At 64.6% G+C, this 55347-nt stretch carries 56 protein-coding genes and 1 tRNA gene (2 of these 57 only partly in view); 31 read left to right on the plus strand and 26 right to left on the minus strand.

Translation table 11 applies throughout. The annotated features are described in order from the left end of the window. Positions 1-920, minus strand: partial view of an ATP-binding protein gene (locus tag FJ957_RS05100; RefSeq protein WP_140829167.1) — the 5' portion only. It extends 916 nt beyond the left edge of the window; only the first 920 of its 1836 coding nucleotides appear in the window; it begins with the start codon at positions 918-920; the stop codon falls past the left edge of the window. 152 nt (positions 921-1072) lie between these two features. Here FJ957_RS05100 and FJ957_RS05105 point away from each other — a divergent pair, with 152 nt between their 5' ends. From FJ957_RS05105 to FJ957_RS05115, 3 genes are read left to right on the plus strand one after another with little or no spacing between them, the layout of a single operon-like run. Then, complete coding sequence (locus FJ957_RS05105; RefSeq protein ID WP_140829169.1) at positions 1073-1639, plus strand: XRE family transcriptional regulator; 567 nt, start codon at positions 1073-1075, stop codon at positions 1637-1639. Between the two features lie 5 nt (positions 1640-1644). After that, positions 1645-1953, plus strand: coding sequence for a hypothetical protein (locus FJ957_RS05110; protein ID WP_140829170.1), 309 nt, complete (start codon positions 1645-1647; stop codon positions 1951-1953). Between the two features lie 32 nt (positions 1954-1985). Beyond that, positions 1986-2594 carry a GNAT family N-acetyltransferase gene (locus FJ957_RS05115; RefSeq protein ID WP_140829172.1) on the plus strand — a complete coding sequence of 203 codons (609 nt, stop codon included), beginning with the start codon at positions 1986-1988 and terminating at the stop codon, positions 2592-2594. On the opposite strand, the gene FJ957_RS05120 is transcribed toward FJ957_RS05115, so the two are convergent. Continuing rightward, positions 2517-3401 (minus strand): LysR family transcriptional regulator, encoded by an 885-nt coding sequence (locus FJ957_RS05120; RefSeq protein WP_181180498.1) that lies wholly within the window; start codon positions 3399-3401, stop codon positions 2517-2519. The two genes, FJ957_RS05115 and FJ957_RS05120, sit on opposite strands and share 78 nt — an antisense overlap. A 111-nt stretch (positions 3402-3512) precedes the next feature. On the opposite strand from FJ957_RS05120, the gene FJ957_RS05125 reads away from it, so the two are divergent. The 3 genes from FJ957_RS05125 to FJ957_RS05135 all read left to right on the plus strand — a co-directional run bounded on the left by FJ957_RS05125 (position 3513) and on the right by FJ957_RS05135 (position 7073). Then, entirely contained in the window at positions 3513-4664 is a 1152-nt protein-coding gene (locus tag FJ957_RS05125; RefSeq protein ID WP_140829174.1) for a gamma-butyrobetaine dioxygenase, read from the plus strand. Next, positions 4661-5251 carry an HD domain-containing protein gene (locus FJ957_RS05130; protein ID WP_140829176.1) on the plus strand — a complete coding sequence of 197 codons (591 nt, stop codon included), beginning with the start codon at positions 4661-4663 and terminating at the stop codon, positions 5249-5251. The genes FJ957_RS05125 and FJ957_RS05130 overlap by 4 nt, the downstream gene beginning before the upstream one ends. Before the next feature lie 661 nt (positions 5252-5912). Next, complete coding sequence (locus tag FJ957_RS05135; RefSeq protein WP_140829178.1) at positions 5913-7073, plus strand: PcfJ domain-containing protein; 1161 nt, start codon at positions 5913-5915, stop codon at positions 7071-7073. A 53-nt stretch (positions 7074-7126) separates the two neighbouring features. On the opposite strand, the gene FJ957_RS05140 is transcribed toward FJ957_RS05135, so the two are convergent. Next, positions 7127-8935: an NAD(P)/FAD-dependent oxidoreductase gene (locus tag FJ957_RS05140; protein WP_140829180.1), complete on the minus strand. Its 1809-nt coding sequence runs from the start codon at positions 8933-8935 to the stop codon at positions 7127-7129. An 82-nt stretch (positions 8936-9017) separates the two neighbouring features. Further along, positions 9018-9179 carry a hypothetical protein gene (locus FJ957_RS31750; RefSeq protein ID WP_181180499.1) on the minus strand — a complete coding sequence of 54 codons (162 nt, stop codon included), beginning with the start codon at positions 9177-9179 and terminating at the stop codon, positions 9018-9020. Positions 9180-9525: 346 nt separating this feature from the next. Here FJ957_RS31750 and FJ957_RS05145 point away from each other — a divergent pair, with 346 nt between their 5' ends. The 10 genes from FJ957_RS05145 (at position 9526) to FJ957_RS05190 (ending at position 21403) form a co-directional block, all read left to right on the plus strand. Continuing rightward, positions 9526-11307 (plus strand): acetolactate synthase 3 large subunit, encoded by a 1782-nt coding sequence (locus FJ957_RS05145; protein WP_140829182.1) that lies wholly within the window; start codon positions 9526-9528, stop codon positions 11305-11307. A gap of 83 nt (positions 11308-11390) precedes the next feature. Further along, a complete protein-coding gene (ilvN, locus tag FJ957_RS05150; RefSeq protein WP_140705828.1) occupies positions 11391-11966 on the plus strand; it encodes an acetolactate synthase small subunit in 576 nt (191 codons plus the stop codon). Between the two features lie 106 nt (positions 11967-12072). Beyond that, entirely contained in the window at positions 12073-12669 is a 597-nt protein-coding gene (locus FJ957_RS05155) for a LysE family translocator (protein ID WP_140829184.1), read from the plus strand. A 321-nt stretch (positions 12670-12990) separates the two neighbouring features. Next, the gene (locus FJ957_RS05160) at positions 12991-14289 is read left to right on the plus strand and encodes an efflux RND transporter periplasmic adaptor subunit (protein WP_140829187.1); all 1299 of its coding nucleotides are present in this window, start codon (positions 12991-12993) and stop codon (positions 14287-14289) included. Further along, on the plus strand, positions 14286-17441 hold the full coding sequence (locus tag FJ957_RS05165) for an efflux RND transporter permease subunit (RefSeq protein WP_140829189.1): 3156 nt from the start codon (positions 14286-14288) through the stop codon (positions 17439-17441). Before FJ957_RS05160 ends, FJ957_RS05165 begins: the two co-directional genes overlap by 4 nt. A 60-nt stretch (positions 17442-17501) precedes the next feature. Then, positions 17502-18107, plus strand: coding sequence for a nitrile hydratase subunit alpha (nthA, locus tag FJ957_RS05170; protein ID WP_140829190.1), 606 nt, complete (start codon positions 17502-17504; stop codon positions 18105-18107). Then, positions 18104-18763: a nitrile hydratase subunit beta gene (gene nthB / locus FJ957_RS05175; protein WP_140829192.1), complete on the plus strand. Its 660-nt coding sequence runs from the start codon at positions 18104-18106 to the stop codon at positions 18761-18763. Before nthA ends, nthB begins: the two co-directional genes overlap by 4 nt. After that, positions 18750-19094 (plus strand): nitrile hydratase accessory protein, encoded by a 345-nt coding sequence (locus FJ957_RS05180; RefSeq protein WP_140829194.1) that lies wholly within the window; start codon positions 18750-18752, stop codon positions 19092-19094. Before nthB ends, FJ957_RS05180 begins: the two co-directional genes overlap by 14 nt. 114 nt (positions 19095-19208) lie before the next feature. Then, complete coding sequence (locus FJ957_RS05185; RefSeq protein ID WP_181180500.1) at positions 19209-20102, plus strand: hypothetical protein; 894 nt, start codon at positions 19209-19211, stop codon at positions 20100-20102. Positions 20103-20275: 173 nt separating this feature from the next. Beyond that, a complete protein-coding gene (locus FJ957_RS05190; RefSeq protein ID WP_140829198.1) occupies positions 20276-21403 on the plus strand; it encodes an ATP-dependent RecD-like DNA helicase in 1128 nt (375 codons plus the stop codon). 12 nt (positions 21404-21415) lie between these two features. Here the strand turns inward: FJ957_RS05190 and FJ957_RS05195 are convergent, their stop codons facing one another. Beyond that, complete coding sequence (locus tag FJ957_RS05195; protein ID WP_140655184.1) at positions 21416-21811, minus strand: STAS/SEC14 domain-containing protein; 396 nt, start codon at positions 21809-21811, stop codon at positions 21416-21418. A 109-nt stretch (positions 21812-21920) separates the two neighbouring features. Between FJ957_RS05195 and FJ957_RS05200 the strand changes: the two genes are divergently transcribed. From FJ957_RS05200 to FJ957_RS05215, 4 genes are all read left to right on the plus strand, one after another. Next, positions 21921-22661 carry a pyridoxine 5'-phosphate synthase gene (locus tag FJ957_RS05200; protein ID WP_140829200.1) on the plus strand — a complete coding sequence of 247 codons (741 nt, stop codon included), beginning with the start codon at positions 21921-21923 and terminating at the stop codon, positions 22659-22661. Between the two features lie 86 nt (positions 22662-22747). Beyond that, positions 22748-24661, plus strand: a complete 1914-nt coding sequence (locus tag FJ957_RS05205; protein ID WP_140829202.1) for a potassium transporter Kup — start codon at positions 22748-22750, stop codon at positions 24659-24661. Between the two features lie 147 nt (positions 24662-24808). Beyond that, complete coding sequence (locus tag FJ957_RS05210) at positions 24809-26725, plus strand: potassium transporter Kup (protein ID WP_140829204.1); 1917 nt, start codon at positions 24809-24811, stop codon at positions 26723-26725. A 73-nt stretch (positions 26726-26798) separates the two neighbouring features. Beyond that, positions 26799-27839 (plus strand): aldehyde reductase, encoded by a 1041-nt coding sequence (locus FJ957_RS05215; protein ID WP_140829206.1) that lies wholly within the window; start codon positions 26799-26801, stop codon positions 27837-27839. Positions 27840-27876: 37 nt separating this feature from the next. On the opposite strand, the gene FJ957_RS05220 is transcribed toward FJ957_RS05215, so the two are convergent. Then, positions 27877-28770 carry an SDR family oxidoreductase gene (locus FJ957_RS05220; protein ID WP_140829208.1) on the minus strand — a complete coding sequence of 298 codons (894 nt, stop codon included), beginning with the start codon at positions 28768-28770 and terminating at the stop codon, positions 27877-27879. Positions 28771-28938: 168 nt separating this feature from the next. Here FJ957_RS05220 and FJ957_RS05225 point away from each other — a divergent pair, with 168 nt between their 5' ends. After that, positions 28939-29349 (plus strand): helix-turn-helix domain-containing protein, encoded by a 411-nt coding sequence (locus FJ957_RS05225; RefSeq protein WP_140829210.1) that lies wholly within the window; start codon positions 28939-28941, stop codon positions 29347-29349. 72 nt (positions 29350-29421) lie between these two features. Beyond that, complete coding sequence (locus tag FJ957_RS05230; RefSeq protein WP_140829213.1) at positions 29422-30651, plus strand: NAD(P)/FAD-dependent oxidoreductase; 1230 nt, start codon at positions 29422-29424, stop codon at positions 30649-30651. Here the strand turns inward: FJ957_RS05230 and FJ957_RS05235 are convergent. Together FJ957_RS05235 and FJ957_RS05240 are read right to left on the minus strand one after the other, a co-directional pair. Next, positions 30605-31324 (minus strand): glutathione S-transferase family protein, encoded by a 720-nt coding sequence (locus FJ957_RS05235; RefSeq protein ID WP_181180501.1) that lies wholly within the window; start codon positions 31322-31324, stop codon positions 30605-30607. The genes FJ957_RS05230 and FJ957_RS05235 overlap by 47 nt on opposite strands. Position 31325: 1 nt before the next feature. After that, positions 31326-31631: a Rieske (2Fe-2S) protein gene (locus FJ957_RS05240; protein WP_140829217.1), complete on the minus strand. Its 306-nt coding sequence runs from the start codon at positions 31629-31631 to the stop codon at positions 31326-31328. Between the two features lie 96 nt (positions 31632-31727). Here FJ957_RS05240 and FJ957_RS05245 point away from each other — a divergent pair, with 96 nt between their 5' ends. Further along, positions 31728-32183 (plus strand): MarR family winged helix-turn-helix transcriptional regulator, encoded by a 456-nt coding sequence (locus FJ957_RS05245; RefSeq protein ID WP_140829219.1) that lies wholly within the window; start codon positions 31728-31730, stop codon positions 32181-32183. A gap of 18 nt (positions 32184-32201) precedes the next feature. Here the strand turns inward: FJ957_RS05245 and FJ957_RS05250 are convergent, their stop codons facing one another. Next, the gene (locus tag FJ957_RS05250; RefSeq protein WP_181180509.1) at positions 32202-32633 is read right to left on the minus strand and encodes a DUF1772 domain-containing protein; all 432 of its coding nucleotides are present in this window, start codon (positions 32631-32633) and stop codon (positions 32202-32204) included. Positions 32634-32754: 121 nt separating this feature from the next. On the opposite strand from FJ957_RS05250, the gene FJ957_RS05255 reads away from it, so the two are divergent. Next, the gene (locus FJ957_RS05255; RefSeq protein ID WP_140829223.1) at positions 32755-33408 is read left to right on the plus strand and encodes a TetR/AcrR family transcriptional regulator; all 654 of its coding nucleotides are present in this window, start codon (positions 32755-32757) and stop codon (positions 33406-33408) included. Between the two features lie 24 nt (positions 33409-33432). Then, the gene (gene ilvC / locus FJ957_RS05260; protein ID WP_140829225.1) at positions 33433-34452 is read left to right on the plus strand and encodes a ketol-acid reductoisomerase; all 1020 of its coding nucleotides are present in this window, start codon (positions 33433-33435) and stop codon (positions 34450-34452) included. A 126-nt stretch (positions 34453-34578) separates the two neighbouring features. Here the strand turns inward: ilvC and FJ957_RS05265 are convergent, their stop codons facing one another. Continuing rightward, positions 34579-34863 carry a PilZ domain-containing protein gene (locus FJ957_RS05265; protein ID WP_140829574.1) on the minus strand — a complete coding sequence of 95 codons (285 nt, stop codon included), beginning with the start codon at positions 34861-34863 and terminating at the stop codon, positions 34579-34581. Between the two features lie 184 nt (positions 34864-35047). Then, positions 35048-35629: a BA14K family protein gene (locus tag FJ957_RS05270; RefSeq protein ID WP_140829227.1), complete on the minus strand. Its 582-nt coding sequence runs from the start codon at positions 35627-35629 to the stop codon at positions 35048-35050. Between the two features lie 166 nt (positions 35630-35795). Here FJ957_RS05270 and FJ957_RS05275 point away from each other — a divergent pair, with 166 nt between their 5' ends. Further along, complete coding sequence (locus tag FJ957_RS05275) at positions 35796-36908, plus strand: endonuclease/exonuclease/phosphatase family protein (RefSeq protein WP_140829230.1); 1113 nt, start codon at positions 35796-35798, stop codon at positions 36906-36908. Between the two features lie 5 nt (positions 36909-36913). Beyond that, positions 36914-37630 carry a hypothetical protein gene (locus FJ957_RS05280; protein ID WP_140829578.1) on the plus strand — a complete coding sequence of 239 codons (717 nt, stop codon included), beginning with the start codon at positions 36914-36916 and terminating at the stop codon, positions 37628-37630. A gap of 41 nt (positions 37631-37671) precedes the next feature. Here the strand turns inward: FJ957_RS05280 and FJ957_RS05285 are convergent, their stop codons facing one another. The 3 genes from FJ957_RS05285 to FJ957_RS05295 are packed head-to-tail and all read right to left on the minus strand — an operon-like array spanning position 37672 to position 40884. Further along, positions 37672-38889: an ABC transporter permease gene (locus FJ957_RS05285; RefSeq protein ID WP_140829232.1), complete on the minus strand. Its 1218-nt coding sequence runs from the start codon at positions 38887-38889 to the stop codon at positions 37672-37674. Beyond that, entirely contained in the window at positions 38886-39593 is a 708-nt protein-coding gene (locus FJ957_RS05290) for an ABC transporter ATP-binding protein (RefSeq protein WP_140829234.1), read from the minus strand. Before FJ957_RS05290 ends, FJ957_RS05285 begins: the two co-directional genes overlap by 4 nt. Before the next feature lie 4 nt (positions 39594-39597). Continuing rightward, positions 39598-40884 (minus strand): efflux RND transporter periplasmic adaptor subunit, encoded by a 1287-nt coding sequence (locus tag FJ957_RS05295; protein WP_140829236.1) that lies wholly within the window; start codon positions 40882-40884, stop codon positions 39598-39600. Between the two features lie 132 nt (positions 40885-41016). Between FJ957_RS05295 and FJ957_RS05300 the strand changes: the two genes are divergently transcribed. The 3 genes from FJ957_RS05300 (at position 41017) to FJ957_RS05310 (ending at position 43383) form a co-directional block, all read left to right on the plus strand. Further along, positions 41017-41919, plus strand: coding sequence for a PhzF family phenazine biosynthesis protein (locus FJ957_RS05300; protein WP_140829238.1), 903 nt, complete (start codon positions 41017-41019; stop codon positions 41917-41919). A 160-nt stretch (positions 41920-42079) separates the two neighbouring features. Beyond that, positions 42080-42155 (plus strand) — tRNA-Lys (locus FJ957_RS05305). A gap of 391 nt (positions 42156-42546) precedes the next feature. Next, positions 42547-43383, plus strand: coding sequence for a hypothetical protein (locus FJ957_RS05310; protein ID WP_140829240.1), 837 nt, complete (start codon positions 42547-42549; stop codon positions 43381-43383). Between the two features lie 237 nt (positions 43384-43620). On the opposite strand, the gene cobT is transcribed toward FJ957_RS05310, so the two are convergent. From cobT to cbiE, 7 genes are read right to left on the minus strand one after another with little or no spacing between them, the layout of a single operon-like run. Beyond that, positions 43621-44646, minus strand: a complete 1026-nt coding sequence (gene cobT / locus FJ957_RS05315; RefSeq protein WP_140829242.1) for a nicotinate-nucleotide--dimethylbenzimidazole phosphoribosyltransferase — start codon at positions 44644-44646, stop codon at positions 43621-43623. A gap of 24 nt (positions 44647-44670) precedes the next feature. Then, positions 44671-45438: an adenosylcobinamide-GDP ribazoletransferase gene (gene cobS, locus FJ957_RS05320; RefSeq protein WP_140829244.1), complete on the minus strand. Its 768-nt coding sequence runs from the start codon at positions 45436-45438 to the stop codon at positions 44671-44673. Then, positions 45435-46751, minus strand: coding sequence for a cobyrinate a,c-diamide synthase (locus FJ957_RS05325; protein ID WP_140829246.1), 1317 nt, complete (start codon positions 46749-46751; stop codon positions 45435-45437). The genes cobS and FJ957_RS05325 overlap by 4 nt, the downstream gene beginning before the upstream one ends. Next, positions 46748-47563: a uroporphyrinogen-III C-methyltransferase gene (gene cobA, locus FJ957_RS05330; RefSeq protein WP_140829248.1), complete on the minus strand. Its 816-nt coding sequence runs from the start codon at positions 47561-47563 to the stop codon at positions 46748-46750. The genes FJ957_RS05325 and cobA overlap by 4 nt, the downstream gene beginning before the upstream one ends. Next, the gene (gene cobM / locus FJ957_RS05335; protein ID WP_140829251.1) at positions 47560-48324 is read right to left on the minus strand and encodes a precorrin-4 C(11)-methyltransferase; all 765 of its coding nucleotides are present in this window, start codon (positions 48322-48324) and stop codon (positions 47560-47562) included. Before cobM ends, cobA begins: the two co-directional genes overlap by 4 nt. Then, positions 48321-48707, minus strand: coding sequence for a cobalamin biosynthesis protein (locus FJ957_RS05340; RefSeq protein WP_140829581.1), 387 nt, complete (start codon positions 48705-48707; stop codon positions 48321-48323). Before FJ957_RS05340 ends, cobM begins: the two co-directional genes overlap by 4 nt. Then, positions 48704-49945, minus strand: coding sequence for a precorrin-6y C5,15-methyltransferase (decarboxylating) subunit CbiE (gene cbiE, locus FJ957_RS05345; protein WP_140829255.1), 1242 nt, complete (start codon positions 49943-49945; stop codon positions 48704-48706). The genes FJ957_RS05340 and cbiE overlap by 4 nt, the downstream gene beginning before the upstream one ends. Position 49946: 1 nt before the next feature. Here cbiE and FJ957_RS05350 point away from each other — a divergent pair, with 1 nt between their 5' ends. Next, positions 49947-50714, plus strand: a complete 768-nt coding sequence (locus tag FJ957_RS05350; RefSeq protein ID WP_140829257.1) for a cobalt-precorrin-6A reductase — start codon at positions 49947-49949, stop codon at positions 50712-50714. Here FJ957_RS05350 and FJ957_RS05355 read toward each other — a convergent pair. The 5 genes in view from FJ957_RS05355 to cobN are tightly spaced (each overlapping or abutting the next) and all read right to left on the minus strand, a layout consistent with a single transcriptional unit that may run on beyond the window. Further along, on the minus strand, positions 50678-51442 hold the full coding sequence (locus FJ957_RS05355) for a precorrin-3B C(17)-methyltransferase (protein WP_140829258.1): 765 nt from the start codon (positions 51440-51442) through the stop codon (positions 50678-50680). The genes FJ957_RS05350 and FJ957_RS05355 overlap by 37 nt on opposite strands. Next, a complete protein-coding gene (locus FJ957_RS05360; protein WP_140829260.1) occupies positions 51439-52188 on the minus strand; it encodes a precorrin-2 C(20)-methyltransferase in 750 nt (249 codons plus the stop codon). The genes FJ957_RS05355 and FJ957_RS05360 overlap by 4 nt, the downstream gene beginning before the upstream one ends. Next, positions 52185-52817, minus strand: coding sequence for a precorrin-8X methylmutase (locus tag FJ957_RS05365; RefSeq protein WP_140829265.1), 633 nt, complete (start codon positions 52815-52817; stop codon positions 52185-52187). Before FJ957_RS05365 ends, FJ957_RS05360 begins: the two co-directional genes overlap by 4 nt. Further along, the gene (gene cobG / locus FJ957_RS05370; protein ID WP_140829267.1) at positions 52818-54299 is read right to left on the minus strand and encodes a precorrin-3B synthase; all 1482 of its coding nucleotides are present in this window, start codon (positions 54297-54299) and stop codon (positions 52818-52820) included. Further along, positions 54296-55347, minus strand: partial view of a cobaltochelatase subunit CobN gene (gene cobN / locus FJ957_RS05375; RefSeq protein ID WP_140829269.1) — the 3' portion only. The gene runs 2323 nt beyond the window's last position; only the last 1052 of its 3375 coding nucleotides appear in the window; its start codon lies off the right edge, out of view; it ends in the stop codon at positions 54296-54298. The genes cobG and cobN overlap by 4 nt, the downstream gene beginning before the upstream one ends.

Below are 55347 nucleotides of genomic sequence, written 5' to 3' on the forward strand. Positions count from 1 at the left end.
ATGCGCTCGTCGATCTGCTTGATGAGATCGGCCATGCGGTAAGGCACCGGCGTGTCCGCCGTCAGCGCGTCGCTGCCGCGCCTGACATAGGTGCCGGAACTCGGGTTGCGGTAGAGGTTCTTGGCGGCCGGGATCAGGTCGCGCAGGACATCCACTTCCTCGGGCACCGTCTCGCGGCCGCGAAACAGTACTTCGGCGAACTCCTCCAGCCTGAACATCCAGAACGGCAGGTCGAGCGTCTTGGAATCGACCTTGACGCAATATTCCGGCAGCGAGGCGGCGAACTCGTTATGCGGGTCGAGGATGAGCACACGCAGGTCCGGGCGCGCCTCGATCGTTTTGCGCAACAGCAGCGACACCGCCGTCGATTTGCCGACGCCGGTGGTGCCGACGATGGCGAAATGGCGCGCCAGCGTGTCGTCGATGGCGATGTTGGCATCGATCGCTTCATCCTGCGACAACGTGCCGATGGTCACCGAATGGCGCCCGGCCAGATCGTAGACCGCCTGCAGGTCGCGGCTGCGGATGCTGTGGGCAATGGCGCCGATATGCGGATAGGTGGTGATGCCGCGGTCGAAGACCGGCTTGGCGCCGGGTTCGGCGCCGTCGCGTACCTCGCCGACCAGTTCGACGCTGACCTCGATCGGGTTCTGCCCTCCGTGGTTCCAGGCAAGGTCCGATTTGCCGATGGCATAGACAAGGCCGACCGTTCTTGTCGAACCGAGATTGATGGAGATCATCTTGCCGACGGTCCAAAGGCCGGTGACCGCGCCTTCGGTGTCGTCCGCATGGGCGCTGATGGTGGCGCGCGCGCCGTCGCATTGCACGACATTGCCCAGAATGCGCTTGTCGTTCTGCTGGATGTTGCGGCGTTCCTGCGAGGTTGGCTCCCCGACGGAGGCTTCGCGTTCAACAAACATAATGCCCTGGTCCCATTCCCCTGGAGCGGCAACCCTATCCAATCGGGGTTAAAGTCAGGTGAGGTCGAATGGTGTAGGCAGCGTTAAGCCAACCGCCACAATTCGATCGAACAGCCTCTTCCCAGTGTGAGGAATTCCGATATATTGGACGAATGGATGATATATCGAACGACATTAGTGCCACGATCGGCAGACGGATACGCTCCGAGAGAACGGTGAGGAGCTGGTCGCTGGCCGAATTGGCCGAGCGCTCGGACGTTTCGAAGGCGATGCTGAGCGCCATCGAACGCGGTACGACCAGTCCGACCGCGGCGCTCCTGGTGCGTATCGCGGCGGCCTTCGGCATGACGCTGTCGACGTTGATCGCACGAGCCGAGATGCAGGGCGGCGGCGTTTCACGCAAGGACGACCAGCCGGTCTGGCAGGATCCGGCAACCGGTTACATCAGACGTCATCTGTCGCCGGCATCGCGGATGCCGCTCGAACTGATCAGGGTCAGCCTGCCGGCGGGCGCCAAGGTCAGCCTTCCAGCCGCATCCTACGCCTTCATCAAGCAGCAGATATGGCTGATCGACGGGAGGCTGGACTTCACCGAGGGCGATTTGGTGCACAGGCTCGACCCCGGCGATTGCCTGGCGCTGGGGGCGCCCTCGGATTGTGTCTTTCATGCTCCCGGACCGGATGCGGCGGAGTATCTCGTGGCGCTGGTCAGGGACTGATTGCGATGTCTCGCCGGCCAAAGCGCTCGCATAATGGCGGGCCGCCGCTCGACGACTATGACGGCCCGCCCTGGGGCAAGGGCGACGCTTACATCTTCCTCGCTTGGCGCGCCGCTCACGACAAGGCCTGGAAGGCGCCAAGCCACGCCGTCATGCTGATACGCCTGGAACGGGCCGAGCGGCTCGGGCTGACCTATGAGGAATATACACTCGAGATCCTGGAGCGCGGGCGCCATCTCAACGAGGACGATGCCGACCGTATCGCCGAAATCAGGCGGGCGCGACGACGCAAGCGGCCCAGCCATTTCGAATGACCTCGTTTCCGAGACCTCTGGAGAGCACCAGCATGAACTCCCTTGAAATCCGGGCGTTGATCCACGACGCGGCAACCGCGGCCCACCTGTCCGATCTTTTGATCGAGACGGTCGCCGCCGGCGGATCGGTGAGCTTCATGCATCCATTGTCGCTGGCGGCAGCGCGGGATTTCTGGCGCAAGTCGCTTGCCGCGGCCGCGCGCGGCGAACGGGCGGTGCTCGGTGCATGGCAGGGCGGGGCGCTTGCCGGCACAGTCACGCTGCTGCTCGACTTCCCGCCCAATCAACCGCACCGCGCCGAGATCGCGAAGCTGATGACCGGCCGCGACCATCGCGGCAAAGGCGTCGCGACCGGCCTGATGCGAGCAGTGGAGAAATTGGCCGTCGAGAAAGGTCGTACGCTGCTGGTGCTGGACACGGCGAGCGAAGAGGGCGCGGCCGGGCTTTATGAGAAACTGGGTTTCACGCTGACCGGTGAGATCCCCGATTTCGCGCTCAAGCCGCATGGCGGGCTGACCGGCACCCTTATCTACTGGAAACGGATAGGGATAGCGGCCGACGCGCTATCCCGAAATCCTGGCGATGCGCGACAGAAGCCAGCGGCGAAAATCCTGCTCGGCGCCGGACAGTCGCGACGATGACGGCCTTGTCAGGAAATGACCCGACGGGCTCGAAAGCTCGAAATCCGAAAGCCTGACGAGAGCATTGTCCCTGAGCGCAGCGTCGACCAGCGGCCGGGAGCCGAGCAGCGCTCCGGCGCCGGTCTTGGCCGCTTCCAAGGCGGCGACGAAACTGTCGAAGCGATGCGAGCGCCGGGAATGGCCGGCAAGCCCCGCGGCGGCAAACCATTCCGCCCACATTTCGCGCGCGCCTGCCACCAGGAGCAGCGGCAGCGATGTCCAATCGCCACCATGGGCGAGCGTTGGAGCCGCGACCGGAACAAGCCGCTCGACGGTCAGCCGGTCGGCCTCTCGACCGGGAAAGGACCCGTTGCCGAAGCGTATGTCGAGCGCCGAGCCCGGCTGGTCGTAGTCGGTCGGCCGATGGATGGTCACCAGATCGAGCCTGACGCGCGGCAGCGCCTTTGCCAGGTCTGGAAGAGCCGGGACCAGCACCAGCAGTGCGAAGGAAATGGGGACGCGGATACCGACAGTCTGCACTGCGCGCGGCTCGAACAGCTCGTTCGTGCTGTTGCCAATGGTCGCGAATGCCGACTGGATGTGGGGGAGGTAGGCCGCGCCTTCCGGCGACAGAGCCACGCCGCGCGCCAAGCGCGCGAACAATCGCGTCCTCAGCCGCTCTTCCAGGAAACGGATGTGCTGGCTGACCGCGGCCTGGGTGAGCCCGAGCTCGGCGGCCGCGGCGGTGAAATTCGACAGGCGGGCGGCGGCCTCGAAACTGCGCAGCCAGTCGAGCGGAGGCATCGTGTCGAAAGATCTTCCAGCCATCACAAATTTAATGCCATTACCCACAAAACGATAATTTGAATTATGCCGTCGGTGAAGCCACCATGCAATCCGTACCTGCGGTGGCGTTAAGAGGATGGGAGCTTTCAGGATATGTTGACGTCGGTAACGCTGGGCGACGACGGACGAACGATCGAGCTTGGCTGGAAAGACGGAACGGTGAGCCGCTTCCACGCCATGTGGCTGCGCGACAATGCGCTGGACGACAAGACGCGCAGCACCGGCAACGGCCAACGGCTGATCACCATTCTCGACATTCCGGCCGAGACGCGGATCGGCTCAGCCTCGATCGAGGGCGAGTTGCTCGAAGTCACGTTCGCTCCCGAAGGCAAGAGCGTCGGCTTTCCCGCCGGCTGGCTGCGCAGCCATGCCTATGATCGCCAGGAGGCTCGCGAGCCCGGCTGGACGGGAGGCGACATACAGCGCTGGACGAAAGCCTCGATGCAGAATTCCGTGCCGCGTGCGGCCTATGCCGACGCCAGCCGGGACGGCAATGTGCTGCTGCGATGGCTGGCCGCTGTCCGCAGCTACGGCTTTGCCGTCATGGACGGCCTGCCTGCCGAATCCGGTTCGCTGTGCAAGGTGGCCGATCTGTTCGGCTATATCAGGGAGACCAATTACGGGCGCTGGTTCGAGGTGCGCGCCGAGGTCAATCCGAACAATCTCGCCTACACCAATCTCGGCCTGCAGGCGCATACCGACAATCCCTACCGCGATCCGGTGCCGACGCTGCAGATCCTGGCCTGCATCGAGAACACAGTCGAAGGCGGCGAATCCAGCGTCGTCGACGGGTTCGCGGTGGCGGCGGCGCTTCAGGCGGAAAACCCCGACGGCTTCCGGCTGCTCTCTGCCTATCCGGCGCGCTTCGCATATGCCGGCTCGTCGGGCGTGCGGCTCCAGTCCAAGCGGCCGATGATCGAGCTTGGACCTGATGGCGAGCTCATCTGCATCCGCTTCAACAACCGCTCGCTGGCGCCGGTCGTGGATGTGCCGTTCGCCGAGATGGACAAGTATTATGCGGCCTACCGCCGGTTCGCCGAACTGATCGAGGATCCGGCCTTCGAGGTGAAGTTCAAGCTCGAGGCGGGGCAGTCCTTCATCGTCGACAACACGCGTGTCATGCATGCGCGCAAGGCCTTTTCCGGCGGCGGCAAGCGCTGGCTGCAGGGCTGCTACGCCGACAAGGACGGCCTGCTTTCGACGCTTGCCGCGCTCGAACATGGTTTCAAGGAGGCGGCGGAATGAACCCGAACGAATTGAACACGGGCAACGTCGTCGAATTCATCGCCGATATCTTCGAGCGCCGCGGGGCCGAGTCCTATCTCGGCGAGCCCGTCACCATGTCGGAACATATGCTGCAGGGCGCGTGGCTGGCCGAGCAGGACGGCGCGCCGGAGGAGCTTGTCGCGGCGGCGCTGCTGCACGATATCGGCCACTATACCAGCGAGTTCGGCACCTATTCGCCCGACGACGTCGAGGACAAGCACCATGACGAGGCGGGCGGCGAGGTGCTTGCGCCCTTCTTTCCGCCGGTCATCGTCGAGTGCGTCAGGCTGCACGTCTCGGCCAAGCGCTATCTGTGCGCCACCGATCCGACCTATTTCGGCAAGCTGTCGCCGGCCTCGGTGCATACGCTGTCGCTGCAGGGCGGGCCGATGAGCGCGGAGGAAGTGGCCGAGTTTCGCAGCAATCCCTTCCACGACGAAGCGGTGCGGGTGCGCATGTGGGACGAGGGCGGCAAGGTCGCCGACATGAAGACGCGCGCCTTTCGCGATTACGTGCCGCTGCTGGAGCGCGTGGTGAAGAAGTTCGCGGCGGAAAAGGCGGCCTAGCCGAGTATAACCGGATTGGATACCGGCCAGACGGCTCCCGCGACCGCCTCCAGGTTGCAAGTGTTCGCGCCAATTGCGTCCAGTCCGAATGGGCGGAATGTCGAGGCCTCGTTCGAACCCGGCGATGCCGAGCATAGCCGGCGCCTTGCTGTCGTGCTCAAACAGATGTATTAGCCGCGCCCTACATGCGGCCAGTTGGTTTTCAATGGCCGTGCCGGCACCCACAACGCTTTTGATGGAGGCGACGATGAGATCCTGTTCACGCATTACGCGCCTTCGCGGCGGACGGACCGGTTGACCCGCTACCACGGGTTTCAAACTTCCTGACGATGCGAGCGCCGACCGCGATCCGCGGTGGGCAGTTATCTTTTCCGTGCGGTCGACCGTGCGGGGCCAACGACGGTGAGCTGAGCGCTTCCCGCGAACGATGCCGGCGGCCTGGAAGCCTCAGATGCGCCTTTGCAACACTCAAGCAGGCTATTGTAAACATTGAGAGAATGGCGCTTGCGTCATCTTTGCTCGGACCCTAGAGAGCCCGCCATCCATAACCCGTCGTCCCTGAGAGGAGACCTGTCAATGACCCCGCAATCCAGATCGTCACGATCCGTGCCGACGCTGGAAATGCGCGCGGCTGACAAGGTTCCAATAGGGAAGAACGGCCATGGCAAGGTCCATGATCCAGCGCAGGCAGGACGCCGAGCGCGAACGCATTGAAGCTTATGATGCAAGGCTGCGGCAGGTTTTCGCCGCCACGCGTCCCGTTCCGGATTTCGAGCGGGCGCTGGACGATGCACGCTCGGGCTTTGCCGGCATGGCGATCCGCGACGGCGCGCTGTGGCGTCCGAAGCTGAAGACGCGCGACCGTGCGCGACTGCGGCTGGCCGCGGCACGTTATCTCTATGCGCGTTATCCGGTTTCGGCCGCGCTCGAGAGCGTCTGGCTGGACAGCGCGGGCCTAGACGCCAACGAGATTGCGTTTCGCAAGTCCTGGTATGTGACGATCGCGCGTGGCGACTCGCTCTACAAGGCCGGCGCCAACGCATGGCTGTCGCGCAAGGAGGTGCATTGCTTCCTCAACGTGTCCGGCGACATTGGTTTCGCCGAGGCGTTCTGGCTGGCGATTGCCCGGTCCTACACGGACGACCAGGGACTGGCGGCTCGGCTTGCGCGTACCAAAATCGCGCGCACGCCGCGCCACGAGTTGGCATTCTGGCGCGAGGTGGCTCGCTTCTTCTGCGGATATTCCGCCTCGAAGGAGGAGATCGACGATCTGTGCGACTACATCGGCGCCATGCATCAGCGTGGTGCGGCCTACAGCCTGAAGGGGCGCACGCTTGCCTCGCTGCGCCGGCAGATGTTGGACTGGCATCGCGACATCGCCGCGATCGAGCGCATCGAGGCCATGCGCCGGCGTGCCGCCGGACGCAACCAGCGAGGCGCCGGAACGCCGGCCGAGCGCGGTGCCTGGGACGGCTCGCGCCTCGAGGACTGGGAATGGCAGCCATCGGCGAAGGAGGCGACGGTGCGCGGCGAGCGCTTCTTCGTCCGACAGCTCAAGACGGCCGAGGATCTGGTCGCCGAGAGCCGCGCGATGCATCACTGCGTGTCGATGTACGCGGCCAAATGCATCGCCGGCAACGCCTCGATCTGGGTGTTGCGGCGTACGGCGCTGGGCAAGATCGAGCGGCTCCTGACGATCGAGCTCGATCCGCAGAACCGCGCGGTCCAGGTGCGCGGTTTTGGCAACCGTCTGGCCTTGCCGGAGGAGCGCAAGGTTGTCGAGCGTTGGGCCAAGGCGAGGGGCGTGGTGCTCAGGGCCTGAACTGAGACCCGCGCGGCGGAGACGCCGCGCGGGTCTTTTGCACGGGCGGGCAGCTATCCCTTGTGATAGACCTCCTGCAGCCCATAGACAGGTGTCGGCAAGCCGACCTGCCTGGCCTTGAGCTGCAGCGACAGATATTGCGAGTAGTGGCGTGACTGGTGGAGGTTGCCGCCATGGAACCACAGCGCTTGCTGCTGCGTCGGCTTCCACATGTTGCGCTGCTCGCCTTCCCAGGGGCCGGGGTCCTTGGTGGTGCCGGAACCCAAACCCCAGACCTTGCCGACCTTGTCGGCGACGTCCTGCGAGATGAGGTCCGCGGCCCAGCCGTTCATCGAGCCGTAGCCGGTCGCATAGATCACCAGGTCGGCCGGCAATTCGGTGCCGTCGACGAATTTGACGCCGGTTTCGGTGAGTTCCTGCACCGCGGCGCCTGGCCCGCTCTTCAGCTTGATCGAACCGTCGATGACGAGGTCGCAGGCGCCGACGTCGATGTAATAGCCGGACCCGCGTCGCAGGTATTTCATGAACAGGCCCGAGCCGTCGTCGCCCCAGTCGAGCATGAAGCCGGCCTTTTCCAGATCCGCGTAGAACTTCGCGTCGCGCTCCTTCATCTGCTCGTAAAGCGGGATCTGGAACTCGTGCAGGATGCGGTAGGGGAGCGATGCGAAGATCATGTCGGCCTTGCGCGTCGTCATGCCGTTCTCGACCGCTTGCTCGGAGTAGAGCGCGCCGAGGCCGATATCCATCAGCGTGTCGGATTTCACGATGTGCGTGGACGAGCGCTGCACCATGGTCACGTCGGCACCACCTTCCCACAGCGCCGCGCAGATGTCGTGCGCCGAGTTGTTGGAGCCGATGACCACCACCTTCTTGCCGCGGTACTTGTCCGGGCCGGGATGGGTCGAGGAGTGCTGCTGCTCGCCCTTGAAGATGTCCTGGCCCTTGTATTTCGGCCAGTTGGCCTTGCCCGACATGCCGGTCGCCAGCACCAGCTGCTTCGGCTTCAGCACAATCTCCTTGCCGTCGCGCTCGACAACGATCGTCCATTCCTTGGCCTTCTCGTCATATTTGGCGGATTTCGCTGATGTGGAGCTCCAATAGTTGAGCTCCATCACCTTGGTGTACATTTCCAGCCAGTCGCCGATCTTGTCCTTCGGCGCGAAGACCGGCCAGTTCTTCGGAAAGTCGATATAGGGCAGGTGATCGTACCAGACCGGGTCATGCAGGCAGAGCGACTTGTAGCGCTTGCGCCAGGAGTCGCCTGGGCGTTCGTCCTTCTCGATGATGATGGCCGGCACGCCGAGTTGTTTCAGCCTGGCTCCAAGAGCAATTCCACCCTGGCCGCCGCCGATGATGACGACATAGGGTTGCTTGGTATGACCGAGCTCGGCGATCTCGTCGTCGCGCTCCTCGCGCCACGTCTTGCGGTCCTTGCCATGGCCATGCTTGGCGCCGAGCGGGCGGGTGAAGCCCGCTTTCTCCTCATGGCCTTTCAGCTCCGCCATCGTCGTGAGCAGGGTCCAGATCAGGTCGCCCTTGAACCGCACGAGGCCAAAGCCGCGCGCCACGCTCGTCTCGAAGGTGATCCAGGCGGTGATGATGCCGCCGTCCTCGCTTGCTTCCTCACCTTTGGCCACCGCCCAGCCGGTGGGTTTGGTGCTGGCCAGCGTTGCCCGCAGCATGTCGCGGACCTGTTCTTGACCTTCCATCGTCTTCAGGTTCCAAGTGAAGGTGACGAGGTCGCGCCAGTAGCAGTCGGCCTGGAAGCAGTTGACGGCGCTGTCGATGTCGCCGGCTTCCAGTGCCTTGCCGAACTTGTCGAGCAGCGCCTGCGCCTTGGTGGTGGGTGTTCTCTCGAGCATTTGTTGTCCTCCACTTGCTAGAGTCCGGCATGAGCAGTAGGCGGCGTGCCAATCGTGGCGCTCATGAGGGATTACAATGAAATCAATCCGTTAGGACGATATAGGCATCCGTCGGCCGCGCCGCGTCGAGCCGATGGGTATCGATGCAACGCAGCCAGGATTGAACGACGATGTCGTCGCGGGCCGATCGCGCGCCGGACAACACCTGCTCGATCTCGCGGATATGCTCCCGTTCGCCAGCCATGCGTCCTCCTCGCACGTCCTTTGTCAGCGCATAGTGGTGCGTCGGACAGGCACGCTCAACTGTACTATGGTAGCTGTGCGATGGGAGCGCGCTCCGACGCCGTTCTCACAGGCGGGTGAATTCGCGCCGGACCCCATTGACGAGCCCGCGTTTTCGCCCTTATTGTCCGCGCCCATGAAAACGGCACTCATTCTCGTAGGCAGGCGCGTGGGCAAGGCGGTGTAACCGCCGGGCGAAAACCTCCCATGCGCGTCACACAGGCTCCCTCGGGGGCCTTTTTTATTGCCTGAAACACGACTAAACGACCAGCAAATCGCCAGATGGCGGACAGTACGGGACCAGACCGATGAGCAACGGACAGAACGAGCGGCGCGAAATGACAGGCGCCGAAATGGTGGTGCAAGCGCTGAAGGACAACGGCGTCAAGCATGTCTTCGGCTATCCGGGCGGCGCCGTTCTCCCAATTTATGATGAAATTTTTCAACAAGACGATGTCGAGCACATCCTGGTCCGGCACGAGCAGGGCGCCGGCCATGCCGCCGAAGGCTATGCGCGCTCGACCGGCAAGGCCGGCGTCATGCTGGTGACGTCCGGTCCCGGCGCCACCAACGCGGTGACGCCGCTGCAGGACGCGCTGATGGATTCCATTCCGCTGGTCTGCCTCACCGGCCAGGTGCCGACATCGCTGATCGGCTCCGACGCATTCCAGGAATGCGACACCGTCGGCATCACGCGCCCCTGCACCAAGCACAACTGGCTGGTGAAGGACGTCAACGAACTCGCCGCCACCATCCATGAGGCTTTCCATGTCGCGACCACCGGCCGTCCCGGCCCGGTCGTGGTCGACATTCCCAAGGACGTGCAGTTCGCCAGGGGCATTTATGTGCCGCCGCAGACGGCGCCGCGCACCAGCTATCAACCCAAGGTCCAGGGCGACCTGGAGAAGGTGAAGGCCGCCGTCGAGTTGATGGCAGCCGCCAAGAAGCCGATCATCTATTCGGGCGGCGGCGTCATCAATTCCGGTCCGGAAGCGAGCCACTTGCTGCGCGAGCTGGTCGACCTCACCGGCTTCCCGATCACCTCGACGCTGATGGGACTCGGCGCCTATCCGGCGTCGGGCAAGAACTGGGTCGGCATGCTCGGCATGCACGGCACCTATGAAGCCAACATGGCCATGCATGACTGCGACGTGATGATCTGCATCGGCGCGCGCTTCGACGACCGCATCACCGGCCGTCTCAACGCGTTCTCGCCGAACTCGAAGAAGATCCACATCGACATCGATCCGTCCTCGATCAACAAGAACGTTCATACCGACGTACCGATTATCGGCGATGTCGGACGCGTCCTGGAAGACCTGGTGCGGCTGTGGCGGGCGACCGCCAAGACCGACAAGAAGTCGCTCTATCCATGGTGGGAGCAGATCGCGAAATGGCGCGCGCGGGACTCGCTCGCCTACAAGATGAACAACGACGTCATCATGCCGCAATACGCGATCCAGCGGCTCTACGAGCTGACCAAGGACAAGGACACCTACATCACCACCGAGGTCGGCCAGCACCAGATGTGGGCGGCGCAGCACTATCATTTCGACAAGCCGAACCGCTGGATGACGTCGGGTGGCCTCGGCACCATGGGTTACGGCCTGCCGGCCGCGCTCGGTGTGCAGATCGCGCATCCGGATGCGCTGGTCGTCGACATCGCCGGTGACGCCTCGGTGCAGATGACGATGCAGGAGATGAGCACGGCGGTGCAGTACAATGCGCCGATCAAGATCTTCATCCTGAACAACCAGTATATGGGCATGGTGCGGCAGTGGCAGCAGCTCCTGCACGGCAACCGGCTGTCGCATTCCTATACCGAGGCGATGCCGGACTTCGTCAAGCTGGCGGAGGCCTATGGCGGCCACGGCATACGCTGCGACAAGCCGGACGAGCTCGACGACGCGATCAAGGAGATGATCTCGGTGAAGAAGCCGGTGCTGTTCGACTGCCGCGTGGCGACCTTGGCCAACTGCTTCCCGATGATCCCGTCGGGCAAGGCGCATAACGAGATGCTCCTGCCGGACGAGGCGACCGACGAGGCGGTGGCCAACGCCATCGACGCCAAGGGCAGGGAACTGGTGTAGGCAGCCATCAAGGCGGGGCTATCGAGAGAAAGCCGTGCGCAAACAGAGAATTAGCTCAAAAGTCTGAAATCGAGATTCACCTCATGAACGCACAGCACCTTCAACCGACCGGCTCCGCCTATTTCATCGCCAAGGAAACCGAGAAGCCGGAAACGCACACGCTTTCCGTGCTGGTCGACAACGAGCCGGGCGTGCTTGCCCGCGTCATCGGCCTGTTTTCCGGTCGCGGCTACAACATCGAGAGCCTTACCGTTTCCGAGACCGAGCATGAGAAGCATCTGTCGCGCATCACCATCGTGACGCGCGGCACGCCGCATGTGATGGAGCAGATCAAGCATCAGCTCGAGCGCATCGTGCCCGTGCACCGGGTGGTCGACCTGTCCGTCCGTTCGCAAGAGCTTGGCCAGGAGCGGCCGCTGGAACGCGAGCTCGCGCTGGTCAAGGTCGCCGGCACCGGCGATGCCCGGGTCGAGGCGCTTCGCCTCGCCGATGCTTTCCGCGCCTCGGTCATCGACGCCAACACCGAGCATTTCATCTTCGAGATCACCGGCAAGGGCTCCAAGCTCGACCAGTTCATCGCCATCATGAAGCCGCTCGGCCTGGTCGAGATCTGCCGCACCGGCGTCGCCGCGATGAACCGCGGCCCACAGGGAATGTGAACAGGACGACCGTCCTGTTTCAAGCTTTGGCACGGCGGTTGCCCGTCTCTGGCTTTTTGCGCATTTGCTAAAGGGACAGTAAGGCTGACATATTCGGGAGGATAACATGTCGCTCGACACATTCCTTGCCCTGTTGGTCTATGCCTTCGTGACTTCGATCACGCCGGGGCCGAACAACCTGATGCTGCTCGCTTCCGGCGTCAATTTCGGTATCGCCAGGACGGTTCCGCACATGCTGGGCATCAGCATCGGTTTTCTGGTCCTGCTGCTCGCCGTCGGCTTCGGGCTCGGCACGGTGCTGACGGCGTTGCCGGCGCTGCATACGGCCCTGAAGATCGCGGGCGCCGCCTATCTGCTCTACCTCGCCTGGAAGATCGCCATGTCGCGCTCGATAAGCGACGGAAAAGGGGCGGAGGGGCGGCCGATGCGCTTCATCGACGCCGCTGCGTTCCAGTGGGTCAATCCCAAGGCATGGGTGATGGCCATCACCGCAATGGCCGTCTACACCAATTCCGATCGCCCGTTCGTCTCGGTGGCGCTGATCTCGATCGCCTTCACCATCGTCAACCTGCCCAGCGTCTCGGTGTGGGCCGGCTTCGGCACGGCGCTGCGCGGCTTCCTGTCGGATCCGGTGCGGCTGAAATGGTTCAACATCGCCATGGGTCTATTGCTGGCGGCGACGCTGTGGCCGATGCTGCGCTAGTAAAGATGTGTTGATACTCAGGTGATGCCGGTCCACGGCTTCCCGTCTCACCTGTATTGAATACGCTCGCCCCGTTCCCGGAAGGGCATGTCTGGCCTGATTTTCGGCCTACTTTCGATTGGATGAGGGCACCTGGTCCTGCTCATTTGCCGGCTGCCCAACATTTGTGCACTGCACATTAAATCTTCGTAATCCCGCGTTTTGGCCCTTTTCCGCCAAAGCCTTGTCCTATCTATTCGGCGAAAATCGCGGCGAAGGGCCGTGAATCGAGCTAAGATGGACCACCGGGATCGGCGTGTCGGGTAGAGGGCTTGTTTGTCGATGCGCGGAAAAATCGCCTTTGCAGTTGTAGCGGTCGCCTGTCTGGCGGGCGCCGGGCTCTATTTTTCGCCCACGACCTTGGCCAGGGTCCAGGAACTCATTTCGGGCAAGCAAGCCGCTGCGGACAAGACGGCAAGCGCTGACAAAACAGGGGGCAGCGACAAGACGGCCAATGCGTCGGACACTGCAAAAGGCGGCGGGGGGCGTTCAGCCTCGATCGTTGCGGCGACCGCGACGACCGCTGATTTCCCGATACGCCGCTATGCCATCGGCTTCGTCTCGTCGCCGGCGGTGGTGAGCATCAATGCCCGTGTTTCCAGCCAGATCGTGTCGATCGCGGTCAGGGACGGGCAGATGGTCAAGGCCGGCGACCTTCTCATTTCGCTCGATGACCGTGCGCTGAAGGCGCAACTTGCCAAGGACCAGGCGACGCTGGTCAAGGACCAGGCGATGCTGGTGAGCGCCCAGGCCGATCTGCAGCGCGCCAAGGACCTCGTCGCCAAGCAGGCCGGCACGCAGCAGACCTACGATCAGGCGCTGGCGGCGCAGAAGGCCGCGGCCGCCACCATCGACGCCGACAAGGCGACCATCGATGCCGACACCGTGCAATTGAGCTACGCGACCATCTCGGCGCCGATCGCGGGCCGGCTCGGGGCCGTCAACGTCTCGGTGGGCGATCTCGTCACCACCAGCAACGGCAACTCGAGCAACTCGACGCCGCTGGTCACCATCACGCAGATAGACCCGCTGCAGGTGAACTTCACGCTGCCCGAGAGCAACCTTGCCCTGTTGCACAAGGCGCTCGCCGACCCGCAGCAAGGCGACGTGACGCTGACCAAGGACGGCGATCCCACGCCGATCGGCAAGGGCACGCTCGACTTCGTCGATTCCAGCGTCGATACGGCTTCCGGCACCATCGCCACGCGGGCGAGCATACCGAATTCGGATCTTTCGCTGTGGCCCGGGCAATATGTGAACGTGGTGCTCGAGGCCGGCACGATGCCGCAGATGACCTCGGTTCCGACGGTCGCGGTGCAGCCCAGCCAGAAGGGTCCGTTCGTCTATGTGGTCAAGCCGGACAACACGGTGGAGATGCGGCCGGTGCAGGTGGCGCTGACGGAGGGCCAAAACAGCGCCATCAGCGATGGTCTCAAGAGCGGCGAGAAGGTCGTCATCGAAGGCCAGACACGATTGAAAAACGGCGCGGCGGTGCATGAAGGCAAAACCGCGACCGGATCCGGTGACCATGCATCGCCCAAGGTCGCGGAGGCCGACAAGGCCGGCGGGGCGAGCCAATGATCTCCGAATTCTGCATCCGCAAGCCCGTCGCCACCCTTTTGATGTCGTTCGCCCTCATTCTGGGCGGTATTTTTGCCTACAAGTTCCTGCCGGTGGCGGCGCTGCCCAGCGCCGAATTTCCGGTGGTCAACGTTTCGGCCAGCTTGCCCGGCGCCTCGCCGGAGACGATGGCGACATCGGTGGCGACGCCGCTGATCAAGCAATTCGCGACGATCGCCGGCATCGATTCGATCTCGACGACCAATTCGCTCGGTCAGACCTCGATCGCCATCCAGTTCGTGCTCAACCGCAACATCGACGCCGCCGCGGCGGACGTGCAGGCCGCCATCGCGCGCACGCAGAAATCGCTGCCGCCGCAGATGACGTCGCCGCCGAGCTACCGCAAGGTCAATCCGGCCGACGCGCCGATCCTTCTGATGTCGCTGGTCAGCGACACGGTCCCGCTTACTGATCTCGACGCCTTTGCCGAAAACGTCATCTCGCCGTCGCTGTCGACCATCGACGGCGTGGCGCAGGTCTCGATCTATGGTCAGCAGAAATATGCCGTGCGCATCCAGATCGATCCGACCGCGCTTGCAGCACGCGGCATCTCCATCGATCAGTTGCAGGCTGCGATCGCTTCGGCCAACAGCAACACGCCGCTGGGCGTTCTGCAGAACAGCAAGCAGCAGCTTACGATCACGGCCAACACCCAGCTCGACAACGCCGCCGGTTTCTCCAACCTGATCATCGCCACCAAGAATGGTCACCCTGTGCGATTGGGCGATGTGACCCGCGTCGTCGATTCGGTCGAAACCACGACGACGGCAAGCTGGTATGATGGCACGCGCGCCATCATCCTTGCAGTCCAGCGCCAGCCCGACGCCAACACCGTCGAGGTGGTCGACAAGGTCAAGGCGATGCTGCCGTCCTTCCAGGAGCAGATGCCGGCCGCGGCTCAGATCAAGCTTCTCAACGACCGGTCGACCTCGATCCGGCAAGCCGTCGACGACGTCCAGTTCACGCTGCTTTTGACCATCGCGCTGGTGGTGTTGGTGATCTTCGTCTTCCTGCGCCGGGTGACGGCGACCATCATCCCGGCCGTGGCGGTGCCGATCTCGCTGATCGCCACGCTCGGCGCCATGTTCCTGTTCGGATTCTCGATCGACAACATCTCGCTGATGGGCCTGACATTGGCGGTGGGTCTTGTGGTCGACGATGCCATCGTCATGCTGGAAAACATTTTCCGACACATGGAAGAAGACGGGCTGTCGGCCTTCGACGCGTCACTGAAAGGCGCGCGCGAAATCGGCTTCACCATCATCTCGATCTCGATTTCGCTGGTGGCGGTGTTCATTCCGGTGCTTCTGATGGGCGGCGTCATCGGCCGCATATTCAACGAATTCGCCGTCGTGGTGACCGTCGCCATCCTGGCCTCGATGTTCGTGTCGCTGACGCTGACGCCGATGTTGTGCTCGCGGCTGCTGTCGGTGACAAAGGCGGATCGCGAGAAGCACGTTCCCGGCCACAAGCATGACCTCATCACGCGCAGCTATGACCGGCTACTGGGATTCTGCCTTCGGCATACCTTCCTGGTGTTCCTCGTCTTCGTCGTCACGGCTGCCGCGTCGGTCTGGCTGATCGAGGTTTCGCCGAAAGGCTTCTTCCCGCAGGAGGACATCAGCCAGATCTCGGTTTCCACACTTGCGCGCCAGGACATTTCTTTCGATGCCATGGTCAAGCTGCAAGGGCAGGTTGCCGACGTTTTTTCGCATTCGCCCTATGTGACGCATGTCGCCTGGTCGGTGGGCGGTGGCCAAAGCGCGCTCAATCAAGGCCGGCTCTATGTGCAGTTGAAGGACAAGAGCCAGCGCCCCGACATCGAGAAGGTCCAGGCCGATCTGAGGCGACAGCTTTCGAACGTGGCTGGCATCGAGGCCTATATGCAGCCGGTGCAGAATCTCAGGCTGGGCTCGCGGTCGTCGGCCAGCGCCTACCAGCTCGTGGTGCAGAGCCTCGATACCGGTCAGGCCGATATCTGGGCGCAGAAGCTCGATGACGCGATGGTGGCCGACCACGCGCACTTTACGGATGTCACCAGCGATCTGCAGAACAATGCGCTGCAGGCTTCTTTGGTGATCGACCGTGACAAGGCCGCCCAGCTCGGCATCGACACCGACACGCTGCGCACGGCTCTCTATGGCGGGTTCGGCACCGATCAGGTGTCGACGATCTTCGGTTCGGCAGATAGCTATGAGGTCGTCACCGAGCTCGATCCCAAGATCAACTGGTCGCCGGAGCGAATGCTGGCCATCCAGATGCGGACGTCCAGCGGCAGCCTGGTGCCGCTCGGCGCCTTCGCGCATGTCGACCGCACGGCCGGCGCGCTGACGGTCAACCAGCTCGGCCAGCTTCCGGCGGTGACGATCTCCTACAATCTGCCGCAGGGGGTGTCGCTGGGCGACACGGTGACCCGCATCGATCAGCTCAAGGAGCAGATCGGCATGCCGAAGGAGATCTCGACCACCTTCGCCGGCACGGCCAAGACGTTCCAGGATTCGCTCGCCAACCAGGGTCTGCTGATCGGCGGCGCGATCCTGACGATCTACATCGTTCTCGGCATGCTCTATGAGAGCTTCATCCACCCTCTGACCATCCTCACCGGCCTGCCGTCGGCGGTGCTCGGCGCGTTGATTGCACTGCGCTTCGCCGGCATGGACCTGTCGGTGATCGCGGTGATCGGCATCCTGATGCTGATCGGCATCGTCAAGAAGAACGGCATCATGATGGTCGACGTGGCGCTGGAGCTCAGGCGTCAAGGCATGTCGGCGAAGGAGTCCATCCACAAGGCCTGCCTGATGCGTTTCCGGCCGATCATGATGACGACGCTTGCCGCGTTGATGGGCACGTTTCCGATCGCGCTCGGCACCGGCGCCAGCGCCGAGTTGCGCCAGCCGCTCGGCGTCGCGGTGGTCGGCGGTCTGCTCGCCTCGCAGGCACTGACGCTGTTCGTCACGCCGGTGATCTACGTCTATTTCGAGAATTTCTCGGGCTGGCTGCTCGGCTTCTTCTCGAAGAAGAGCAGCCCGGAGCTGCATGTGGTGGAAAGCGGCGAGCAGCGCTCGCTGTTCGATACCAACGACGATATCCCGCAAAAGACCGCCGCCGAGTAGGCGGCTCTGGCCCAAGCCGCCATGCTTGCGGCGCGGTGTGGGCAATCGTAACCTCGCGACATGGCCCACGATCATGACCACGACAACGAGCTCGATCCGTTCGCGGCGCGCGTGCGCGCGCTGGAGACGATCCTGACGCAAAAGGGCCTGATCGATCCCGCGGCCATCGACGTCATCGTCGACACCTATGAGACCAAGATCGGTCCGCGCAACGGCGCGCGGGTGGTGGCAAAGGCCTGGAGCGATCCGGCTTACGCCGATTGGCTGAAGCGCGACGCGACCGCGGCGATCGAATCGCTCTCCTATACCGGCCGCCAGGGCGAGCACATGCAGGCGGTGTTCAACACCGAGGAGACGCACAACCTCGTCGTCTGCACGCTCTGCTCCTGCTATCCGTGGTCGGTGCTCGGCCTGCCTCCGGTCTGGTACAAGGCGCCGCCCTACCGTTCGCGGGCGGTGATCGATCCGCGCGGCGTGCTTGAGGAGTTCGGATTGATGCTGCCGGCGCAGAAGAAGATCCGTGTCTGGGATTCGACGGCCGAGCTTCGCTACCTCGTGGTGCCGATGCGGCCCAAGGGAACGGAAGGCTGGAGCGAGGAACAGCTCGGCGGGCTGGTAAGCCGCGATGCGATGATCGGCACGGCGGTCGCGAAGGAACCCGCATGAACGGGCCGCAGGATCTCGGCGGGCAGATGGGTTTCGGGCCGGTCGCGCCCGAGATGGACGAGCCTTATTTCCACGCCGCATGGGAAAGGCGGGCGCTCGGCGTCACGCTCACCGCAGGCGGCATGGGCGCCTGGAACATCGACGAGAGCCGGCATGCGCGGGAATCGCTGCATCCCGCCGATTATTATTCGTCGAGCTACTACCAGATCTGGATCAAGGCGCTGGAGGCGCTGCTGAAGCGCCATGGCTTCGTCACCGAGCGCGACCTTGCCGCCGGCAAGGCGGTCGATGCCGCCGCGACGCCGAAACAGGTGCTGAAGGCGGCGGACGTGCCGGCGGTACTCGCCAAGGGCGGGCCGTGCGACCGTCCCGTCGCCACGCCGGCGCGTTTTCGCGCGGGCGATCGGGTGCGCACCAAGAATTTCAACCCGGCCGGCCATACGCGCCTGCCGCGCTATGCGCGCGGCAAGAACGGGACGATCGAGGCCGTTCGCGGCGGCTTCGTCTTCCCCGACAGCAATGCGCATGGCAAGGGCGAGAACCCGCAATGGGTCTACACAGTGATGTTCGACGGGGCGGAGATCTGGGGCGAGGGCGCCGATCCCACGCTCAGCGTCTCGATCGATGCCTGGGAGAGCTATCTTGAGCCGGCATGACAGTAAGTTGCCGGCTGGTTTTGAAGAGCCGGCCTTCGCCGAGCCATGGCAGGCCGAAGCCTTCGCCCTGACGGTTGCGCTGCACGGCAAGGGCCTGTTTTCGTGGAGCGAGTGGGCGGAGGCCTTGTCGGCAGAGGTCAAGCAGCCGGGCGCCGCGAGCGACGGGCACGATTATTATGAGCACTGGCTGGCGGCGCTGGAAAAGCTTTTGTCGCGAAAGGGGATCGCTGGCAAAGGCGAGGTGGACGAGTTGGCGGCCGCCTGGGAACGCGCCGCGCACGCCACGCCGCATGGCAAGCCGATCATGTTGGAGAATGACCCGGGGCCCTGACGGCAGACTATGTGCTGCTGGACAAAAAAGTCAGTTTATATTTTCGTTACCCCAGTTCGGCTTTGGTATTGGCACCCAGTTGCAAATATTGATACTGCCTGCGACCATGCAACCATGATGAAAGTATTCGGCGCGCCATGGCCTTTGCTGCAAACCGCGATCGATCCGAAGAAGAAGGCCGGTGAGGAGAAGCTGCGCGTCGCCGTGTCGGGGCTGGCAGACGAAGATTCCGACGTCCGTGTCAATTGGGATGAAGAGTCCGGCCAGACTATCGTCGCGGGCAGGGACGAGCGTCACTTGGACATCATCGTCTACCGCCTGCTGCACGAATGGGATCTCGCCTTGAATATCGGCGCACCGCAGGTGGCCCATCGCGAGACGATCACCTACGCGTGCGAACAGGACTACACGCATAAGAGGCAATTCGCAGGGCAGGGGCAGTTCGCCCGCGTCAAGATCCTGTTCGAGCCGAATGGACACAATCCGGAATTCGCGTTTGTGTCGAGGGTTCCCGACGGCACTTTCCCTGGTGATTATGCCGCCGGAGTCGAAAAAGGTGTGCGCACCATCCTAGTCTCGGGTCCCTACGCCGGATTCCCGATGATCGGTATCAAGGCGACGTTGGTGGACGCCGCCTATCATGACACCGACTCCTCGGCTTCCACTTTCGAGATCGCCGGCCGCGCCTGCTTCAAGGAAGCCGCACCAAGGCTCGGCGTGCAACTGCTCGAGCCGATCATGAGGGTCGAGGTGGTGACGCCTCAGGACTATGCCCGAGACATCGTCGGCGATCTGAAAGGCCGCCGCGGCAAGATCGAGAATCAAGAAACCAGCAGCATGCGCGTCATCATCAACGCGACGGTGCCACTCGCCAATATGTTCAAGTTGGAGGATGCGCTCCGATCGTATTCCAAAGGGCAGGCACAGGTGAGCGTCAGGTATGCCAAATATGCTCCTCTTCCTCCCGCGACCCGCGGCCTGCCACCCCCAGTAGGTGCCTATGTCTGATTGCGCGTCATCCGCAGCTGAATTTTCGAACCGGCGCGGGGCCGTTTGTTCTCTTTACGTTCTTATTTCCGGCTGATAGCCTGGGTTGTCGGAAGCGTGAGCGCCCGCAGCCGACAACGGTCGATATGGTGGCCAACCTTGTCTTTCGTCAGCGAATCCGGTCTGTCGCACTGATGGAATTTTCTCCCCAACAGGATGAGGCTTTGAAAGCGGTCGGGCGCTGGCTCAAAGAGGGCCGGCCGCAGGTCTTCCGCCTGTTCGGCTATGCCGGCACCGGCAAGACGACGCTGGCGCGCTATTTCGCCGAGCATGTCGATGGGCAGGTGCAGTTCGCCGCCTTCACCGGCAAGGCGGCGCAGGTGCTGCGCTCCAAGGGGGCGACCAATGCCCGTACCATCCATTCGCTGATCTATAGGCCGAAGGGCGAGGAATCGGTCGAGGACGAGGTGACCGGCAAGACCTCGATGTCGCCGACATTCTCGCTCAACCGGCAAAGTCCGATCGCGCGTGCCAAGCTCGTCGTCATCGACGAATGCTCGATGGTCGACGAACAGCTCGGCCGCGACCTGCAGAGCTTTGGCACACCGATCCTCGTGCTTGGCGATCCGGCCCAGCTGCCGCCGATCTCGGGCGGCGGCTTCTTCACCGAACACGAGCCGGACGTGTTGCTGACGGAGATCCACCGCCAGGCGCGCGACAATCCCATCATCCGGCTGGCGCTCGACGTGCGCGAGGGCCGGGAATTCATGCATGGCGACTACGGCACTGCGCAGGTGATCGGCAGGGAAGGCGTCAACCAGGAGCTGGTGCTCAAGGCCGACCAGGTGCTGGTCGGGACCAACCGAACGCGTCGGCGCTACAATCAAAGGCTGCGCGAGTTGAAGGGATTCAACGCGGACTTCCCGCAGGCCGGCGACAAGCTGGTCTGCCTGCGCAACGATCCGGCCAAGGGGCTGCTCAACGGGTCGTTGTGGAAGGTGATGACCTCGTCGCGCGAGACGGTGAAGCCTGGCATCAACCTTCTGGTTTCGCCGGAGGAGGACGACCCCGATCGCGGCGTCGCCAAGATCAAGCTGCTCAAAGCGGCGTTCGAGGACCCGGATGCCGAGATTCCCTGGCAGCAGAAGAAGCGCTTCGACGATTTCGACTATGGCTATGCGCTGACCGTGCACAAGGCGCAGGGCTCGCAGTGGAACGACGTCGTGCTGTTCGACGAGAGCTGGGCCTTCAAGGAGACCCGGCAGCGCTGGCTCTATACCGCCATCACCCGCGCCGCCGAGCGGCTGACGGTGGTGCGCTGACGCCTGTAAATGTCATGTCGGCCGCGCGCCAAGCCATTGCCAGGCGGCTTCCTCATCGTCGACATCGAAGCGCCTGAATTCGAAGGGCAGCGCCTTGGGGAAAATGCCCGTGACGAGAGAAGCCCAGCTCGGCTCGCCGATGGCCGCGCAGCGCACGACATGTTGCATCGCGTCGGCGACGCCCTGGCGAAGCGTATCCTGCGAGATATTGGCCCAGTCCACGCTTTCCTCGTCGGTCAGCCTGACCAGCACGTCGATCCTCGGATGCAGCGCGTAGGCGGCCTCCAGCAGGCCGAACAGATTTTCCGCATCGGCCGGCGAGACATCGCCGACGACGTCGATGGCGAAAAGCGCGTCGCGGTTGGTTTCGATGCGGCGGATCGCCGGCACGGCTTCGAGGAAATTCAATGGCAAATCCTTATGTTAGCCTCCATCTATCCCCTGGAACACCCGAAACCCTCTATCTGTTCCCGTCAAAGGCGTTATAGATGCCCGCCGATCCACTGGACCCCAGTTCATGCCCGCCAAGCTTTCGGTCAATCTCAACGCCGTCGCCATGCTGCGCAACCGCCGCGACCTGCCATGGCCGAGCGTGACCGGACTTGGCCGCATCGCACTTGCCGCCGGCGCGCATGGGCTGACGGTGCACCCGAGGCCCGATGAGCGGCACACCAGGCATTCCGACCTGCCTGAGATCAGGGCGCTGATCGACGACGAATTTCCGGCCGCGGAGTTCAACATCGAGGGCTATCCGACCGAGGATTTCCTGGCGCTTGTCGAAAAGAACCAGCCCGAACAGGTGACGCTTGTGCCGGACGACCCGGCGCAGGCAACCTCGGACCATGGCTGGAACTTCGCCGCCCAGGCGGCGTTCCTGACACCGATCGTCAAGCGGCTGAAGAAGGGAGGGTTCCGCGTGTCGCTGTTTTCCGACGCCGATCCTGACGGGGTGAACGCGGCACGCGATACCGGCGCCGACCGCATCGAACTCTATACCGGCCCCTATGGCGGCTTTCATTCCGATTCCGAAAAGGCGGCCAAGGAGCTGGAAAGACTTGGAAAAACCGCTGACGCCGCCTTCGCGGCCGGGCTTGGCGTCAATGCCGGCCACGATCTGACCGTGAAGAACCTTCCGGCATTGACCAAGCGTATCCCGGCATTGGCCGAAGTATCGATCGGACATGGGTTGACAGCCGATGCGCTGGAGTATGGCATGGCCGGAACGGTCGGGCGGTTCTTGAGGGCCTGCGGATGGTAGGACGCCTTGCGTAGTTTCGGCAGTTTTCCTGTGTCCCGCGCGTTGCGGCGACCTCGGAGCGTGACGAATCCGGTGAAATGGGGCTCATGGTGCTAGCCAACGCCAGCGAGACGGAATCCCTCGAACGCTCGGGGCATGCCGAAACCGAGCGGCAGCACAGCACCAAGGTTCTCATGCTTGGTGCGCTCGGCGTCGTCTACGGCGATATCGGCACTAGCCCGATCTACGCGTTCCGCGAGGCGCTGCATGCTTCGTCCAACTCGGTTGCCCGCCATGACGTGCTGGGCGTGCTTTCGTTGATCGTCTGGGCGCTCACCATCATCGTCACGATCAAATATGTCGCCTTCGTGCTCAGGGCCGACAACAAGGGCGAGGGCGGCACGCTGTCGCTGATGTCGCTGGCGCGCAGCGCCTACCCGCCGGGTTCCAAGCTTATCCTGGTGATCGGCCTTTGCGGCGCGGCGCTGTTCTTCGGCGATTCGATCATCACGCCGGCGATCTCCGTGCTTTCGGCGGTCGAGGGCCTGGAAGTGGTCACGCCGGCGCTCGACGCGTATGTGGTTCCGATCACGCTGGTCATCCTGGCCGTGCTTTTCTCCGTGCAACGCTTCGGTACGGGCAAAGTGGCGGCGGTGTTCGGACCTGTGACGGCGACATGGTTCGTAGCGATCGGCGCGGCGGGCCTCTACCACATCGTCGACGATCCATCGGTTTTCCTGGCGATCAATCCGTACTACGCGCTCTATTACCTCGCCACCACGCCGACGGGCGCTTTCGTCACCGTCGGTGCGGTCTTCCTGGCGGTTACCGGCGCCGAGGCTCTCTATGTCGACCTCGGCCATTTCGGCCGCAAACCGATCGTGATGGCCTGGTTCGCGATCGTTTTCCCGTGCCTTTTGCTCAACTATTTCGGCCAGGGGGCGTTCGTGCTGTCGCATGGCGGCAAGCCCACCAACCCGTTCTTCCAGATGCTGCCCGAGTGGGCGCTGATGCCGATGGTCGGCCTGGCGACGGCGGCCACCGTAATCGCCAGCCAGGCTGTCATTTCCGGCGCCTTCTCGCTGACAAGGCAGGCCGTGCAGCTCAACCTTCTGCCTCGCATCGAGGTGCAGCACACATCCGAGATGCAGAGCGGCCAGATCTACATGCCGAGGGTCAATCTCATGGTGGCGCTCGGCGTGATGCTTCTGGTCGTCGGTTTCGGCAGCTCGAGCGCGCTTGCCTCCGCTTACGGTATTTCCGTCACCGGCGAGATGCTGATGACGACGATCCTTTTGTTCGTGGTGATGCGCTGGCTGTGGAAATGGCAGGTTGCCGCCGCTTTGGCGCTGGCAATGCTGTTCGGCGTCATCGATCTCGGCTTCTTCTCGGCCAATGTCGTCAAGATCGTCGAAGGCGGCTGGGTGTCGATCACCGTCGCCTGCCTCATGGGCCTGATCATGTGGACCTGGATCCGCGGAACCCGCTACCTTTTCGACAAGACGCGCCGCAACGAGATACCGCTCGACTTCCTGGCGGCAAATCTCCTGAAGAAAAAGCCCCAGCTGGTCTCAGGCACCGCCGTGTTCCTGACCAGCGATCCGCTGAGCGCTCCGACGGCGCTGATGCACAGCCTGAAGCACTACAAGGTGCTGCACGAAAAGAACGTCATCCTGTCGGTGGTGACGGCGCCGCAACCGGTGGTGCCCGACAGCGAGCGCGTCAAGATGGAGACGGTCAACGAGCTGTTCATGCGGGTGACGCTGACCTTCGGCTACATGGAACAGCCCAACATTCCGCGCGCCCTGGCCATTTGCCGCAAGCAGGGCTGGAAGTTCGACATCATGACGACGTCGTTCTTCCTGTCGCGGCGCTCGCTGAAGGCTTCGCCCAATTCCGGCATGCCGGTCTGGCAGGACCGGCTGTTCATCAGCCTGGCGCGCTCGGCCGCGGATGCGACCGAGTATTTCCAGATCCCGACGGGGCGTGTCGTGGAGATCGGTACGCAGGTAGCGATCTGATAGCCTCGATCTACGCCGGATGAAGAAGCCTGCGCATACCGTATATTGAAAGCCCTGCGTCGGCGGCAGGGGAGCCCTTACGTCGGGGCACTTGATATTGCACCGCAGCAAGCGTAGAGCACCGCGCGTTTTATCGGAGTGTCGTCCATGGCCCTTGCCAATGGTGCTGAGGCAGAACCCGTCGACCAATCGAGCCATCCCGAAATAGAGCAGCACAGCACCAAGGTGCTGATGCTGGGCGCGCTCGGCGTGGTCTATGGCGACATCGGCACCAGCCCGATCTACGCGTTTCGCGAGGCGCTGGTGGCATCCTCGCACGGCGAGGTCGCCGACCGCGGCGACATTCTGGGCGTGCTGTCCTTGATCATCTGGTCGCTGACGATCATCGTCACGATCAAGTACATCTTGTTCGTCCTGCGCGCCGATAATCGCGGCGAGGGCGGTGTCCTGTCGCTGATGGCGCTGGCGCGCAGCAGTTTTTCGACCCGCTCGGCAATCATACTCGGGGTGGGCATTGCCGGCGCATCGCTGTTCTTCGGCGACGCCGTCATCACGCCGGCCATCTCCGTCCTGTCCGCGGTCGAAGGCATGAATGTCGTCACTCCGGCCTTCCAACCCTATGTCGTTCCGCTGACCCTGCTTATCCTCGCGATCCTCTTTGCCGTGCAACGGTTCGGCACGGGCGGCGTCGCGTTGATCTTCGGTCCGATCACGGCCGTCTGGTTCCTGGCCATCGGCCTTTCCGGGCTGAACCACATCATCGCCGATCCGGAGATCCTGTGGGCGATCAGCCCGCACTATATCGTCGCCTTCTTGATCCATTCGCCCGACGTCGCCTTCGTCACCATCGGCGCCATCTTCCTGGCCGTCACCGGCGCCGAGGCTCTTTATGCCGACCTCGGCCATTTCGGACGCAAGCCGATCGTGCTGGCATGGTTGGCGATCGTGTTTCCCTGCCTGCTTTTGAACTATGCCGGGCAGGGTGCCTATGTGCTTGCCAAGGGCGGCACGGTCGGCCATCCGTTCTTCGAAATGAATGAGGGCTGGGCGCTCATCCCCATGGTGGTGCTGGCGACGGCGGCGACGGTCATCGCCAGCCAGGCGGTCATTTCCGGTGCCTATTCGCTGACCAGGCAAGCGGTGCAGCTCAATATGCTGCCGCGGCTCGAGATCCTGCATACGTCCGAAAGGCAGTCCGGCCAGGTTTATATGCCGCGCGTCAACATGCTGCTGGCGCTGGTGGTGATGCTGCTGGTGGTCGGCTTCGGCGAATCCAGCAAGCTCGCTTCGGCCTACGGCATCTCGGTCACCGGCAACATGCTGGTGACGACCGTGCTGCTTTTCGTCGTCATGACCCGCATCTGGAAGTGGCCGTTGTGGCGCGCGGCGGCGCTGACCGCGCTGTTCGCCTTCATTGATATCGGCTTCTTCGCCTCCAACATCGTCAAGGTGTTCGAGGGTGGCTGGGCCTCGCTCGCGGTCGCCTTCGCCATCATCCTTGGCATGTGGACCTGGGTGCGCGGCAGCCGCTATCTGTTCGAGAAGACCCGCCGCAACGAGATCCCGCTCGATTTCCTGGCGGGGAACCTTCTGAAGAAGAAACCGCAACTGGTGTCCGGCACCGCGGTGTTCCTGACCAGCGATCCGCTGAGCGCGCCGACCGCGCTGATGCACAGCCTCAAGCACTACAAGGTGCTGCATGAAAAGAACGTCATCCTGTCGGTGGTGACGGCGCCGCAACCGGTGGTGCCCGACAGCGAGCGCGTGAAGCTGGAGACGGTCAACGAGCTGTTCATGCGCGTGACCTTGACCTTCGGTTACATGGAGCAGCCGAACATCCCGCGTGCTCTGGCGATCTGCCGCAAGCAGGGCTGGAAGTTCGACATCATGACGACATCGTTCTTCCTGTCGCGGCGCTCGCTGAAGGCGTCGCCCAATTCCGGCATGCCGATCTGGCAGGACCGGCTGTTCATCGGCCTGGCGAAAACGGCGGCGGACGCGACCGAGTATTTCCAGATACCCACCGGGCGCGTGGTGGAGATTGGCACGCAGGTCGCGATCTGACAGACTGCGCCGCATAGGCTGACGTCCCGCAATTGCGGATGGAAGACGCAGTTGCTTTCGAAAGAGGCGGGGCATGGGCGACGGGTTGGTGCTTGTGACCGGCGGGTCCGGCTTCCTTGGCGCTCATTGCATCCTATCGCTTTTGAACGCGGGCTACCGCGTGCGCACGACGGTGCGCTCGGCCAAGCGCGAAGCCGATGTTCTTGCCATGCTGAAGGTCGGCGGCGTCGAACCGGGCGATGCGCTCTCCTTCGCTTATGCCGATCTCATGAGCGACAAGGGCTGGCCCGAAGCGGTTGCCGGATGCCGATATGTCCTGCACGTCGCTTCGCCTTTTCCGCCCGGCGTACCGAAGCACGAGGACGACCTGATCGTTCCGGCCAGGGAAGGGGCGTTGCGCGTGCTGCGCGCCGCCCGCGATGCCGGCGTCGAACGGGTCGTGCTCACCTCGTCCTTTGCCGCCATCGGCTATGGCCAGGTACCGGTTCCCGGCCGTCCGTTCACGGAAGAGAACTGGACCGATCTGTCGCAGAAGGTGAGCGCCTATGTGAAATCGAAGACGCTTGCCGAGCGTGCGGCCTGGGATTTCATCGATCGCGAAGGCGGGTCACTGGAGTTGGCGGTCGTCAATCCGGTCGGCATCTTCGGGCCGGTCCTGGGGCCGGATCATTCGACCTCGACGGACTTCATCAGGCGTTTGATGGATGGCGAGATGCCCGGCCTGCCGCGCATGGCGTTCGGCGTGGTCGACGTGCGCGATGTCGCCGACCTGCATCTGCGCGCCATGACCAATCCCGCCGCCAGGGGCGAACGGTTCCTGGCAATCAGCGGCGACTTCATGACGATGCTCGAGATCGCGCGGACGCTGAAGGCGAGGCTTGGCAACGCAGGATCGCGCATTACGACCAGAGTGCTGCCGGACTGGCTGGTCCGGATCGTGGGCCTGTTCGACGGGCAAGCGGCCCAGATCGTGACGGAACTGGACAAGCCGAGAAACGCCACGAGCGCCAAGGCCGTGCGCATGCTCGGCTGGGCGCCGCGATCGCGCGAGGATGCGCTTGTGGCGACGGGCGAGAGCCTGGTCCGGCTCGGATTGCTCAAGAAAACGAAGTGAGGCGCGCCTGGGGCGGCTTCCCCAGGCGCGCAAGACTTCAGCCGAGCAGGGCAGCCTTGTTCGTCTCGAGAAACTGCTTCAGCGTCCGCGGCTTGCGGCCAGAGAGTTTTTCGACGGCATCGGTCACCTCTGCAATGCGGCCGGCGCGGGTGTTGGCGTCGAAGGAGACGATGATGCGGGCAAAATCGTCGGGAACGCCGGCCGCTTTCACCCCTTCGGTCAGCGCCTCGTCCGGCAGTTGGATGACTTCCAGCGGCTTGCCGGTGACTTCGCTCACCAGAGCGGCGATCTCGCCCACGGTATGGGCCTGCGGACCGGTCAGCGTGTAGATCCTGCTCTCTTTCGTGCCGGAAGCAAGGCCGGCGGCAATGGCGGCCGCCATGTCGTCGCGCGCACCGTGGGCGATGCGTCCGTCGGCGGCCGACGTGTACCACTTGCCCGACGAAATCGCGTGCGGCAGCGCCATGAACAGGTTCTCCTGATACCAGCCGTTGCGGAAGATAGTGTAGGGGATGCCGCTCGCCTTGATCGCCTGCTCGGTGCCGTAGTGATCGCCGGCGAACAGCACGGGCGAGCCGGGCTCGGGATTGGGCATGGAGGTGTAGAGCAAATGCGAAACGCCTGCCGCCTTGGCCGCCGCCACCGCGGTCTCATGCTGCTTCAGGCGCCGGCCGGTTTTGAGGTCAAGGTCGCCGGTCGAGATGATCAGCACCCGGTCGGCGCCGCTGAATGCCTTCTCGAGCGAGGCCTTGTCGTTGAAATCGGCAGCCCTGACGGTAACGCCGCGCGCCGCGAGATCCGCGAGGTTTTCGGGATTGCGCGTGGTGGCGATGATGCTGGCCGGCGCAATTTTCTGCGCTTCCAGCAAGTGATTGATGACGGCGCGGCCAAGCTGGCCGGAGGCACCGGTGACGAGGAGTGTTTCGGTCATGGGAGGTTCCTGAATTGCGCCGATTGGCGAGTGCTGCGGTTAGTCTCAAAAAGAGACCAGCACTAAAATAGGAATTGACCCCAAGCCGTAAAGAAGGCAGTTTTTCGGGAGGTAGGCACGGCGAGGGAACCACTCAGGCCAGCCGAACTTCGACCAGCGGATGTCGCCATGGACAGCAAGATCTTCAATCTGAAAGCCAAGCTCGAGATTTACAAGGCCATGACGGATGGCGCCAATTTCGCCGACTGTCCGGTTCGCGACGTGATCCAGGGCATCAGCGGCAAATGGAGCTCGCTGCTGGTCATGGCGCTGGCCGAGAAGCCCTATCGGTTCGGCGAATTGCGACGGCTGGTTCCCGACATCTCACAGCGCATGCTGACGCAGACGCTGCACGACCTGCAGCGCGATGGCTATGTGCATCGCGAAGTGTTTCCGACCAAGCCGCCGAGCGTGGAATACAGCTTGACCGATCTTGGGCGCTCGATGTTCGCACCCCTGCAGATGCTGATCCAGTGGGCTGAGCTCAACCATGACGCCGTGCGCGAGGCACGCGCCGCCTTCGACGCAGCCCAACCCTGACGAGCGTCAAAGCGCCAACTTGATTTGACCGCTGTGTTGGGGGATTGTCGCGCCGGCTTGGCTTGGCGGGCAATGATCAGATCCTACGACATCGCGATTGCCGGCGCCGGTCCGGCCGGGCTGGCGGCAGGGCTCTATCTCAAGCGGGCCGGGCACAAGGTCACGATTTTCGAACGCTTCGATGAGCCGAAGCCGGTCGGTTCCGGCCTCATCCTGCAGCCGACCGGGCTGACCGTGCTCGCCGATCTCGGCCTGCTCGCCGAGATCCTTTCGCTTGGCAGCCGGATCGAGCGGCTGCACGGCACCGACGCCGGCAGCGGACGCACCGTGCTCGAAGTCCGCTACGACGCGCGGCGCGGCCGCCGCTTCGGCCTCGCGGTGCACCGGGCGGCGCTGTTCGGCGTGCTCTACCGCGCTGCCTTGCGCGAAGCGATCGCCATCGAAACCAATGTCGAGCTCGAGATGCTGGAGGCGGCCGAGCGCGCGACGCTCGTCTGCGGCAACGGCAGGCGGCTCGGCCCATTCGACCTCGTCGTCGATGCCAGCGGCGCGCGCTCGAAGCTGCGGCACGATCTTGGCGATGCCGCGATCCCGCGGCCGCTCACCTATGGGGCATTCTGGGCGTCGCTCGGCTGGCGCGACGGCTTTGACGAACGCGCGCTGCTGCAGCGCTACGACAAGGCAAGCGTCATGGTCGGCGTGCTGCCGATCGGCCGGCCGGAGCCCGGCGCGGAAGACATGGCGGCGTTCTTCTGGAGCCTCAAGCCGGCCGACGCCGAACAGGTGAAGGCGAAGGGGCTCGACGCCTGGAAGGCGAGGGTGGTTTCGGTATGGCCCGAGTGCGAGGTTTTCACCAGTCAGATCGACAGTTTCGAGCAGCTCTCGCTCGCCCGCTATGGCCACCACACGATGACGCTGCCGGCCGGCCGACGGCTTGCCGTCATCGGCGACGCCGCGCATTCGACCAGTCCGCAACTCGGGCAAGGCGCGAACATGGCGCTGCTCGACGCCGCCGCGCTCAGCCATGCGCTGGCGCGGACGAACGGCATCGACGGCGCGCTGGAGGCCTATGCGAGCGCGCGCCGTTGGCACGTGCGCGTATTCCAGGCGCTGTCGCTGTCGCTGACGCCGTTCTACCAATCGGATTCCGCGGCCTTGCCCTTTGTCCGCGACCGCATGATGGCGGCGCTGGCGAGGATTCCGCCGGGGCCACAGTTCCTCGCAGCCATGGTCGCCGGCACGGTGGTCGACCCGTTCAGGCGGATCGGGCTTGCGGAGTTGCAGTGGCCTGCCGCCGGATGATCCCAGACAGATAAGATTGCTTTGCCAGAAGGAAGGCATGCAGCCGCCGCGGATAGTCCGGGCTGACGGCTTCGGTCACCGACCGGCGTTCGCTCAAGGCCTTGCGCCAGGCCTGGACGAGCGGCTTGCCGTCAAGAATGCCGAAATAGACGATGCGGTCGAACGCGTCGAAATAGCGGAAGACCGGCCCGTAAACGGCATCGACCAGCGAGAATCGATCGCCGGCGAACCACGGACCGCTTGGCCTTGCAGACAGTTCTGCTTCCAGACGTGCAAACATCCCGGACAAGCCTCTGCTTTCATCGAGGAAAGCAGCTTCGTCGGCAGCGGAATAGAAACGGCCTATGGCGTTGAGGATGGCCGAGCCGAATTCGATCCAGGCGCGATGCCTGGCCCGCGCCAGCGGATCGGCCGGGTGCAAGGGATTGGCCTCGGTCTCCTCGAGGAATTCGAGGATGACGGCGGATTCGAAAATCACATCCTGCGCATTGCCGTGCCGGACGCGCAGCAGCGGCACCTTGCCAAGCGGTGAGATCGCCTTGAACCAGTCGGGTTTGTTGGAGAGGTCGACATAGACCCGCTCGAACGGCACGCCTTTTTCGGCAAGCGCAATCGCCGCGCGCTGGACGTAGGGGCACAAGTGATGGCTGACGAGGGTGAGCCTTGCGGTCATCTCACTCTCCCCAGACATAGTTGAGCGCGCCATCCTCGACGCGGGTTGACAGGAACATCAGGCGCGAGCCCTTCGGCGCCGGGCCTTCCAGGCGCTCGCCGCTTGCCATGTCGAATTTCGCGCCATGCCACTGGCAGACGAAAGCGCCGTCCTTGCAGTCCAGCGGTCCGCCGAAATGCAGGCAAGCATTGGCCGCGGCGCGGATGCGCTCGCCGCTGCGCCAGACATGGACCTCTCGGCTGAAGAAAGGCGCGATCAGGCTGCCGGTCTGCGGGATATCGGCGATCTTGCAGATTTCATGTCTCATCGGTTCTCTCCATATAAATGCATTTGCATCTATATGGATGCGTTTGCATCGATCGTCAAGCTTGATGCAACTGCATCTATCGCTTAGGCTGGCCCGATGACGAAAACATCACCATCACCCAAAGCCGTCATCGCCTGGGCGCGCCTCATGCGCGTCTCGCGCCAACTGGTCGAAAGGACCGAGGGTGCGCTGAAAGCCGGCGGGCTGCCGCCGCTCGCCTGGTATGATGTGCTGCACGAGCTTGCGGAGGCGGGCGAGGGGGGGCTGCGACCGTTCGAGCTGATGGATCGCGTTCTCTTGGCGCAGTACGGTGTTTCAAGGCTGCTGGCCCGGCTCGAGGCGGATGGTCTGGTCGAAAAGCTGCCCGTCTCAGACGACGGCCGGGGCCAGACCGTGCGCATCACGCCAAGCGGTCGGGACATGCGCCGCCGCATCTGGACCGTCTACGGCGCTTCGATCGCGGAACTGATGGGCGACAGGCTTTCCGCCAAGGAGTTGGGGATGCTTGCCGGGTTGCTCGGGCGGCTGCGCGATCCGCCGGTCGCGGACTGAAATCACGACGACGACCCTTCAGGGCAGGCGCAAGGCCCACAGAAATGCGATCGTCGCCAGCGCGCCCAGCGCGACACGGACCAGATGCATCTTGCCCCATCTGACGATCAATGACCTCGCCTGAGAATTGCGGGCCTCGACATCCATCGCCTCCAGCATCCGGTTCGTCGGCATCATCACCAGCAGCGTCCATGGCCAAGGCAGAATGATGAACAGCGCACCGGCAAGATAGGCTGACGCGCCGGTCAGCCACCAGGCGATCAGGCCGAGAACGCAGGCGACCATGGCAATAGAGGCCTGCATGGCGGCCCCGCGCTTATAAGAGGGCTGCCATTCGCGCAGCAACGCCTGGTCATCGAGGCCAAGCCGCGCCGGCTGCTCCGCGAGGCTGACATAGACAGCGGCGCCGGTGAAGGCGGCGGCTACGGCCAGGGCGAGCAGACCGACCAGCATCTTATTCTCCGGCAAGGAAATGGAAAATAGGGCTTGCATGGCTTCGGGCAATACGGCATAGAACCCGAACCGTAACGTACGGTACGCGTCGGTCTTGTCGACGTACCCGAGGGCAAACGTGTTGCACAGCGTGCAGGATATCGACAACAGCGAAACGCTCACCGAGCGCCAGCAGGCCGTTCTGGATGCGGCACTTCGCCTTTTGGTCGAAGAGGGCGACAACCTGACCATGACGGCGGTGGCGCGGCGGGCAAGCTGTTCCAAGGAAACGCTCTACAAATGGTTCGGCGACCGCGACGGACTGCTCAACGCCACGGTGCAGTGGCAGGCGTCCAAGGTGCGTGTCGCGGCCATCGACCGCGAGAGACTGGATATCGGTTCGCTCACAGCGAGCCTGGAGCGTTTCGCTTCAGATTGGCTGAAGGTCATCTCCAGCGACACTTCGATCGCGCTGAACCGTGTGGCAGTCAGCCATGCCGGTTCCGGCAAGGACGATCTCGGCGCGATCGTGCTGCAGAATGGCCGCTTCGCTCTTGCCAAGCGCCTGAAGCCGGTGCTTGAAGCCGGTCTGCAGGCCGGGCTGCTCGATTTCGAGGACGCCGAGACGGCGTTCAGGACCTTTTTCGGCCTGGTCGGCCGCGACGTGCAGATACGTCTGCTGCTCGGCGACCGGGTAGAATTGACTGCGGCGACGATCGGCGGCGATGCCGCGCGCGCGACGCAACAGTTTCTCGCTCTCTTCGGAGCAAAAACCGGGCCACTGGCCCTCTGATCTTCAAACGGGAAGGAACACCAAATGCGTGTCTATTACGATCGTGACGCCGATCTCAATCTGATCAAGGGCAAGAAGGTCGCCATTATCGGCTATGGCAGCCAGGGCCGGGCGCACGCGCTCAACCTCAAGGATTCCGGCGTCAAGGAGATCGCCATCGGTCTCAAGGCCGGCTCGGCGACCGCCAAGAAGGTCGAGGCCGACGGCCTCAAGGTCATGAGCGTGGCGGACGCCGCCAAGTGGGCCGACCTGATGATGATGGCGACGCCCGACGAATTGCAGGCCGACATCTACAAATCGGAAATCGCCCCGAACATCCGCGATGGCGCCGCGATCGCCTTCGCGCACGGCCTCAACGTGCATTTCGGCCTGATCGAACCGAAGGCTTCGGTCGACGTCGTCATGATCGCGCCGAAGGGCCCGGGCCACACCGTGCGCGGAGAATACCAGAAGGGCGGCGGCGTGCCGTGCCTTGTCGCCGTCAACCAGGACGCTTCGGGCAACGCGCTCGACCTCGCGCTCTCCTACGCCTGCGGCGTCGGCGGCGGCCGTTCCGGCATCATCGAGACCAACTTCCGCGAGGAATGCGAGACCGACCTGTTCGGCGAGCAGGTCGTGCTGTGCGGCGGCCTGGTCGAGCTGATCCGCGCCGGTTTCGAGACGCTGGTGGAAGCCGGCTACGCGCCGGAAATGGCCTATTTCGAGTGCTTGCACGAAGTGAAGCTGATCGTCGACCTGATCTATGAAGGCGGCATCGCCAACATGAACTATTCGATCTCGAATACCGCCGAATGGGGCGAATATGTCTCGGGTCCGCGCATCATTACCGCCGACACCAAGGCCGAGATGAAGCGCATCCTGAAGGACATCCAGACCGGCAAGTTCACCTCGGAATGGATGCAGGAATACCGCGCCGGCATGTCGCGCTTCAAGGGCATCCGTCGCAACAACGACAGCCACCAGATCGAGGAAGTCGGCGCCAAACTGCGCGCGATGATGCCGTGGATCGCCAAGAACAAACTGGTCGACAAGGCCAAGAACTAAGAAGCCTGCGCCAATTCCACCCTGCCGGCCATCGGCAGGGTGAATTGTCATCAGGCTTCCGGTTGCTGCAGCGTCAAGCCGGCGGAGAAATCCGCCGGCTTTTTATTCCGCGAAACGGAGGCGATTTCAGCCGTAGTGCCAGTGCGGCTTGGGCCCGGTGCCGGTGAACTCGACGCCGATGCGGTCCTCGCGGCGCCAGCGCACCACGGCCTTGTAGCCGATGCCGTCGACCGGCACATAGAGCAGGAATTCGTCCGGCACGCGCGCATCGATGGGCACTTTCAGCTCAGCGCCATTCGCATGCATGTTGCGCACCGTGCATCTCACCTCGGAATTGTTGATGCCGGTCAGGATCGCCGCGCCTTTCAGCACGCGATGCCTGTGTTGGTTTCTGTGTTCGTTTTCGGCCATGGCGGGCGCGTCCTGCAACCTGGTCCCGCGAGTCGTCATGTTGGGGGAGATCGGCATGAATGGATAGAAGCCGCCGATGAATTTAGCGTTATCGCCCGTCGTAGCCATCCGTCGTAGCCACAGGTTGCGGCAAAATAAAACGGCGCCCGCGAAGGGCGCCGTTTCATCATTCCTGCCGACGAGCTCAGATATAGGGCGAGCGGCATTGCCGGCGCGGACCGTAGTTGGGCTGGAACGTATTGTCCCAGGTGCGATACGACCGGTAGCGGTCGTAGCACCAGCGGACATGCGCGCTGGACAGCCGCCCGGTCCGGTAAATGCGCCGCGGCTGAGCGTAACGCGGATAAGGATCGTAATAGTAGGGATCGTAGTAGTTGCCATAGGCCATGCTACCCAAGCCCAGGCCGAGGCCCAGCCCCAGGATCGCCGCGTCCCCGCCTCGGAAATGCCGACGGTGGTGGTGCCGCCAGCGCCAATCGCCATCGCCATTCCACCTGCCGCCGTCCCAGTTGCGCGAGAAGTGTCGATTGCCGCCGCGCCACCTGAAGTCGCCGCCGCGGTTACGCCAACGCCAGTCCTGGAAGCTGCCGCCGTTGTTGTTGCCGGCCCAGCCGTCGCGCACGGGAACGACCTGTGGCGCGGCGGTATTCGTCGCGACGCCAAGATCGGGTTGCAGGATCGGTCCGGCGACCGATGGCGCCGTCACGCCGGTAACGAGGCCCAGGACCAGAAGTCCGGATCTCAGGGAAGAAAAAAGCGGTTTCATTTCACTCTCCAAGGAGTAAGGCCCCACGCCCAGCACACCCCCGGGGAAAGGCCTATTGTTGGAACTTTCCGTCTGAACGGGGGATGAACGGAAAGGTTCCATCAACCAGGACGAGCATCGGCCTGGCCCTTGTTTTCGCCCTCGCTTGCGGGCAAAGGTCACGGCCATGTCGCTGCGCCTCGCCACCTTCAATGTCGAGAACCTGATGAACAGGTTCGATTTCTCGGGCTATCGCAACCAGCTCAATGAAGACCGCACGCTGGCGCTGTTCGACATCCAGAGCGAGGCCGAATACCGCATCCTCGAGCAGGCCCGCGCGATCGCCCAGTCCGACGACACCCGCCAGTTGACGGCGCTCGCCATCGCGGCCACCCGCGCAGACGTCATCTGCATGCAGGAGGTCGACAATATCGAGGCGCTGAAGGCGTTCGAATACGGCTATCTGTTCAAGATGGTCGGGCAGGGCTACCGGCAGAAATACACCACCGCCGGCAACGACACGCGCGGCATCGATGTCGCCGTGATGATGCGCAACGAGACCGCGCAAGGACAGCCGATCGAGTTCGTGCGTATGACCAGCCACGCCTATGCCACTTTCGAGCAGTTCGGGCTGTTCACGCCGGAGCTCGCCGGGCTCGGCCATCTCGCCAATGAACGGATATTTCGCCGTGACTGCCTGGAGATCGACCTGAGGATCGGCGGCGCGCCGCTGACGCTCTATCTCGTGCATTTCAAATCCATGGGCCCGCCGCGCAACGGGCTGGACGGCCGCCAGGCGTCGATGCCGCTGCGCATCGCCGAGGCGCAGGCGGTGCGTCGTATCATCGAGGAGCATTTTGGCAAGGGCCATGCCGCCGACAAGCACTGGGCGGTCTGCGGCGACCTGAACGACTACCGGCAACGCGTGAAGATCGACGGCGACGCCATCGATGGCTACCGTTTCGAGGTTGTCGACGAAGCCCGGTCCTCGATCGACGTGCTTACCGCCGGCGGCTTTTGCGAGAATGTCGTCGAACGGCGGCCGGAGATGGATCGCTGGAGCTTCTACCACACGCGCGGCCCGGGGGAGCGACATCTCTGTCAGCTCGATTATATCCTGCTGTCGAAGGCGCTGGCCGCGAAGAACGCCACCGCCGTTCCCGACGTCATCCGCAACGGCCAGCCCTGGCGCACCATCTTTCCGCCCGGACAGGAGGTCGAGCGTTTCCCGCGCGCCGGCTGGGACAGGCCGAAAGCGTCGGACCACTGCCCGGTGGCGATCACGCTGGATATGGCGTGACCGTCTTGAGTTTCGACCTGCCGCGCAATGTCATCCTGCCCGTCGATGCCGTCGACGTCCGTCTCGATCCCGGCCCGCATCCCTTCGCGCTGAGCAATACGGCGGCGATCGCGGAGAACTGGCGGCAGGAAACAGCGGCCAATCCGGCCCTGTTCGACGGCACCGTGGTGCTGCTTTCCGAGCTTGCTTACCGGGGCGGGCGCCTCGTCGGCCGCTGCCATGCGGTCAACTATTCGACCTTCATGCTATGGCGCAAGCGGCGCGAAAATTCCGGCGCCGAGCACGCCTATGCGCATGCCATGCTGGTCGCCGGCGACAACGCGCTGGTGGCGATCCGCATGGGGCCGCACACCGTCAATGCCGGCCGCGTCTATTTCGCCGCCGGCTCCTTCGAGCCGATCGATTTTCGCGACGGGCTGGTCGATGTCGACTTCAACATGATCCGCGAGGTGGGGGAAGAGACCGGGCTTGATCTTTCGACGGCCGAACGCGGACAGCGCTATCACGCGCTGTCAACGGCGAGCGGCACGGTGATCTTCCGTCGCTATCGGGTCGCCGAGCCCGCCGGCGAGCTTGCACGGCGCATCAATGCCTTCGTCGCCGCCGAGGCGGAGCCGGAGATCGAGGGGCCGGTCATCATCCGCGATGCCGCCGATCTGCCCGACGGTCTGATGCCGCACATGAAGCCGCTGATCGAGTGGCATTTCGCCGGCCACGACTAACCACGCTGGACGTCCGGACGTCAGCAGTCGCTGTGATCTGGCTATTCATGCCGCAGCGCGTCGATCGGATCGAGGCGTGCGCCGCGCAGCGCCGGGAAGAAGCCGAACACCATGCCGATCAGCGCCGAAAAGCCGACGGCGAGCAGGATGACGGCGGGGCTTGGCGCGAAGGGTACCGTCAGCGCCATCGAGGCGAGGCCGGCCAGCGACAAGCCGATCAGGATGCCGATGATGCCGCCGAAGAGCGACAGCACCGTCGCCTCGACCAGGAACTGGATGAGGATGTGTTTTTCATGCGCGCCGATCGCCAGCCTGACGCCGATCTCGCGTGTGCGTTCGGTGACCGAGACCAGCATGATGTTCATGATGCCGATGCCGCCGACCAGGAGGCTGACGCCGGCGACGGCGCCCAGCATGCCGGTCATGGTGGTGGTGGCGCTGGTCATCGCATCGGCGATCTGGGTCATGTCGCGGATGGCGAAATCGGGATCGCGGTCGGGCGTGATGCGGCGCGTGTCCCGCAAGATATCCTCGACGCGCGGCTGCAGTTCAGTGGTCGGGGTGCGGTCGTCGGCGGCGATATAGATGTTGTCGATGTCGCGGTTGCCGGCGATGCGGCGCTGATAGGCGTGCAGCGGCATCAGCACGACATTGTCCTGATCCTGGCCGAAGCCGGTATAGCCCTTGGGCTCGAGCAGGCCGATGATCTTGCAGGAGGTGCGGTTGACGCGGATGATCTCGTCCTCCGGATCGCCGGCGCCGAAGAATTGCTGGCGCACGGTTTCGCCGATCAGGCAAACGCCGGCGCCGGCGCGCGTTTCGGAATCGCTGAACGGCCGTCCCGAGACCAGTTTCCAGTCGCGGGCGTCGAGATAGGCGCTGTCGGTGCCGGTGACGCCCGAGGTCAGGCTTTCAGTGCCGAAGATGACGCGGACCTGCTTTTGCGAAGCAGGCGAAATCGCGCGCGCGCCGCTCAGATGCGCGACGAGCGCCGTCACATCCTTTTCGGCCAGCGGCCGCACCGCCTGATCGAGACCTCCGGGTCCGCCGGGTCCCGCGGGCCGGCCGGCGCGAACGACGAGAAGGTTGCTGCCAAGCTTGGAAATGTCGGCCTTGACCTTCTCCGTCGTGCCGGAGCCGATGGTGAGCATGGCGATGACGGCCGCGACGCCGATGACGATACCAAGCAGCGTCAGGAACGAGCGCAATACGTTGCGGCGGATCGAGCGCAGCGAGAGGCGGACGGTCTCCCAGATCATGCCGCTTCCTCCGCTTTCAAGGTGTCGGAGGCGACATGGCCGTCGAGGAAGCGAATGGTTCGGCCGGCATAGTCCGCGACATCGGCCTCATGCGTGACCATGACGATCGAGAGCCCGAGCTCGGCGTTGAGCCTGGTCAGCAGACCCATGATCTCGTGCGTGCGCGCGGTGTCGAGATTGCCGGTGGGCTCGTCGGCGACGAGCAGCGTCGGCCTGGTGACGATGGCGCGGGCGATCGCCACGCGCTGCTGCTGGCCGCCCGAAAGCTCGGCCGGCGTGTGGTGCTCGCGCCCGACAAGCCCGACCTCGGCCAGCGCCTGCATGGCGAGATCGCGGCGCTCGCGCGCTCCAACGCCGCGATAGATCAGCGGCAGCTCGACATTTTCGGCGGCGGTCGTGCGCGGCAGCAGATTGTAGCCCTGGAAGACGAAGCCGACATAGAGGTTGCGCAAAAGCGCGCGGCGGTTGCGGTCGAGGCGGCCCGCGTCGACGCCCATGAAGGAGTAGGTTCCGGCCGTCGGCGTGTCGAGGCAGCCGATGATATTCATCGCCGTCGACTTGCCCGAGCCGGAGGGGCCCATGATGGCGACGAATTCACCTGTGCGGATGGCGAGATCGACGCCGGCCAGCGCATGCACGCGGGCTTCGCCCTCGCCATAGCTTTTCCAGACCTTGTCGAAAGTGATGAGCAGGGCAGCCGACATTTCGTCAGCTCCGCTGCTGCGCGCCGGTGATGACTTGCGCGCCCTCGTCGAGGCCGGACGTGATCTCGGTCAACTCGCCGTCAGTCGAGCCGATCTTGACGTTGACCGGATGCGGCCGGCCGTTCTCCAGCAGGTAAAGCGTGCGCGAGCCGTCGGTCGGCGCCTTCGTCGCCTCGCGCTGCCGGTTGGGGCGGCCCATGCGGCCGGTAAAGAGGTCGCGCAGGCTCCACGCGCGGGCGACGGGCGGCGCCGGCCGATAGCGGAAGGCGATCGAGGGGACGGTAAGCACGCCCTTGGCTTGCCGGGTCACGACCGAGACCGTGGCCGTCATGCCGGGCCGCAAGAGAAGCTCGCCATTGTCGACTTCGAGGCGCGCATTGTAGGTCACGACGCCGTCGGTGGTGACCGAGGCGTAAGAGATATCGCGGATCTCGGCATCGAAGGGTCGGTCCGGGAAGGCGTCGACGGTGAAACGGGCATGCTGGCCGGGCTTGACCTGGCCGATATCGGCCTCGTCGACCGCGGCCTGCAATTCCATGTTGCGAAGGTCGGCGGCGATGACGAAGAGCACGGGCGCCTGCAGCGAGGACGCGACCGTCTGACCGGGATCGACCGAGCGCGTGAGCACGATGCCGTCGATCGGCGCATAGATGGTGCTCTTGGCAAGATCGGTCTGCTGCGCCTTGAGGTCGGCCTGGGCAATGGCGAGATTGGCTTCGGCGCTGTCGAGCGCCGCCTTGGAACGATCGCGGGTCGCGGTCGCCGCCTCGAGCGACTGGTCCGTCGCCATGCCGCGCTTGGTGAGCGCGTTGGCGCGCACCACCGCGTTCTCGTTCTCCCGCAAGGTCACTTTGGCGTCCTCGACGGCCGCTGCCGCCGCCTTGGCAGAGGCGGTGGCGCGCTCGATCTGGACCTCCAGCTTGGCGGTGTCGAGCGTCGCCAGCACGTCGCCCTTCTTGACCTGCTGGTTTTCATTGGCCGCGACCGAGCGGACGATGCCGGAAAGCTCGCTGGAGATGTCGACCTGGGTCAGCGGCTGCAGCGTGCCGGTGGCCGATACCTCGACGGTGAGGTCGGCGATCGCCGCGGGCACGGCGGTGTATTCAATCCTGGGAGGTGCGGCGGCATACCATCGATAGAGGGCAATGGCGGCCGCGACAATCGCTATCGCCAGCAGCGCGTAGAGCCAGAAGCGGCGTCGTTTGCGGCTTACGCCCTTGCGGTCGAGCCCGAGGGCCGCCTCTACGGAAGTATCCGATTCCGCGTTTGGCGGATTGACAAGCTGGTCCACGCCGGACCCCTATGCTGAAAATTGATGTCCCTATCCGTGCACAAATCAGGCCTTAAGGTTCGAATTTCAAATTAAATTTCCCTCATGTTGGGATTGAGGCAGAAATTCGGGGCGAGGTGAAAGGTTTTCTCCATGGCGCGCAATTACTTGCTTTACGATGTGTTTACCACCGAAAGGCTGGCCGGAAATCCGCTTGCGGTGGTGCTCGACAGCGATGGGCTCGACACTGCCGGCATGCAGGCGATCGCGCGCGAATTCAATCTTTCCGAGACGGTGTTCGTGCTGCCTCCAGACAATCCAAAACATCGCAACCGTATCCGTATCTTCACGCCCGACTATGAAATGCCGTTCGCCGGCCATCCGACGGTCGGCTCGGCGATCGCGCTTGCGGAACTCGCCGGGGAGACGACCGGCATCTTCGTGCTGGAGGAGAATATCGGGCCGGTGCGTTGCGCGGTGAGCAAGCATGACGGCTCGACCTTCGCCGAGTTCGATCTGGCGAAACTGCCGGAATCGTTGGAGCTCAAGGCCGATCCGGAAGCAATCGGCGCCGCGCTCGGCCTTGCCCCGCACGAGATCGGCTTCGAGAACCACCGCGTCGCCTTCTGGTCCGCCGGCGTGCCTTACGTGACCATTCCGGTCGCGGACCTTGAAGCGGCAGCCAAGATCAGGCTCGATAACCAGGCGTGGTCGGAACTTGCGCCGCGCAAGAGCGAATGGGCCTTCGCCAGCCCCTATGTCTACTGCCGCGAGCGGATCCACCACGACAGCGCCTTCCATGTGCGCATGATCGTGCCCGGCACGCCTTCCTACGAGGATCCGGCCACGGGTTCGGCCGCGGCGGCCTTTGCCGGCGCCATCATGCATTTCGACGCCCCGACCGACGGCATCTCGCAGCTCTGGATCGAGCAGGGGCTGGAAATGGGCCGGCCGTCGCGCATCCGGCTCGAGCTCAATGTCGATGGCGGCAAACTGGCCTCCGCGCGCATCGGCGGCCATGCGATCAAGATGGCTGAAGGCAAGCTGTTTGTCTGACGCCTGCGGCGTTTTTGGAGCTGGTATGATCTTTTCCGAAAACCGGAATCCACTTTTCGGGTTCATGCCATGTCGATTTGTCGGGAAATGATCCGGCAGGGCTGGACATCACCGAAAGCGGCGGCTATATGCGCCGCCGACGCTGGTTTTCCAGCGGCGTGGGTGTGTAGCTCAGTTGGTAGAGCAGCTGACTCTTAATCAGCGGGTCCACAGTTCGATCCTGTGCACACCCACCAAGTAGTCTCTTGTTTTTGCTGGTATTTTACGTCTGCGGAGAACTCCTCTTTTCCGGGTCTTAGCGGGTCGCTGGTCGGAGGTATGGTGTGGGGTTGCTTTCGACCAGTCCGGTGATCACGGTCGCTCCTGCGAAATCGCAGGCGAAGGCAGCGTCAGGTTCGAGCCGGAGATAGAGAAGGGCAAAGGCACCGCCACACCAGAGTCCGCCCCGTGGGTATGGACGCTTTCGCTCGTGCGCAATATGGATGGGGATGTGGCCTGTCGCGGCGCTCACATTTTCGCTGCGTCGCGAAGGCAGACGACGAGACGTTCGTTCAATGACGCTGCGCCGGGCGAGTTGGCCTTTCGATTGAAGCCGCCCTGCAAGTGTCGATTTCAGGGGAACTGGTCATGACCGACAACAAGCCGGCCGCAGACGTCACCAAGGATTGGCAAGCAACGCAGGGCCAGAAGTCCGCCGCGACGCGCCTCCGCCTTTTCGCCGCGCTCTCGTGGATTATCGCCATTGGCGGTGAGATTGCCGGGATCGTTTTGTTCTACAAGCACAAGTTCGACCAGGGAAACCTGCCGCTGCTGATCGGCATTCTGGTCGGAATTGCGATTTTCGCAATCGCCGGTAACTTGTTGTGGAAGGCTGCCAACCGGCACGATCCGGCCCGGGCATCCGACACGGCCAGGTTCTTCTTCCAAAACCAGCTCGGCGCGATCATCACGCTGATCGCCTTCCTCCCGTTGATCTTCCTTATTCTCACCGACAAGAACATGGATCCGCAGACCAAGAAGGTCGCCGGCGGAGTGGGTGCTGCGCTGGCCGTGCTTGCGACTGTAATGGGCGTCAGCTTCAAGCCCCCGTCGGTCGAGCAGTACACCCAGGACATGAACTCGTGCGCGGCCCAGATCAGGGCGGGACAGCCGACCACGGCCTGTTCGCCAGAAGTCGCCGCGCAGGCTCAGGAGATCGCCACGGATACTGCTTCGGTGACCGCGGCGACGAAGGACGCGAGTCACCCTGGCGGTCAGGATGTCGTGTACTGGATCGCACCGGAAAACGGAGCCGCGAAGTCCTCCGAACCGCATGTTTTCCATCTCTGCGCCGCGGTGAGTCCGTTGAAGGACAAGACCGTGAACAGCGGCTCCGTGACCGAGGCCTACGCGCAGAACGCCATCCGCATCACGAAGCAGATCGAGATGGAACAAAAGCAATGCGGGTTCGCCGCCTCGCAATGAACCTGTTCGCCCGGTCGCGTGCGTCGTAACCAGGCGACATTGCGCCTTCGATCCTTCGAAGACGGACTGCGGCGTTTCACCTTTTCACGGAAACGGCGAAACGCCCCATCTCTCTGGTCTGGCGCAATTCCGCTCCCACTTTTGCTGGAATCGCTCTGACTGGAAGGCTGTCAGCGATCGGAAGAAACAACGCTTCACCGGCGCTTCGGGTGCATCGCACGCAATCCGGGTTGTCGTCTACTTCTCCGAAACGCCGGCCTCGGCGAAGCTCGCCATCTTCGCGTGGCATTCCAAAGCGGAACGGATGATGTTGACGGCAAGGCAGGCGCCGGAGCCTTCGCCGAGCCGCATGCCGAGATCGAGCAGCGGCGGCAGGCCGAGCGCTTCGAGCAGGCGGCGGTGGCCGGCTTCGGCCGAGACGTGGGCGGCGATGGTGTGGGCGAGGCCGGTCGGGTGCAGCCTTGCCAATGGCGCGATCGCGGCGGTGCAGACAAAACCGTCGAGCAGCACCGGCACGTTGTTCTTGCGCGCGGCAAGCGTGGCGCCGAGGATCGCCGCCAGCTCGCGCCCGCCAAGGGCGGCAGCGATCTTCAGCGGGTCGGACAGCGAATCGGCGTGGCGCTTGAGGCCCGCCTCGATGGCCACGACCTTGCGCTGCAGGCCGGCGTCGTCGACGCCAGTGCCGCGGCCGGTCCATTTTTCCGCGCCGCCGCCGAACAGCGCCGTCGAGATCGCCGCCGCCGGCGTCGTGTTGCCGATGCCCATCTCGCCGAAGCAGACGAGGTCGAGATCCTTGGTCACGGCGCCGTAGCCGGCCGAAACGGCGGCGAGGAACGCCTGCTCGTCCATCGCCTGCTCTTGCGTGAAGTCGCCGGTCGGATGCTCCAGATCGAGCGGGATGACGTCCAGCTTGGCGCCGGCGATGCGGGCAAGCTGGTTGATGGCCGCACCGCCGCCGGCGAAATTCGCCACCATCTGTACCGTGACCTCCGAAGGATAGGCCGAGACGCCTTGCGCGGTGACGCCGTGATTGCCGGCGAAGACGAAGACTTTCACAGCATCGAGTTTGGGCATGTCGCGGCCCTGCCAGCGGCCGAGCCAGGCGGCGATGGTTTCCAGCCGGCCGAGGCTGCCAGGTGGCTTGGTCAGCGTGTCCTGGCGCCTCGCGACGGCGCCGGCGGCCGCGTCGCTGCCGGCGGGAAGATCGAGGCAAGCGGCGCGAAGGTCTTCGAGCGATTTGAAGGACGTTGTTTGGGAGGACATGGGGGCAAGGTCTCCGAAAGAGAATCAGGAAAGGCAGACGGATGCGACGAGCAGCACGGCGATCTCGCCGAGCTGCTGCAGCGCGCCGATCGTGTCGCCGGTCTGGCCGCCGATCTGGCTGAGGCAAAGCGCGCGGAAGGCCACGAAGATCAGGCCGAGCAGGACGAGTGCTGCTATCGCGCCGCCAAGGCCGAGGGCCAGCAGCGCCACCGCGCCGAGCGCCGCGCCGATGGCTGCGGTTTCGGCGGTGACGGTGCCTGCGCCCGCCGACAGGCCGTCGGCTCGCGCCGGCGGCAGAAGATGCATGAAGGCGCCGAACAGGCCGCGCGAGGCCGCATGCGCGGCGAGCAGCGCCAGGACGACGTGGCCGGGACCGGTCAGCTCGGACAGCGCGCTCCAGCGGATGAGCAGCGAGACACCGAGCGCCGCCGCGCCATAGGCGCCGATGCGGCTGTCGCGCATGATCTCCAGTTTCCTGTCGCGTGTTCGGCCACCGCCGAAGCCGTCGGCGATGTCGGAAAGCCCGTCCTCATGCAGGCAGCCGGTGACGAGCATCGTCGCGGCGAGCGTGAGCGCGGCGGCCGGCCCGGTGGCGAGGCCGAGAACTGTGGCGATGGCGTAGACCAGCGCGCCGATGATCGCCACCGCGAGACCGGCAAAGGGCGCCGCCCAAATCGCGTCGGCAAGGCTGCGGCCGCCGAAATCGCTCGATGGCAACCTCAGCCGGGTGAAGAAGACGAGGCTGAGGCCGATATCGTCGAGCACTTGCCGGGGGGCGGAAGGACCGCTCATGCGCCCCTCGCTATGGCATGGAAGAAGGTGCCGCTGACATGGCCGCGCCGGTAGCCGGAGGCGCCGAGCGGATTGCCCTGGCCATCGGCAAGGTCAGCCAGCGGCTCGTCATTGCCCGTGGCGGTCATCTGCGCATAGTGGAATTCATGGCCGCGGATCAGCGTGCCCTCCGGCCCCAACGGGCAGGCGGCGCGCAGCCGCGCCTCGCGATAGCCAAGGTTCATCTTGCGTTTGGCAAAGCTGGTCGAATGGCCAAGCAGGCCGAGCATCCTGTGGCTCTCGCCGTCCGCATCCTCCAGCACTTCGCCCAGCACCATGAAGCCGCCGCACTCGCCGTGAACCGGCTTCGTCGCTGCAAAGCGCGCCATCCCCGCCCGGAAGTTGGTCGCGGCCGCGAGCTTGCCGGCATGAAGTTCGGGATAGCCGCCGGGCAGCCAGCAGACCTCGCAATCTTGGCCCGGCGCTTCGTCGGCGAGCGGCGAGAAGGGGGCGATCTCGGCGCCGGCCTTGCGCCAATGCGTGGCGACATGCGGATAGAGGAAGGTGAAGGCGGCGTCCTCGGCCAGCGCGATGCGCTGCGCCGGCGGCTGCAAGGCATCGGCGAAGTCGCCGGCTGCCGGCTCCAGCGGGGTCGCCAGCGCCAGGATGGCGTCGATGTCGAGCGACTTCTCGACCATGTCGGCCAGCCGGTCGAGATGCGCCATCAGGTTCTCGTATTCGCCGGCCTGGACGAGGCCGAGATGCCGCTCCGGCAGGTTGAGCGTCGGATCGCGCAGGATGGCGCCGACCACGGGCAGGCCGATCGCCTCGATGGCGTCGCCGGACAGCCGCCGGTGGCGTTCGCTGCCGAGCCGGTTGAGCACGACGCCGGCCATGCGCACATCGGGATCGTAGGTGGCAAAACCCTTGGCCACCGCCGCCGCCGTGGTCGATTGCCCGGAAACGTCGAGCACCAAAAGCACAGGCAAGCCGTAGAGCCGGGCAAGATCGGCGGCCGAGCCGGAGCGGCCTTCCGGCGCGGGGATGCCGTCGAACAGACCCATCGCGCTTTCGAGGATGACGTATTCGGCATCATCGGCGGCTTGGCCGGCCAGCGCGTTGAGCAGGGCAGGCGGCATCGCCCAGCTGTCGAGATTGACGCCGGACAAGCCGGTGGCGGCGGTGTGGAAGCCGGGATCGATATAGTCCGGTCCGGACTTCGCGCCGCGCACTTTCAGGCCGCGCCGAGCGAGCGCGCGCAGCAGGCCGATGGTGACGCTGGTCTTGCCCGAGCCGGAGCGCGGCGCGCCGATGATGATCGCGCGCGCCGTCATGTGCCGCCCGTCAGTGCCGCGCGCATGGCGACGATGCCGCCGACCACGATCAGCGCCGGGGAAGCGAGCCCGGCGGCCGCGGCTTCGTCCGCGATGGTTGCGAGCGTGGCGACGACGGTGCGTTCGTGCGGCGTCGTCGCGGCGACGATCACAGCCGCGGGTGTCGATGGCGCGAGGCCGCCGCTCAGCAGCTTTGCCGCGATCACCGGCAGGTTGGCCATGCCCATATAGACGACGACCGGTTGTCCGGTGCGGGCGATTGCCGCCCAATCGATGTCGTCATCGGTGCCGGCGGCATGGCCGGTAGCCAGGATAACGGCCTTGTTGATGCCGCGCATGGTGGCGGGAATGCCGGTGGCTGCCAATGCGCTGAGACCGGAGGTCAGGCCGGAAAGCACCCGGAACGGAATGGTTTCGCCCGCGAGCGCCAAGGCCTCTTCGCCACCGCGGCCGAAAATATAAGGGTCGCCGCCCTTGAGCCGCACGACACGGCGGCCTTCGCGCGCCAACCGTACCAGCAGGGCGTTGATGTCGTCCTGCTTCATCGAGGGCTGGCCACCGCGTTTTCCAGCGTAGAAAAGCTCGGCGCCTTGAGCGACCGCCACGACATCGGGTGAGACCAGCGCGTCATAGACCAGCGCGTCGCATTGCCCGAGCGCCGCCAGCACCTCCAGCGTCAGGCAGCCGGGATCGCCGGGGCCGGCGCCGGCCAGCCAGACATGGCCGGGCTCCAGCTCACGCGGCTTGAAGTTCAGGCGCGCCAGCGCCTGTTCCACCGTTGCCCGTCCGTTCGTATTGGCGCTGCCGTTCACAATCCGTCCCGTCCGCGAAACCGCCGCTGGTAGTGGGCGTCGTACAATGAGCTTTCGCTGAAATCCTGCGCTGCAAGCGCGCTGCCGACGAAGATGATTGCCGTGCGCTCCATCGGGTTTTCCGCCAATTGCGCTTCGATAGTGCCCAGTGTGCCGGTCAAGATGCGCTCGTCCGGCCAGGAAGCGCGGAAGACGACCGCGACCGGACATTCGGCGCCGTAAAGCGGCGTCAAATCTGCGACGATGCGGTCGACGGCATGGATGGCAAGATGGATGGCGAGGGTGGCGCCGGTACGGCCGAAACCGGCAAGCGTCTCGCCCGGCGGCATTTTCGAGGCGCGGCCGGAAACGCGGGTCAGCACCAGGCTCTGCGCCAGTTCTGGAATGGTGAGCTCGCGGCGCAGCGCGGCCGCGGCTGCCGCGAAGGAAGGCACGCCTGGGGTCAGCGTATAAGGGATGCCGTGTTTTTCCAGCCGCCTGATCTGTTCGGCCACCGCGCTCCAAACGGAGAGGTCGCCGGAATGCAGCCGCGCTACATCCTGGCCGGCCCTGTGGGCTGTGACATATTCGGCCTCGATCTCGTCGAGCGACATCGGCGCGGTATCGATCAGCTTGGCGCCAGGCGCACAATGCTCGAGCAGCTCCGGCGCGACGATCGAGCCGGCATGGAGGCAGACCGGGCAACTGGCCAGGAGCCGCGCGCCGCGCAGCGTGATGAGATCCGCCGCACCCGGACCGGCACCGATGAAATGGACGGTCATGCGGTACCTCCGCCAAGAGCGATAGCGCAGGTCACAGGATCGAGCACGATGCGCGGTCCAAGCAGTTTCGCACCTTTTCCGGCCGCGGCCAGAGCCGAGGCTTCCGAAACCGAAGGCGTGCCCGCCTGGGCCTGCGACGCTTCGGACCGACTGACCGTGTTGGACGAGACGGATTGCAGCGCAGCGTCGGACATGATGAGCACGGGGAGGTCGAGGTCTCGGCCGGCAAGGAAGATCGCCGGCTCGTCACGCTTGATTTCGCCCGTCGCCAGCGCGGAAAGCGCCGTCATCGCGAGGCCATGCGCTTCGAGCGCGGTCTCGATCGCCGCCAGTACTTCCTCGACGCTCACGCCTTTGCGGCTGCCGATGCCCGCAACCATCATGGTTTCACCCAGCTCCACTGCGTCACCGGCATGGCCGGCCGCCACGCCTGCATGGATCCGACAGCTGCCGCGCGCGACAGCGCTATCCGGGTAAGGTCGCCGCCGCGGCTATTGTACTGGTCGAGCAGCAGCGCCTCCATCTCCAGCGTCACCGCGTTGGCGACCAATCGGCCACCGGGGCGGAGCGCCTTGATCGCCTTCTCCAGCACGCCGGCATCGCTGCCGCCGCCGCCGATGAAGATCGCATCCGGCGTTTCGAGCTTGCCGAATGCCTTAGGCGCGGCGCCTTCGACCACGACAAGACCCGGCACGCCGCAATGTGCGGCATTGCGGTGGATGCGGGCGGCGCGCTCGCCGTCGGCCTCGATGGCGATGGCGCGCAGCGAGGAATGAGCCATCATCCATTCGATGCCGATCGAGCCGGAACCGGCGCCGATATCCCACAACAGCTCGCCACGGCGCGGCGCCAGCGCCGACAGCGTGATGGCGCGGATCTCGCGCTTGGTGATCTGGCCGTCATGCTCGAACAGATGGTCGGCAAGGCCGGCGGTCAAGGGCAGGACGCGCGCATCCGGCGTCGTTTCAATGTCGAGCGCCAGCACATTGAGCGGGTTGATGTTTTTGAGATTGAAGGCGTTGGCGCGGGAAGTTCGATGCGCCTCATCGGCACCGCCGAGCGCTTCGAGAACCGTCAGCCGCGACGGGCCGAAGCCGAGTTCGTCGAGCAGTGAGGCGATGGCCGCCGGCGCGTCGGCGTCCGATGTCAGGGCAAGGATGCGCGCACCGGGGTGGAGCAAGGGCCGGATCAGGTCGATCGGATGCCCGTGCATTGAGATGGTCTCGACGTCCTGCAGCGCCCAGCCGACACGGGAGGCGGCAAGCGACAGCGACGATGGAGCCGGCAGGACGAGCATCTCATCCGGCTTGACCTTGCGCGCCAGCGTGACGCCGACGCCATGGAAAAACGGGTCGCCGGACGCCAGCACGCAGATTTTTTTGCTTCTGAGCGCCAGCACGTCGCGCATTTCGGCATCGAACGGCGTTGGCCATGGGCGCGCCTCGCCCTTGGCCAGGGATGCGACCAGCGCGAGATGCCGCTTGCCGCCGAACACGACTTCAGCCTCGGCAATGCACTGCTTGGCCTCGTCGCCGAGACCCGCTACACCGTCCTCGCCGATGCCGACGACGGTCAGCCATTTTGAGGCTGGCTTGGCGGCGCGCGGACCCTTAGCAGGCATGATGACCCACCATATCCTGATCCTCGGCGGCACCACGGAAGCCCGGCAACTGGCCGGAAGGCTTTCCCGTCGCAAGGATTTTTCGGTCACGCTGTCGCTTGCCGGCCGCACCGAAAGCCCGGCCGCGCAAGGCGTGCCGGTGCGTGTCGGCGGTTTTGGCGGCGCGGAGGGATTGGCTGCCTATCTTAGCGAAGAGCATGTCGATCTGCTGGTCGACGCCACGCATCCATACGCCGCCCGTATCTCGGCCAATGCCGCCGAGGCGGCCAAGCGGTCCGGCGTGCCGATCCTTGCGCTGCGTCGTCCCGGCTGGGAGCCTGTCGCAAGCGACCACTGGACGCTGGTCGACGACGTCGCTGAGGCGGCAAGTGCCCTCGGCGCGGCGCCGCGCCGCGTTTTCCTGGCGATCGGCCGGCAGGAAGCCGGCGCCTTCGAGACCGCGCCCCAGCATCGCTACCTGATCCGCAGCGTCGATCCGGTCGAGCCGAAGCTCGCGGTGCCCGATGCGCTTTACCTGCTGGCGCGCGGGCCGTTTCCGGAGGCGGACGAACGAACGCTGCTCGAAAGATACGCAATCGACGCGGTCGTTTCCAAGAACAGCGGCGGCGAGGCGACCTATGGCAAGATCGCTGCTGCGCGGGCGCTCGGCATCGAAGTGGTCATGATCAGCCGGCCAGCGCTGCCTGACGTGCCCTCGGCCGAAACCGTCGATGCGCTGGCGGGAAAAGTCGATCATCTTTTCGAGCCCGTTGCCGAACGCGGCGTGTAGACCAGCGCCGGCCGTTCGCCGCGCTTGATGATCCGGGTCTCGGGCGAGCCGATGATGATGCAGGTCGACATGTCGGCCTTTTCCGCATCGGCGTCTGCCAGCAGAAAAACCTCGATACGCTCGTCGGGGCGCCCGGCGGCGCGGCCGAAGATCACCGGCGTGGTGCCGGGCAGGATCGCCTTCAGGCATTCGAAGGCGCGGCCGAGCTGCCAGGGGCGGGCCTTGCTGATCGGGTTATAGAGCGCGATGACGAAGCCGGCTCCGGCCGCCGCCAGCAGGCGCAACTCGATCAGGTCCCATGGCTTCAGATTGTCGGAGAGCGAGATGGCGCAGAAATCGTGGCCGAGCGGCGCGCCGATGCGGGCGGCGACCGCAAGCATGGCAGTGACGCCGGGTACGACCGACAGGTCGATCGAACGCCATTCGTCGGGCCCGGCTTCGATCGCCTCGCAGACGGCCGCGGCCATGGCAAAGACGCCGGGATCGCCGCCTGAAACGACGGCGACGCTGTGGCCCTCGGCCGCCTTGGCCAGCGCCTCGTTGGAGCGGGCGAGTTCCTCCCGGTTGTCGGAGGCAATGCGGGTCTGGTCCGGCCGCAATTCGAGCCGGTCGAGGTAGGGCTTGTAGCCATAGAAGAACGAAGCCTCGGCCACCGCATGCCTGGCCTGCGGCGTCACCTGGTCGGCATTGCCCGGACCGAGACCGATGACGGTGAGGCGGCCGCTCATGCTTTGGCTCCGGGGCGCGCCGACCAGCCCGCGACCAGCACGATGGCGAAATAGGGCGCCTTGTCGTCCGGCTTTTCGGCAAGCCGCATCGAGATGCTGCCCGGCATCGTGCCGCGCTCGACATAGACGGCTTTCGCCAGCTTGCCGGACGCTTCCAGCGCGCGACGGATTTTTGGCAGGTTGCGGCCGACCTTCATGATCACCGCGGCATCGGTGTCGGCGAGGCGGCGGGTCAGCTCGAACTCACTCATCGTGCCCGGCAGCACGGTCAGCACATCGTCACCCTGGACGATCGGCAGGCCAGTGGTCGACCAGCAGCCGGACATGGCGGTGATGCCGGGGATGACTTCCGTCGGGAACCGGTGTGCAAGCCGCACATGCAGATGCATGTACGAGCCGTAGAAGAGCGGATCGCCTTCCGACAGCACCGCGACCATCCTGCCGGCGCCGAGATGCCCGGCGACCTGTTCGGCCGACTGTTCGTAGAAATCGGCGATCTGCGAGCGGTAGTCGTCATGGTCCTTGTCGATTTCGGTGGTCACCGGATAAAGCAGCGGCAGCTCGATCATGTCCGGCCGGAAGCGCGCCTCGACGATGGCGCGGGCATTGCTGTTGTTGCCGCGCTTGGCGAAATAGGCGACGACGTCGGCCTCGGCCAGCGCGCGCGCCGCTTTCAGCGTCAGCAGTTCGGGGTCGCCGGGGCCGGTGCCTACGCCGACAAGACGGCCTTTTACAATCGCGTTCACAGGCCCGGCCTCGCCAACGAATTGAGCGCGGCGGCGGTCATGGCGCTGCCGCCCAGCCTGCCGCGCACGATGGCATAGGGCACGCCGTAAGAATTCTCGGCCAGCGCATCCTTGGATTCGGCGGCGCCGACGAAGCCGACCGGCATGCCGATGATCACGGCGGGCTTCGGCGCGCCGTCGCGCAGTTTTTCGAGCAGATAAAAGAGCGCGGTCGGCGCATTGCCGATGGCGACGACCGAACCGGCCATGCGCTCGCCCCAGAGGTCGATCGCGGCGGCGGAGCGGGTGTTGCCGATTTCCCTGGCGATGTCGTGCGTGCGCGGGTCGCGCAGCGTGCAGATCACCTCGTTGCCGGCCGGCAGCCGGGCGCGGGTGACGCCGTGGGCCACCATCTCGGCATCGCAGAAGATCGGCGCGCCAACGGCGAGTACGGCGCGGGCCGCATCGACGAAACCGTCGGAAAAGACGAAATGGCTGGCGGCTTCGACCTGGCCGCAGGCATGGATCATGCGAATCGCGACATCGGCTTCGGCCTCGGAGAAGCGCGACAGGTCCGCCTCGGCGCGGATGATGGCGAAAGAGCGCTCGTAGATCGCCATCCCGTCACGGATATAGTCGTAGGCGGCCATTCACTGGTTCCGTCGATAGAGTTCAGCGATGCCGGCCGCGTCAAGCCTTGCCAGGCAGGCGGCGGCGGTTTCGCCCTGATGTCGTTGCGCGCGCAGCGCGGCAAGGATGCCGGCGATGCCGCGCGCGGCGTCATAGCCCGGCCTGTACGCGGCAGGAAGGGCCTTTGCCGTCCCGTCCACGACAAGTCCGGCTCCGTTTTCGTCGCCGACCAAGGTCAGTGCCGCCGCGCCGGGATGCGCGCAGCCCTTGGCGCAGCCGGAAACGTGGAGCGTCAGCGAGGTATCGATGAGGTCCGCGTTCTGCGCCGCGATCGTCTCGGCGATGGCGCGCGTGGCGATGCGGCCGGATGCGCAGGCCGGTGCGCCCGGGCATGCGGCGATGCGGGTGCGGGGGTCGGCGGGGTCGGTAACGAAGCCTAGAGCGGATGAGGAGCCCTGGAGGGAGGAACAGGCGGATGCCGAGAGGCCGAGGAAGAGCATGGCACGGCCTGGGGCGAGGCGGATTTCGGTCGCGCCGAGGTTTGAGGCTTCGCTGGCGAGGTCGATGAGATTTTGGACCGGCATGCTGCCGTAGGGCAGGGCGATACCGAGGGCGGTGTTGCTGCCTAGACTGAATAGGCCAATGGGACGTCCAGCGGGCCGGCGTTCCTGCGCCCCCCTCTCTGTCCTGCCGGACATCTCCCCCTCTAGGGGGGAGATTGCCTTGTCATCTCGGCTTTCGCCAATCTCCAACGCTAAAAGTGGAGAGCCGGCGCGGGAATTGCCAATCTCCCCCCTAGAGGGGGAGATGTCCGGCAGGACAGAGAGGGGGGTGACGGAGTGCCAACTTGCGAGTGAAATAAGCTGTCTCTCCGACAAATCGCGCGTGTGCGCTTCGCGTCCCTTTTCGGCAACCATCCGTAGTGCCGCCACAGCGATGTCGCGGGATGTATCGGCATCGACCGTCGCGAGCAGCCTTGAACTGCGCCCGTCGCCAGCAACCGACACGCTCCAAAGAACATCGCGTCCAGCCCCCACCGCCTTCAGCCTCACGTCAGCCGTCACGGCATCCATCGTCAGCTGTCCGCCACCGTCGACAACCACCGACACCTTCGGTCCCAGCCTCGCCGTCAGCTCGGCCTCCTCGATCGCCGCCCTGATCCGCTCCGCCATTGGGCGCGGATCGGCGATCTCTTCCGGGTCGATACCCGCAAGCGGCGCCGTCTCGACCGGCACTCCCGTCCGCACCTCGATCCCCAGCGCATCCACCTCCGCCGCCAGCAGCCGTGCGCTTTCGGCTGTCAAACCGCGGATCTGCAGGCTGCCGCGCGCGGTTACTTCCATGATGCCGTTGCCGTGGCGCAGAGCGGATTCGCCGAGCCCGATCAGCGACTTCGGCGAAATTCCTCCAGCGACCGGGTTGAGCCGCACCAAAAGCCCGTCGCCGGTCTGCATCGGCGCGCTCAGCGCAGGGCAGGCACCTCGGCGTGAGAAGGCGTTCATGCCGCCACCCCGCCTGCCTGGGCCTCGGCGATCAAGGCCGCAAGGTCGTCGTCGATGGAATTGCGCATCGGATGCCAAAGTCCGCGTCGCCGCGCGGCGAGGAACCGTTCCGCGATGACCTTCGCAGCCGCCGGGTTCTCGCGGAGGATGAAGGCGCGGACTTCCGGGTCGCCAACATAGGCGTCATGCACCGCCTCGATCAGCGCGCCTGATATGGCATGGGTGGTTTCGGCGAAGCCGACCAGACGGTCGACCGTTTCGGCGAATTCCGAGGCGCCGCGCGGGCCGTGGCGCATCTGGCCGGCGATGAAGCGTGGGTTGACGGCGCGGGCGCGGACCACGCGGGACACGGCTTCGCCGACCGAACGCGGTTTTGGCTTTTTAGGATCGGTCGTGTCGAGCATGATGACGTCGGCATTCCTGCCAAGTGCTGCAAGGGCGGCCGAAAACCCGCCAATGAAGGCGACGTCGGCCGAACCCTCGAGGATGTCGCGGCCGGGATCGTCGCCGGTGTGGACGAGGAGATCGGCTTCCGCGATCCGTCCCTCGAAGGCGCCGGGCGCGGAGATCGCTTCGCCGTCGGCGCCGCCATAGGCGTGCGATGTCGCGTCGAGATAGGCGCGGCCGATCTCTTCGCGCGCGCCCCATTCACCGCGCGACAGCAGGTCCTCGACGCCGGCGCCATAGGTGCCGGGCGAGGTGCCGAAAATGCGCGGGCCGATCTTCCCCAGAGCGCGCGTCGCCGCGGCAAGCGGGTTCTCGGTATCGTCCTCGTCGCGGCTGGCGACGGCGTTGGCGGCGGCGTCGATCAGCGCGATCTGGGTCGGAAACATGTCGCGGAACAGGCCGGAGATGCGCCAGGTGACGTCGACGCGCGGGCGGCCGAGCGCCGCCGGCGGCAGCACCTCGATGCCGGTGATGCGACCCGTGGCGGCATCCCATTGCGGCCGACAGCCCATCAGCGCCAGGCCCTGCGCGATCTCCTCGCCGCCCGTGCGCAACGAGGCGGAACCCCAAAGATCGATGACCAGCGAGCGCGGCCAGTCGC

The sequence above is a fragment of the Mesorhizobium sp. B2-4-6 genome, assembly GCF_006442775.1.
Taxonomy (GTDB): Bacteria; Pseudomonadota; Alphaproteobacteria; order Rhizobiales; family Rhizobiaceae; genus Mesorhizobium.

Excerpts from the sequence above, each read along its gene's own strand:
- FJ957_RS05105 (WP_140829169.1), top strand. The coding sequence starts at position 1,073 with ATGGATGATATATCGAACGACATTAGTGCCACGATCGGCAGACGGATA.
- FJ957_RS05110 (WP_140829170.1), top strand. The coding sequence starts at position 1,645 with ATGTCTCGCCGGCCAAAGCGCTCGCATAATGGCGGGCCGCCGCTCGAC.
- FJ957_RS05115 (WP_140829172.1), top strand. The coding sequence starts at position 1,986 with ATGAACTCCCTTGAAATCCGGGCGTTGATCCACGACGCGGCAACCGCG.
- FJ957_RS05120 (WP_181180498.1), bottom strand. The coding sequence starts at position 3,401 with ATGGCTGGAAGATCTTTCGACACGATGCCTCCGCTCGACTGGCTGCGC.
- FJ957_RS05125 (WP_140829174.1), top strand. The coding sequence starts at position 3,513 with ATGTTGACGTCGGTAACGCTGGGCGACGACGGACGAACGATCGAGCTT.
- FJ957_RS05130 (WP_140829176.1), top strand. The coding sequence starts at position 4,661 with ATGAACCCGAACGAATTGAACACGGGCAACGTCGTCGAATTCATCGCC.
- FJ957_RS05135 (WP_140829178.1), top strand. The coding sequence starts at position 5,913 with ATGGCAAGGTCCATGATCCAGCGCAGGCAGGACGCCGAGCGCGAACGC.
- FJ957_RS05140 (WP_140829180.1), bottom strand. The coding sequence starts at position 8,935 with ATGCTCGAGAGAACACCCACCACCAAGGCGCAGGCGCTGCTCGACAAG.
- FJ957_RS31750 (WP_181180499.1), bottom strand. The coding sequence starts at position 9,179 with ATGGCTGGCGAACGGGAGCATATCCGCGAGATCGAGCAGGTGTTGTCC.
- FJ957_RS05145 (WP_140829182.1), top strand. The coding sequence starts at position 9,526 with ATGAGCAACGGACAGAACGAGCGGCGCGAAATGACAGGCGCCGAAATG.
- ilvN (WP_140705828.1), top strand. The coding sequence starts at position 11,391 with ATGAACGCACAGCACCTTCAACCGACCGGCTCCGCCTATTTCATCGCC.
- FJ957_RS05155 (WP_140829184.1), top strand. The coding sequence starts at position 12,073 with ATGTCGCTCGACACATTCCTTGCCCTGTTGGTCTATGCCTTCGTGACT.
- FJ957_RS05160 (WP_140829187.1), top strand. The coding sequence starts at position 12,991 with ATGCGCGGAAAAATCGCCTTTGCAGTTGTAGCGGTCGCCTGTCTGGCG.
- FJ957_RS05165 (WP_140829189.1), top strand. The coding sequence starts at position 14,286 with ATGATCTCCGAATTCTGCATCCGCAAGCCCGTCGCCACCCTTTTGATG.
- nthA (WP_140829190.1), top strand. The coding sequence starts at position 17,502 with ATGGCCCACGATCATGACCACGACAACGAGCTCGATCCGTTCGCGGCG.
- nthB (WP_140829192.1), top strand. The coding sequence starts at position 18,104 with ATGAACGGGCCGCAGGATCTCGGCGGGCAGATGGGTTTCGGGCCGGTC.
- FJ957_RS05185 (WP_181180500.1), top strand. The coding sequence starts at position 19,209 with ATGATGAAAGTATTCGGCGCGCCATGGCCTTTGCTGCAAACCGCGATC.
- FJ957_RS05190 (WP_140829198.1), top strand. The coding sequence starts at position 20,276 with ATGGAATTTTCTCCCCAACAGGATGAGGCTTTGAAAGCGGTCGGGCGC.
- FJ957_RS05200 (WP_140829200.1), top strand. The coding sequence starts at position 21,921 with ATGCCCGCCAAGCTTTCGGTCAATCTCAACGCCGTCGCCATGCTGCGC.
- FJ957_RS05205 (WP_140829202.1), top strand. The coding sequence starts at position 22,748 with ATGGTGCTAGCCAACGCCAGCGAGACGGAATCCCTCGAACGCTCGGGG.
- FJ957_RS05210 (WP_140829204.1), top strand. The coding sequence starts at position 24,809 with ATGGCCCTTGCCAATGGTGCTGAGGCAGAACCCGTCGACCAATCGAGC.
- FJ957_RS05215 (WP_140829206.1), top strand. The coding sequence starts at position 26,799 with ATGGGCGACGGGTTGGTGCTTGTGACCGGCGGGTCCGGCTTCCTTGGC.
- FJ957_RS05220 (WP_140829208.1), bottom strand. The coding sequence starts at position 28,770 with ATGACCGAAACACTCCTCGTCACCGGTGCCTCCGGCCAGCTTGGCCGC.
- FJ957_RS05225 (WP_140829210.1), top strand. The coding sequence starts at position 28,939 with ATGGACAGCAAGATCTTCAATCTGAAAGCCAAGCTCGAGATTTACAAG.
- FJ957_RS05230 (WP_140829213.1), top strand. The coding sequence starts at position 29,422 with ATGATCAGATCCTACGACATCGCGATTGCCGGCGCCGGTCCGGCCGGG.
- FJ957_RS05235 (WP_181180501.1), bottom strand. The coding sequence starts at position 31,324 with ATGACCGCAAGGCTCACCCTCGTCAGCCATCACTTGTGCCCCTACGTC.
- FJ957_RS05240 (WP_140829217.1), bottom strand. The coding sequence starts at position 31,631 with ATGAGACATGAAATCTGCAAGATCGCCGATATCCCGCAGACCGGCAGC.
- FJ957_RS05245 (WP_140829219.1), top strand. The coding sequence starts at position 31,728 with ATGACGAAAACATCACCATCACCCAAAGCCGTCATCGCCTGGGCGCGC.
- ilvC (WP_140829225.1), top strand. The coding sequence starts at position 33,433 with ATGCGTGTCTATTACGATCGTGACGCCGATCTCAATCTGATCAAGGGC.
- FJ957_RS05265 (WP_140829574.1), bottom strand. The coding sequence starts at position 34,863 with ATGGCCGAAAACGAACACAGAAACCAACACAGGCATCGCGTGCTGAAA.
- FJ957_RS05270 (WP_140829227.1), bottom strand. The coding sequence starts at position 35,629 with ATGAAACCGCTTTTTTCTTCCCTGAGATCCGGACTTCTGGTCCTGGGC.
- FJ957_RS05275 (WP_140829230.1), top strand. The coding sequence starts at position 35,796 with ATGTCGCTGCGCCTCGCCACCTTCAATGTCGAGAACCTGATGAACAGG.
- FJ957_RS05285 (WP_140829232.1), bottom strand. The coding sequence starts at position 38,889 with ATGATCTGGGAGACCGTCCGCCTCTCGCTGCGCTCGATCCGCCGCAAC.
- FJ957_RS05290 (WP_140829234.1), bottom strand. The coding sequence starts at position 39,593 with ATGTCGGCTGCCCTGCTCATCACTTTCGACAAGGTCTGGAAAAGCTAT.
- FJ957_RS05300 (WP_140829238.1), top strand. The coding sequence starts at position 41,017 with ATGGCGCGCAATTACTTGCTTTACGATGTGTTTACCACCGAAAGGCTG.
- FJ957_RS05310 (WP_140829240.1), top strand. The coding sequence starts at position 42,547 with ATGACCGACAACAAGCCGGCCGCAGACGTCACCAAGGATTGGCAAGCA.
- cobT (WP_140829242.1), bottom strand. The coding sequence starts at position 44,646 with ATGTCCTCCCAAACAACGTCCTTCAAATCGCTCGAAGACCTTCGCGCC.
- cobS (WP_140829244.1), bottom strand. The coding sequence starts at position 45,438 with ATGAGCGGTCCTTCCGCCCCCCGGCAAGTGCTCGACGATATCGGCCTC.
- FJ957_RS05325 (WP_140829246.1), bottom strand. The coding sequence starts at position 46,751 with ATGACGGCGCGCGCGATCATCATCGGCGCGCCGCGCTCCGGCTCGGGC.
- cobM (WP_140829251.1), bottom strand. The coding sequence starts at position 48,324 with ATGACCGTCCATTTCATCGGTGCCGGTCCGGGTGCGGCGGATCTCATC.
- FJ957_RS05340 (WP_140829581.1), bottom strand. The coding sequence starts at position 48,707 with ATGATGGTTGCGGGCATCGGCAGCCGCAAAGGCGTGAGCGTCGAGGAA.
- cbiE (WP_140829255.1), bottom strand. The coding sequence starts at position 49,945 with ATGCCTGCTAAGGGTCCGCGCGCCGCCAAGCCAGCCTCAAAATGGCTG.
- FJ957_RS05350 (WP_140829257.1), top strand. The coding sequence starts at position 49,947 with ATGACCCACCATATCCTGATCCTCGGCGGCACCACGGAAGCCCGGCAA.
- FJ957_RS05355 (WP_140829258.1), bottom strand. The coding sequence starts at position 51,442 with ATGAGCGGCCGCCTCACCGTCATCGGTCTCGGTCCGGGCAATGCCGAC.
- FJ957_RS05365 (WP_140829265.1), bottom strand. The coding sequence starts at position 52,817 with ATGGCCGCCTACGACTATATCCGTGACGGGATGGCGATCTACGAGCGC.
- cobG (WP_140829267.1), bottom strand. The coding sequence starts at position 54,299 with ATGAACGCCTTCTCACGCCGAGGTGCCTGCCCTGCGCTGAGCGCGCCG.